General features: G+C 36.1%; 62 protein-coding genes (2 of these 62 only partly in view). 45 read left to right on the top strand and 17 right to left on the bottom strand.

The window, feature by feature from the left end; genetic code table 11:
• From ACLHG9_RS03510 to ACLHG9_RS03500, 3 genes are all read left to right on the top strand, one after another.
• A protein-coding gene (locus tag ACLHG9_RS03510) for a TPM domain-containing protein (protein ID WP_410220141.1) crosses the window boundary here: on the top strand, positions 1-506 show its 3' portion. It extends 274 nt beyond the left edge of the window; the window shows 506 of its 780 coding nt (coding positions 275-780); its start codon lies beyond the left edge, outside the window; the stop codon is at positions 504-506.
• A gap of 83 nt (positions 507-589) precedes the next feature.
• Positions 590-976: a hypothetical protein gene (locus ACLHG9_RS03505; RefSeq protein ID WP_410220140.1), complete on the top strand. Its 387-nt coding sequence runs from the start codon at positions 590-592 to the stop codon at positions 974-976.
• Between the two features lie 25 nt (positions 977-1001).
• The gene (locus ACLHG9_RS03500; RefSeq protein ID WP_410220139.1) at positions 1002-1550 is read left to right on the top strand and encodes an NUDIX hydrolase; all 549 of its coding nucleotides are present in this window, start codon (positions 1002-1004) and stop codon (positions 1548-1550) included.
• Here the strand turns inward: ACLHG9_RS03500 and ACLHG9_RS03495 are convergent.
• The gene (locus ACLHG9_RS03495) at positions 1547-1930 is read right to left on the bottom strand and encodes a DUF3037 domain-containing protein (RefSeq protein ID WP_410220138.1); all 384 of its coding nucleotides are present in this window, start codon (positions 1928-1930) and stop codon (positions 1547-1549) included. The two genes, ACLHG9_RS03500 and ACLHG9_RS03495, sit on opposite strands and share 4 nt — an antisense overlap.
• Entirely contained in the window at positions 1908-2696 is a 789-nt protein-coding gene (locus tag ACLHG9_RS03490; RefSeq protein WP_410220137.1) for a HipA family kinase, read from the bottom strand. Before ACLHG9_RS03490 ends, ACLHG9_RS03495 begins: the two co-directional genes overlap by 23 nt.
• 467 nt (positions 2697-3163) lie before the next feature.
• Here ACLHG9_RS03490 and ACLHG9_RS03485 point away from each other — a divergent pair, with 467 nt between their 5' ends.
• The gene (locus ACLHG9_RS03485) at positions 3164-4060 is read left to right on the top strand and encodes an AraC family transcriptional regulator (RefSeq protein WP_410220136.1); all 897 of its coding nucleotides are present in this window, start codon (positions 3164-3166) and stop codon (positions 4058-4060) included.
• Positions 4041-4475, top strand: a complete 435-nt coding sequence (locus tag ACLHG9_RS03480; protein WP_410220135.1) for a DUF983 domain-containing protein — start codon at positions 4041-4043, stop codon at positions 4473-4475. The genes ACLHG9_RS03485 and ACLHG9_RS03480 overlap by 20 nt, the downstream gene beginning before the upstream one ends.
• A 50-nt stretch (positions 4476-4525) precedes the next feature.
• Here ACLHG9_RS03480 and ACLHG9_RS03475 read toward each other — a convergent pair whose 3' ends face one another.
• The 3 genes from ACLHG9_RS03475 to glmM all read right to left on the bottom strand — a co-directional run bounded on the left by ACLHG9_RS03475 (position 4526) and on the right by glmM (position 7608).
• Positions 4526-4741: a hypothetical protein gene (locus ACLHG9_RS03475; protein ID WP_410220134.1), complete on the bottom strand. Its 216-nt coding sequence runs from the start codon at positions 4739-4741 to the stop codon at positions 4526-4528.
• A gap of 291 nt (positions 4742-5032) precedes the next feature.
• A complete protein-coding gene (locus ACLHG9_RS03470) occupies positions 5033-6181 on the bottom strand; it encodes a cysteine desulfurase family protein (RefSeq protein ID WP_410220133.1) in 1149 nt (382 codons plus the stop codon).
• A 38-nt stretch (positions 6182-6219) separates the two neighbouring features.
• Positions 6220-7608 (bottom strand): phosphoglucosamine mutase, encoded by a 1389-nt coding sequence (glmM, locus tag ACLHG9_RS03465; RefSeq protein WP_410220132.1) that lies wholly within the window; start codon positions 7606-7608, stop codon positions 6220-6222.
• A 207-nt stretch (positions 7609-7815) separates the two neighbouring features.
• On the opposite strand from glmM, the gene ACLHG9_RS03460 reads away from it, so the two are divergent.
• From ACLHG9_RS03460 to ACLHG9_RS03450, 3 genes are read left to right on the top strand one after another with little or no spacing between them, the layout of a single operon-like run.
• Entirely contained in the window at positions 7816-8550 is a 735-nt protein-coding gene (locus tag ACLHG9_RS03460) for a class I SAM-dependent methyltransferase (RefSeq protein WP_410220131.1), read from the top strand.
• The gene (locus tag ACLHG9_RS03455) at positions 8547-9107 is read left to right on the top strand and encodes a phosphatase PAP2 family protein (RefSeq protein WP_410220130.1); all 561 of its coding nucleotides are present in this window, start codon (positions 8547-8549) and stop codon (positions 9105-9107) included. The genes ACLHG9_RS03460 and ACLHG9_RS03455 overlap by 4 nt, the downstream gene beginning before the upstream one ends.
• Positions 9107-9832 carry a ZIP family metal transporter gene (locus ACLHG9_RS03450; RefSeq protein ID WP_410220129.1) on the top strand — a complete coding sequence of 242 codons (726 nt, stop codon included), beginning with the start codon at positions 9107-9109 and terminating at the stop codon, positions 9830-9832. The genes ACLHG9_RS03455 and ACLHG9_RS03450 overlap by 1 nt, the downstream gene beginning before the upstream one ends.
• Here the strand turns inward: ACLHG9_RS03450 and ACLHG9_RS03445 are convergent.
• The 5 genes from ACLHG9_RS03445 to ACLHG9_RS03425 all read right to left on the bottom strand — a co-directional run bounded on the left by ACLHG9_RS03445 (position 9829) and on the right by ACLHG9_RS03425 (position 14582).
• Positions 9829-9990, bottom strand: a complete 162-nt coding sequence (locus tag ACLHG9_RS03445) for a DUF5522 domain-containing protein (RefSeq protein WP_410220128.1) — start codon at positions 9988-9990, stop codon at positions 9829-9831. The two genes, ACLHG9_RS03450 and ACLHG9_RS03445, sit on opposite strands and share 4 nt — an antisense overlap.
• A 5-nt stretch (positions 9991-9995) precedes the next feature.
• Positions 9996-10943, bottom strand: a complete 948-nt coding sequence (locus ACLHG9_RS03440) for an MBL fold metallo-hydrolase (protein WP_410220127.1) — start codon at positions 10941-10943, stop codon at positions 9996-9998.
• Positions 10934-11539, bottom strand: a complete 606-nt coding sequence (gene coaE / locus ACLHG9_RS03435; RefSeq protein ID WP_410220126.1) for a dephospho-CoA kinase — start codon at positions 11537-11539, stop codon at positions 10934-10936. Before coaE ends, ACLHG9_RS03440 begins: the two co-directional genes overlap by 10 nt.
• Complete coding sequence (locus ACLHG9_RS03430; RefSeq protein WP_410220125.1) at positions 11539-12486, bottom strand: YbbR-like domain-containing protein; 948 nt, start codon at positions 12484-12486, stop codon at positions 11539-11541. The genes coaE and ACLHG9_RS03430 overlap by 1 nt, the downstream gene beginning before the upstream one ends.
• A 131-nt stretch (positions 12487-12617) precedes the next feature.
• Positions 12618-14582, bottom strand: coding sequence for an LTA synthase family protein (locus tag ACLHG9_RS03425; protein ID WP_410220124.1), 1965 nt, complete (start codon positions 14580-14582; stop codon positions 12618-12620).
• Between the two features lie 161 nt (positions 14583-14743).
• Here ACLHG9_RS03425 and ACLHG9_RS03420 point away from each other — a divergent pair, with 161 nt between their 5' ends.
• The 12 genes from ACLHG9_RS03420 to ACLHG9_RS03365 all read left to right on the top strand — a co-directional run bounded on the left by ACLHG9_RS03420 (position 14744) and on the right by ACLHG9_RS03365 (position 24173).
• Positions 14744-15406, top strand: coding sequence for a heme exporter protein CcmB (locus ACLHG9_RS03420; protein ID WP_410220123.1), 663 nt, complete (start codon positions 14744-14746; stop codon positions 15404-15406).
• A gap of 47 nt (positions 15407-15453) precedes the next feature.
• Positions 15454-16116 (top strand): cytochrome c biogenesis protein CcsA, encoded by a 663-nt coding sequence (gene ccsA / locus ACLHG9_RS03415; protein ID WP_410220122.1) that lies wholly within the window; start codon positions 15454-15456, stop codon positions 16114-16116.
• A gap of 47 nt (positions 16117-16163) precedes the next feature.
• Positions 16164-16385 (top strand): CcmD family protein, encoded by a 222-nt coding sequence (locus ACLHG9_RS03410; protein ID WP_410220121.1) that lies wholly within the window; start codon positions 16164-16166, stop codon positions 16383-16385.
• A gap of 143 nt (positions 16386-16528) precedes the next feature.
• On the top strand, positions 16529-17950 hold the full coding sequence (locus ACLHG9_RS03405) for a Glu/Leu/Phe/Val family dehydrogenase (RefSeq protein ID WP_410220120.1): 1422 nt from the start codon (positions 16529-16531) through the stop codon (positions 17948-17950).
• A 150-nt stretch (positions 17951-18100) separates the two neighbouring features.
• Complete coding sequence (locus ACLHG9_RS03400) at positions 18101-18517, top strand: cytochrome c maturation protein CcmE (protein WP_410220119.1); 417 nt, start codon at positions 18101-18103, stop codon at positions 18515-18517.
• On the top strand, positions 18517-20985 hold the full coding sequence (locus ACLHG9_RS03395; RefSeq protein ID WP_410220118.1) for a heme lyase CcmF/NrfE family subunit: 2469 nt from the start codon (positions 18517-18519) through the stop codon (positions 20983-20985). Before ACLHG9_RS03400 ends, ACLHG9_RS03395 begins: the two co-directional genes overlap by 1 nt.
• Positions 20985-21746: a Rossmann-like and DUF2520 domain-containing protein gene (locus ACLHG9_RS03390; RefSeq protein ID WP_410220117.1), complete on the top strand. Its 762-nt coding sequence runs from the start codon at positions 20985-20987 to the stop codon at positions 21744-21746. Before ACLHG9_RS03395 ends, ACLHG9_RS03390 begins: the two co-directional genes overlap by 1 nt.
• 43 nt (positions 21747-21789) lie before the next feature.
• Positions 21790-22122, top strand: a complete 333-nt coding sequence (locus ACLHG9_RS03385) for a 2Fe-2S iron-sulfur cluster-binding protein (protein WP_410220116.1) — start codon at positions 21790-21792, stop codon at positions 22120-22122.
• Positions 22123-22163: 41 nt separating this feature from the next.
• Positions 22164-22406, top strand: coding sequence for a Fe-S cluster assembly protein IscX (gene iscX, locus ACLHG9_RS03380; RefSeq protein WP_410220115.1), 243 nt, complete (start codon positions 22164-22166; stop codon positions 22404-22406).
• A gap of 24 nt (positions 22407-22430) precedes the next feature.
• The gene (locus tag ACLHG9_RS03375) at positions 22431-22958 is read left to right on the top strand and encodes a KdsC family phosphatase (RefSeq protein ID WP_410220114.1); all 528 of its coding nucleotides are present in this window, start codon (positions 22431-22433) and stop codon (positions 22956-22958) included.
• A 153-nt stretch (positions 22959-23111) separates the two neighbouring features.
• Entirely contained in the window at positions 23112-23510 is a 399-nt protein-coding gene (locus tag ACLHG9_RS03370; RefSeq protein ID WP_410220113.1) for a hypothetical protein, read from the top strand.
• Positions 23511-23603: 93 nt separating this feature from the next.
• Positions 23604-24173 carry a Maf family protein gene (locus ACLHG9_RS03365; protein WP_410220112.1) on the top strand — a complete coding sequence of 190 codons (570 nt, stop codon included), beginning with the start codon at positions 23604-23606 and terminating at the stop codon, positions 24171-24173.
• Here ACLHG9_RS03365 and ACLHG9_RS03360 read toward each other — a convergent pair.
• From ACLHG9_RS03360 to ACLHG9_RS03350, 3 genes are all read right to left on the bottom strand, one after another.
• Positions 24170-24577 (bottom strand): hypothetical protein, encoded by a 408-nt coding sequence (locus ACLHG9_RS03360; RefSeq protein WP_410220111.1) that lies wholly within the window; start codon positions 24575-24577, stop codon positions 24170-24172. The two genes, ACLHG9_RS03365 and ACLHG9_RS03360, sit on opposite strands and share 4 nt — an antisense overlap.
• A 48-nt stretch (positions 24578-24625) precedes the next feature.
• The gene (gene gldC, locus ACLHG9_RS03355; protein ID WP_410220110.1) at positions 24626-24961 is read right to left on the bottom strand and encodes a gliding motility protein GldC; all 336 of its coding nucleotides are present in this window, start codon (positions 24959-24961) and stop codon (positions 24626-24628) included.
• Positions 24962-25267: 306 nt separating this feature from the next.
• A complete protein-coding gene (locus tag ACLHG9_RS03350; RefSeq protein ID WP_410220109.1) occupies positions 25268-26578 on the bottom strand; it encodes a DEAD/DEAH box helicase in 1311 nt (436 codons plus the stop codon).
• Between the two features lie 122 nt (positions 26579-26700).
• On the opposite strand from ACLHG9_RS03350, the gene ACLHG9_RS03345 reads away from it, so the two are divergent.
• The 4 genes from ACLHG9_RS03345 (at position 26701) to ACLHG9_RS03330 (ending at position 30770) form a co-directional block, all read left to right on the top strand.
• Complete coding sequence (locus tag ACLHG9_RS03345; RefSeq protein ID WP_410220108.1) at positions 26701-28035, top strand: dihydroorotase; 1335 nt, start codon at positions 26701-26703, stop codon at positions 28033-28035.
• A complete protein-coding gene (locus ACLHG9_RS03340; RefSeq protein ID WP_410220107.1) occupies positions 28036-29109 on the top strand; it encodes a DUF3810 domain-containing protein in 1074 nt (357 codons plus the stop codon).
• A 270-nt stretch (positions 29110-29379) separates the two neighbouring features.
• Entirely contained in the window at positions 29380-30237 is an 858-nt protein-coding gene (locus tag ACLHG9_RS03335; protein WP_410220106.1) for a class I SAM-dependent methyltransferase, read from the top strand.
• Between the two features lie 23 nt (positions 30238-30260).
• Complete coding sequence (locus ACLHG9_RS03330) at positions 30261-30770, top strand: N-acetyltransferase family protein (protein WP_410220105.1); 510 nt, start codon at positions 30261-30263, stop codon at positions 30768-30770.
• A gap of 49 nt (positions 30771-30819) precedes the next feature.
• Here the strand turns inward: ACLHG9_RS03330 and ACLHG9_RS03325 are convergent, their stop codons facing one another.
• On the bottom strand, positions 30820-31401 hold the full coding sequence (locus tag ACLHG9_RS03325; RefSeq protein ID WP_410220104.1) for a tRNA-(ms[2]io[6]A)-hydroxylase: 582 nt from the start codon (positions 31399-31401) through the stop codon (positions 30820-30822).
• Positions 31402-31493: 92 nt separating this feature from the next.
• Between ACLHG9_RS03325 and ACLHG9_RS03320 the strand changes: the two genes are divergently transcribed.
• The 3 genes from ACLHG9_RS03320 (at position 31494) to hscA (ending at position 35599) form a co-directional block, all read left to right on the top strand.
• Complete coding sequence (locus tag ACLHG9_RS03320; protein ID WP_410220103.1) at positions 31494-32738, top strand: glycosyltransferase; 1245 nt, start codon at positions 31494-31496, stop codon at positions 32736-32738.
• A 67-nt stretch (positions 32739-32805) separates the two neighbouring features.
• A complete protein-coding gene (locus ACLHG9_RS03315) occupies positions 32806-33642 on the top strand; it encodes a TlpA family protein disulfide reductase (protein ID WP_410220102.1) in 837 nt (278 codons plus the stop codon).
• A 97-nt stretch (positions 33643-33739) separates the two neighbouring features.
• Positions 33740-35599, top strand: a complete 1860-nt coding sequence (gene hscA / locus ACLHG9_RS03310) for a Fe-S protein assembly chaperone HscA (RefSeq protein ID WP_410220101.1) — start codon at positions 33740-33742, stop codon at positions 35597-35599.
• A 203-nt stretch (positions 35600-35802) separates the two neighbouring features.
• On the opposite strand, the gene ACLHG9_RS03305 is transcribed toward hscA, so the two are convergent.
• Positions 35803-36126 (bottom strand): DUF493 domain-containing protein, encoded by a 324-nt coding sequence (locus tag ACLHG9_RS03305; protein WP_410220100.1) that lies wholly within the window; start codon positions 36124-36126, stop codon positions 35803-35805.
• Between the two features lie 130 nt (positions 36127-36256).
• Between ACLHG9_RS03305 and ACLHG9_RS03300 the strand changes: the two genes are divergently transcribed.
• From ACLHG9_RS03300 to ACLHG9_RS03250, 11 genes are all read left to right on the top strand, one after another.
• Positions 36257-36781: a PH domain-containing protein gene (locus tag ACLHG9_RS03300; RefSeq protein ID WP_410220099.1), complete on the top strand. Its 525-nt coding sequence runs from the start codon at positions 36257-36259 to the stop codon at positions 36779-36781.
• Positions 36782-36984: 203 nt separating this feature from the next.
• Positions 36985-38277, top strand: coding sequence for a PH domain-containing protein (locus tag ACLHG9_RS03295; RefSeq protein ID WP_410220098.1), 1293 nt, complete (start codon positions 36985-36987; stop codon positions 38275-38277).
• A gap of 123 nt (positions 38278-38400) precedes the next feature.
• A complete protein-coding gene (locus tag ACLHG9_RS03290) occupies positions 38401-40695 on the top strand; it encodes an ATP-dependent helicase (protein ID WP_410220097.1) in 2295 nt (764 codons plus the stop codon).
• Positions 40696-40773: 78 nt separating this feature from the next.
• Positions 40774-41781, top strand: coding sequence for a S41 family peptidase (locus ACLHG9_RS03285; RefSeq protein WP_410220096.1), 1008 nt, complete (start codon positions 40774-40776; stop codon positions 41779-41781).
• 232 nt (positions 41782-42013) lie between these two features.
• Positions 42014-42679 (top strand): DUF4290 domain-containing protein, encoded by a 666-nt coding sequence (locus tag ACLHG9_RS03280; RefSeq protein ID WP_410220095.1) that lies wholly within the window; start codon positions 42014-42016, stop codon positions 42677-42679.
• Positions 42680-42727: 48 nt separating this feature from the next.
• Positions 42728-44053, top strand: coding sequence for a UDP-N-acetylglucosamine 1-carboxyvinyltransferase (gene murA / locus ACLHG9_RS03275; protein WP_410220094.1), 1326 nt, complete (start codon positions 42728-42730; stop codon positions 44051-44053).
• A gap of 259 nt (positions 44054-44312) precedes the next feature.
• Positions 44313-45161, top strand: a complete 849-nt coding sequence (locus ACLHG9_RS03270) for a carboxypeptidase-like regulatory domain-containing protein (RefSeq protein WP_410220093.1) — start codon at positions 44313-44315, stop codon at positions 45159-45161.
• Positions 45162-45343: 182 nt separating this feature from the next.
• The gene (locus ACLHG9_RS03265; RefSeq protein WP_410220092.1) at positions 45344-46636 is read left to right on the top strand and encodes a hypothetical protein; all 1293 of its coding nucleotides are present in this window, start codon (positions 45344-45346) and stop codon (positions 46634-46636) included.
• 45 nt (positions 46637-46681) lie between these two features.
• On the top strand, positions 46682-47080 hold the full coding sequence (locus tag ACLHG9_RS03260) for a hypothetical protein (RefSeq protein ID WP_410220091.1): 399 nt from the start codon (positions 46682-46684) through the stop codon (positions 47078-47080).
• Positions 47081-47087: 7 nt separating this feature from the next.
• Entirely contained in the window at positions 47088-47405 is a 318-nt protein-coding gene (locus ACLHG9_RS03255; RefSeq protein WP_410220090.1) for a low molecular weight protein tyrosine phosphatase family protein, read from the top strand.
• Positions 47406-47506: 101 nt separating this feature from the next.
• Entirely contained in the window at positions 47507-48238 is a 732-nt protein-coding gene (locus tag ACLHG9_RS03250; RefSeq protein ID WP_410220089.1) for a hypothetical protein, read from the top strand.
• A 148-nt stretch (positions 48239-48386) separates the two neighbouring features.
• Here the strand turns inward: ACLHG9_RS03250 and ACLHG9_RS03245 are convergent, their stop codons facing one another.
• On the bottom strand, positions 48387-50933 hold the full coding sequence (locus tag ACLHG9_RS03245) for a zinc-dependent metalloprotease (protein WP_410220088.1): 2547 nt from the start codon (positions 50931-50933) through the stop codon (positions 48387-48389).
• 97 nt (positions 50934-51030) lie between these two features.
• Positions 51031-52053 (bottom strand): DNA polymerase III subunit delta, encoded by a 1023-nt coding sequence (gene holA, locus ACLHG9_RS03240; protein WP_410220087.1) that lies wholly within the window; start codon positions 52051-52053, stop codon positions 51031-51033.
• 75 nt (positions 52054-52128) lie between these two features.
• Here holA and ACLHG9_RS03235 point away from each other — a divergent pair, with 75 nt between their 5' ends.
• The 7 genes from ACLHG9_RS03235 to ACLHG9_RS03205 all read left to right on the top strand — a co-directional run.
• Entirely contained in the window at positions 52129-52587 is a 459-nt protein-coding gene (locus ACLHG9_RS03235; RefSeq protein WP_410220086.1) for a type I restriction enzyme HsdR N-terminal domain-containing protein, read from the top strand.
• 130 nt (positions 52588-52717) lie between these two features.
• Positions 52718-53626: an outer membrane protein assembly factor BamD gene (locus ACLHG9_RS03230; RefSeq protein ID WP_410220085.1), complete on the top strand. Its 909-nt coding sequence runs from the start codon at positions 52718-52720 to the stop codon at positions 53624-53626.
• Between the two features lie 29 nt (positions 53627-53655).
• A complete protein-coding gene (locus ACLHG9_RS03225; protein WP_243361028.1) occupies positions 53656-53982 on the top strand; it encodes a DNA-directed RNA polymerase subunit omega in 327 nt (108 codons plus the stop codon).
• A gap of 62 nt (positions 53983-54044) precedes the next feature.
• Positions 54045-55256 (top strand): bifunctional phosphopantothenoylcysteine decarboxylase/phosphopantothenate--cysteine ligase CoaBC, encoded by a 1212-nt coding sequence (gene coaBC, locus ACLHG9_RS03220; RefSeq protein ID WP_410220084.1) that lies wholly within the window; start codon positions 54045-54047, stop codon positions 55254-55256.
• Positions 55256-56155: a DUF4835 family protein gene (locus ACLHG9_RS03215; protein WP_410220083.1), complete on the top strand. Its 900-nt coding sequence runs from the start codon at positions 55256-55258 to the stop codon at positions 56153-56155. The genes coaBC and ACLHG9_RS03215 overlap by 1 nt, the downstream gene beginning before the upstream one ends.
• Positions 56156-56252: 97 nt before the next feature.
• Positions 56253-56630 (top strand): BlaI/MecI/CopY family transcriptional regulator, encoded by a 378-nt coding sequence (locus ACLHG9_RS03210; protein WP_410220082.1) that lies wholly within the window; start codon positions 56253-56255, stop codon positions 56628-56630.
• Positions 56631-56632: 2 nt separating this feature from the next.
• A protein-coding gene (locus ACLHG9_RS03205) for a M56 family metallopeptidase (RefSeq protein ID WP_410220081.1) crosses the window boundary here: on the top strand, positions 56633-56796 show its beginning. Its footprint extends 1603 nt past the window's final position; only the first 164 of its 1767 coding nucleotides appear in the window; it begins with the start codon at positions 56633-56635; its stop codon lies off the right edge, out of view.

Below are 56796 nucleotides of genomic sequence, written 5' to 3'. Positions count from 1 at the left end.
ATAATGGGGTAGTACTCTTAATTGCCTTAGGCGATAGAAAGCTTTCTATACAAACTGGTTATGGAGTAGAGGGAGCTTTGCCTGATATGTACACCAAACGCATTATAGAAAATGATATTAAGCCTTATTTTAAAAACGGAAACTATTATGAAGGTATTGATGTTGGTACAAACTCTATTATTTCTTTAATTAAGGGCGAGTACAAAAACGATAGTCCCAAACGTAAAAGTTCTTCTGACAAAACCGGATCAGGCCTAATTGTTTTAATCATTATTATTGTTATTATCATTATACTAAAACGAGGTGGCGGCGGCGGTGGCAATCAGGTTATTGGTGGCCGTGGAGCTGCGAATGCACTTTTTTGGGCAATGCTTTTTGGCGGTGGCCGGGGAAATTCTGGTGGTGGTTTTGGTAGCGGCGGTGGATTCGGTGGTGGCAGTGGCGGTGGATTCGGCGGATTTGGTGGTGGTAGTTTTGGCGGAGGCGGAAGTAGCGGAAGCTGGTAAACCAAATTTCTTGCCTTTTTTAGCTAGATAATTTATCATATTACAAGGTTATATTGTTATAACCTTTTTTTTATTATTGCATCATGTATAGAAGAGATCTTTTAAAATCAGAAATTGAAAGACTAGCCCAGGTTTTAGCACGAATAATGGGATTAAAGCTTGATGGAAAAACAAATGAAGCATTAGCCATTTTCAATGAAACTATGCAAACTGCTTTTTGTCTTGATGAAATTACTTTGAATAATGCTGATTTAAATCACTTTAAAACTTGCTTAGAAAAAGCAGACCTCAGCGCTGAAAAGTTAGATTCATTAAGTGAGTTCCTTTATTACGAACTTGGAACCAGTGCAGAACGCAACAGGCTCATTGCTCCAAAACTTAATCTTATTTATCTGCAGTTATCTGAGCGATACAAAATGGTGCATCTGGTAAACCTGCACCGCCAGGAGATTATACAACAATATTTATAAGCATAGACATCCTAATTTCATATCTATGGAAATAACCAAATGGAAAAAACTTGCGTCAAAATATCTGGTAAAAGAAAAATGGGCAACTTTAAGGGTAGACACTTGTGAGCTTCCTAACGGTACTGTAAAAGATGATTATTATGTCCTAGAATATCCAGATTGGGTAAATGCGGTAGCTGTAACAAAAGATCAGCAAATTATTATGGTACGTCAGTATCGTTTTGCCGGAGATATCATTTCTTTAGAAATACCGGGTGGTGTTATTGATGAAGGAGAAACACCTGAAGAAGCGATTAAACGTGAACTTGTTGAAGAAACAGGTTATACTTTTTCGAGCTGTGAGCCATTGTGCACGCTTTATGCTAACCCTGCAACAGCCAATAATCAGACTTATACTTATTTACTTACCGATGGAGAAAAAACACGTGCGCAACATTTAGATGAGCATGAAATCATAAATGTAGAACTTTATTCTATTAATGAAATAAAACAATTGATTAAGGAAAACCAAATTGACCAGGCTCTACACGTTGCCGCACTATTCTATGGGCTCGAAAAAGTATCAGATCATTAAATAACCATTTCTTCAAATAATTGATCAAGCATAGTCTGCGCATCTGTACAAAGCCCCGGATGTACTTTTGAAGTTTGAATAATTGTACTTCTGGCTGCTGTTAACCATCTGAAACGAGAAGGCTGATCTAATAATCCAATAGGCCCCGCATCACTTCCGCCTTTACAGATGCGGCTCAGTGATTCTAAATTTTGAGCTAAAATATTTATATCCAAATCGATACATAATGCTTTTAATCTATTTGTATTAATAATATATTTAGCGCCTAAAAACCTTTGCCTGGCGCAATACAAAATCACGCCTATATTCAAAAACTCTTCGCGTTCAACCTTGGGCATTATGCGTATAACCGCGTACTCAAATAAGTTTCTCTCTTGCATCTTCAGCTTCATTTACAAAAATTTGAGAATTGGCCACTCTGTTATTCAGGAAATAAGCATAGGCTTCTTTCTGTTCGGCACTACTGTTAAAAAACCTATCATCAAGCCATTCTTCAGGAATGACATTCAGAACCGCTTCAATAATTTGAGGAGTAAGTAATGATTTAAATTGCTGATCTACTTCTTCCAATAAATTGGCCTGTGGTAACAAAACGTGATCTTTAACCAACATAAAAGGTTTTTTGGCTTGCTCTTGCCAGTTTTGCCATGAATGATGAAAATACATAGAAGCGCCGTGATCTATCAACCAAAGTTCTTTATGCCAGTAAAGCATATTGGTATTACGGGCTGTCCTGTCCATGTTCATTAAGAAACAATCTAACCATACTATTTTAGATGCCAGTAAAGGATCTATTTTAGCAACAACCGGATCATAAGTTATAGCTCCAGATAAATAGTGTACTGCCAAATTTAAGCCTGTGCTTGCTTTTAGCAAATCCTGTATTTCTTCATCAGGTTCAGTTCTACCAAAGGCTTCATCTAAATTGGCAAAAACGATTTCGGGCATTCTTAAACCTAATATTCTGGCCAGCTCCCCACCAATAAGCTCTGCAATTAATGCTTTTTTACCTTGCCCGGCGCCTCTAAATTTTAAAACATAAAGAAAACCATCATCGGCTTCGGCAATAGCCGGCATAGAGCCTCCCTCTCGTAAAGGCGTTACATATCTGATTACGTTTACTTTCCGTAATTCAAGATTTTGCATATTTTTTAAATTCACCACAGACATCAGCCAAAAATAAGTAAAAAGTAAATATGCTTTAAATCCGGCATAATTTTCAGATAAGAAACACCAATTCCAGCTGTAAGAATTTCAAGATCTTGAGTAGCTAAAACTTATAGAACAGGTATAAAAAAGAAACGGAGATAAAGCCTAAGCCTTACCCCCGTCATCTAAATTAACGCTCTCAGGGACAAATATAAATACTTTTTTTAATTTACAATACAAGTAGAGCTTTTTTTAATATTTTTTTCATATTCCATTTTAGAATAACAATCATCGCCGTTATGAAAAATTCATATATATATTCAAAATATACCTTTATAAATTACAATAACTCAATATTAAACAAATAAATAAAGTAAAAAACACCATTTATTAATCAAAAATTACCTTTACATCAAACCCTATTTAAGCTAAATTTGTATAAATATATATCACAAAGAATTAGCATGAAAACCAATATCCCCGTCTACAACATGAGTAATCTCAGATCGTACAAGAACGATGGGATTTTAGTAAGTCGTTTTGAGTATTATGCAGAATTGCATAAGCATCTTCATTCGGCACATAAACATGATTTTTACCATCTGGTTCTTTTTACCAGAGGTAAAGGCAAACACCAGATTGATTTTAACACTTTTGACTTAAGCGAAGGGCAGATCTATTTTATGATACCGGGTCAGGTTCATAGCTGGAGTTTTGAAGACAAGCCCTCTGGTTATATCGCTAATTTTAACGCAAATTATTTTTCTTCCTTCTTGCTTAAACCCGATTATTTAGAGCAATTCAGCTTTTTTAGCGGAAATCCTCAACAACAAGTGATTAATCTCCATGAAGAAACCGTCACCAAAATTTCTGTCATTTTTGAAGAAATGCTCAAAGAAGGATCTAATGAAATCCCTATTAACGATGACCTGGTTAGGGTTTTATTGCTTCATCTTTTTACCGAAGTAAGTCGCTCTGTTCAATATATATTACCCAAACAGGTCAATCCTTATAACCATACGCTTTTAAAAAATTTTCAGCAGTTAATTGAAAAGAATTATGCCAGTTTAAAGTTACCTAAGCAGTATGCGGCTTTACTCTATATTACACCAAATCATTTAAATGCTCTATGTAACGATTTTTTAGGGCAATCTGCAGGGAAACTCATCAGAGACCGGATTATACTGGAAGCTAAAAGGTTATTGATTAATAAAGATTTGCTGGTAGCAGAGATTGCAAGGGTATTAAATTTTAAAGATCAGAGCTACTTTATCAAATTCTTCAAAAAATATGAAGGGATTACGCCCGATAAATTCAGAAAATTAAACACTATACCATCATATGGAATTACAGCACAATAATATTATATACACTTCACAATGGAAGGGTATTTCTCAGGCTAAATGTCCACGTTGCAGAATAGGCAATGTATTTACCGCTCCGGCTTACAGTTTTAAGGAAAAGAAAATGAATACCTATTGCCCTCATTGCGGGTTAAAATTTGAGCGTGAACCAGGCTATTTTTATGTAGCCATGTTTGTGAGCTACGCCATGAATGTTGCTGAGATGGTTACTGTGGCTGTGGCCGCGTATGTTTTAGGCTTAAAGTTAGATTATGATAATCTTTGGTATTATGTAGGCTTATTGATATTAGTTAGTATACTTTGTGCCCCATTCAATTATCGTTATTCAAGAATGGCTTTACTCTACTGGCTATCGCCAGGTTTGCGTTATGAGCCCGAAAAATATGCTGTTAAGGTTACCAAAAATAGTTAAAAAAAGAGAAACACATCTTTTTAGAGATGTGTTTCTCTTTTCAAGATTGATCAAAGAATAGCGTATCTGTAATTGATCAGTTCGTGCCACACTGTTTTAATTTTAGTGGCTTCATTTTGAGTTTCGCAATAGCCTCCATTAATAACAGCTTCACTCATGTTATCTTCAAAATTTTCTTCAATAAAATCAGTTTGATTAACGGGTTTGCTAAATTGATCGGTATTAGCATAACTGTTATCTAATACAGAATTTTTAAGCTTATCCATAACATCTCCTTTTTAAAAATCAGTTGAATAAAAGCCTTCCGGTAATAATGATATCAAGATAGCGATTATTTTTTAACTTACCAAGAAACCAGTTTTAACAAAGGGTTGCTTTTTGGTTAAATAATGATTAAGAAGGGTAAAATGTGCTTTTAAGATACTTAAGCCTGGTCATTATGAAGATTTAAGTGAAAGGTTCTTTCAATTTTGTTACATAGCTCGAATAAGCTCATATAAACAAAAAAGAGTTTTAGCCTCAGCCAAAACTCTTTTTCTATTAAAATAAGAAATTTTTTAAACTAATGCATTTTGTTTCATAATTGTTTTGATTACGCCTAAAGCATAATCAACATCTTCTTTTGTAGTGAATTTGCTAAAAGAGAAACGAACTGCCGGGCGGTTCGGATCTGCTTTTATACCATTAAGAACATGCGAACCAATGTTAGAACCCGATGAACAAGCACTACCCCCTGAGGCACAAACGCCATTAATATCTAAATTAAATAATAATATATCTGCCATATCCATTTCGGGAAATGAAACATTTAAAACAGTATAAAGACTTTTATCAGCATCTGTTTCGCCGTTAAATTTAACTCCAGGGATTTCTTCTTTAAGCTTTGCAATAAAATAATCTTTTAATCCCTGTATATGTGTTTGGTGTTCGGTCATTTCTGCGTAAGCAATTTCCAATGCTTTAGCCAAACCCACTATACCATATACATTTTCTGTTCCACCACGCATATTACGCTCCTGAGCTCCTCCATAAATCATGGGCGGAATTTTAATGCTATTGTTTACATATAAAAAGCCTACTCCTTTAGGTCCGTGTAATTTATGCGCAGCACAAACTATAAAATGTGCTTTTAATTTACGTACATCATGTGCATAGTGCCCCATGGTCTGTACAGTATCTGCATGGTAAATCGCATTGTATTTTTCGCACAGATCACCTACTTTTTCCATATCTGTAAGTGTACCCAGTTCATTATTGGCATGCATTAATGAAACAAAGCTGCGTTCATTACTTTGTAAAAGCTCTTCTAAATGGCTGTAATCAACATTTCCTTTTTCATCAACATTTACAAAGCTCAATTTATCAATTACACCTTCTTTTAACAACATATCTAACGTATGTTCTACCGCATGGTGTTCTATTTTAGAAGTGATGGCATGTTTTATACCATACGCGGCAATTCCGCATCTTATCGCAGTATTGTCTGCCTCGGTTCCTCCAGAAGTAAAAAATATTTCTGCAGGACTGGCATTTAACAGTGTCGCAACCGTTTTACGGGCCTTTTCAACCAAGGTTCTTACTTCACGACCAAGGGTATGGATGGCAGAAGGGTTTCCGTAAAAATTCTGCATTACATTGGTCATTTCAGCAATTACATCGCTATCAAGTGGTGTGGTTGCGGCATTGTCTAAATAAACTCTTTTCATTTGTGTGTTTTATGGTGTTGTTGTATTTAAAAAGCAAATCAATCTAATTTTAAGATTTCTTTTATATCAGTTATGATCTTTTTAGCTAAATTATCTGCAATGGTTTCGCTCTCTGCCTCACTATAAATCCTGATGATAGGTTCTGTATTTGATTTCCTCAGGTGTACCCATTGGTTATCAAATTCAATTTTTAAACCATCTATTGTACTGTGCGGCTGTTTTTTATATTTATCCTGCACTTGTAACAATAACGCATCGATATCCATTTCAGGTGTAAGCATGATTTTATTTTTTGAAATAAAATAAGCAGGATACGTACCTCTAAGAACCGATATAGGTTTAGCAAATTTAGCTAAATGTGTTAAAAATAAAGCTATTCCTACTAAAGCGTCACGTCCGTAATGTAGTTCAGGATAAATAATGCCTCCATTACCTTCGCCTCCTATTACAGCATTTGTAGCTTTCATCTGGGTTACCACATTTACCTCGCCAACTGCCGCCGCATTATATACACAGTCTGCTTTTTCAGTTACATCTCTCAACGCTCTTGTTGATGAGAGGTTTGAAACTGTATTTCCTGGTGTGTATTTAAGCACATAATCTGCCACAGCTACCAACGTATATTCTTCTCCAAACATAGAACCATCTTCATTTACGAAGCATAAACGGTCTACATCGGGATCTACCACAATACCTAAATCAGCACCTTTTTGCTGAACCAATTTAGAGATTTCTGTAAGATGTTCTGGCAACGGCTCGGGGTTGTGCGGGAAATGTCCTGTAGATTCGCAATACAATTCATATATTGTTTCTACACCTAAAGCTTTTAACAAGGCTGGTACAAAAATCCCACCTGTAGAGTTCACCGCATCTACAGCAATTTTAAATTTTGCTTTTTTAATAGCCCCGGCATCTACCAATGGTAAATTCAGTATAATATCTATATGTTTTTGCAGGTAGCTGTTATCTAAAATCACTTTCCCCAGTTCATCAACAGATGCAAAATCAAAATCAGGATTTTCTGCTAATTCCAGTACTTCTTTTCCATCCGCATCGCTGATAAATTCTCCCTTAGCATTTAAAAGCTTAAGTGCATTCCATTGTTTAGGGTTATGACTTGCAGTTAAAATAATACCTCCGGCAGCGTTTTCCAGCGGAACAGCAATTTCTACCGTAGGTGTAGTTGAGAGCCCTACATCTATTACATCTATTCCTAACCCTTGCAAGGTTCCAATTACCAGATTATTTACCATTTCACCCGAAATACGGGCATCTCTTCCTACTACAATTTTTTTATGCTGTGATTTTTTCACCACCCATGAGCCAAAAGCCGCAGTAAATTTAACGATGTCTATCGGGGTAAGTCCGTTGCCTGCTTTGCCTCCAATGGTACCTCTAATGCCTGAAATAGATTTTATTAGTGTCAAGATTGTTAGATTTTTAATGGTCAAAAGTAATAAATTTTAAGCTACGTTTTAAATGTTGTTCACGGAAAATTTGAGTGCATACAAGCAAGTGAACAGTCATGTTTCAATTTTACTTTAAAAAATCTTTAACCAGTTTATCAGGATTAACAATTTTGATTGTGCAAGCATCAAAATTGCTATCTTTGCTCATTAAAGATATATCAGCTCATGCAAAGAAAATGGTTCCAAAACTGGTTTAATTCTCCTTATTATCATATCCTCTACAGTCAGAGAAATGATGCGGAGGCAGAACTTTTAATGGATAATTTATTAGCTTATTTAAAACCAGGCGCAAATAGTAAAATATTAGATATTGCATGTGGCAGGGGCAGGCATTCTATTTATCTCAATAAAAAAGGTTATGATGTAACAGGTATAGATTTGTCTGAGCAGAACATCAAGTACGCCCAGCAGTTTGAACAGAAAAACCTGCATTTTTACGTTCATGATATGCGCAGGCTTTCTTACATCAATTATTTTGATATTGCACTTAACTTATTTACCAGCTTCGGTTATTTTGAAACTGAAAAGGAACATCTGAACGCTTTAAAGGCTTTCAGAAAAAGCTTAAAGAGCGATGGGATTTTAGTGCTCGATTATTTTAATACTCGCAAAATCATCAATAACCTAACTAACCAGGAAACCAAAACTATTGATGGCATTGAATTTCATCTGCATAAATTTGTTGCCGATGGCAAAATCATCAAACATATTAACTTTGAGCATAAACTTAAAACTTATGCGTTTGAAGAACGTGTACAGGCTTTTTTATTAGAAGATTTTAAAAGAATGTTTGAAAAGAGTGGCTTAGAGATTATAGAAACTTTTGGCAGCTATCATTTAGAACCCTATAATGAAAATTCTTCAGACCGTTTAATTTTAATCTGCAAAAAATCATCATGAACGAATTGCTTCAGCTGGATGCCGAACTGTTTTTAAAAATAAACGTTGGTTTAAGCAATGGTTTTTTCGACTGGTTTATGCCCATTATACGCAACATGTATGTCTGGATTCCGCTTTATATTTTTATTGTGGTATTCTGCATTAAGAAGTATAAAAAAACAGGCCTATATATTATTGGCATGTTATTGCTTACATTTGCGCTGGGCGATCTTACTTCTGCACGTTTGATAAAACCCAATGTACAGCGTTTAAGACCCTGCAATAATCCGGAACTTTCTGACCAGATGATTAAACGTGTTACATGTGGTACAGGATATAGCTTTCCTTCTTCACATGCAACCAATCATTTTGCCATAGCTGTATTTTTAATCTGTGTTTTTTACAAGCAATGGAAAGCTGTTTTGCCAATTGGTCTTACTTGGGCAGCAATGATTTGTTTGGCGCAGATTTATGTAGGTGTACATTATCCTATTGATATTATTACCGGTACGCTTTTAGGCACCTCTATTGGTTTACTAACTGCTTATATTTACGCTAAAATTAAACCCGCTACCTAATGGAATTCTGGAAATTCGCCGTACTTTTTTTGTGTGCTTTTTTAGGTGGTTTAGCCATTTTTATGGTTAAAAGTGATAAATCACAACTTTTAAAGCTTATTTTATCATTTAGTGGTTCTTATCTGTTCGCTATTACGGTAATGCATCTTATTCCAGATGCTTACAGTGGCACAGATGCACATGAAATTGGTATTTTTATTCTGATAGGTTTCTTATTGCAGGTATTTTTAGAACAGTTTTCTGAAGGTATTGAACACGGACATATCCATCATCATAGTCATACACATAGTTATCCTTACGGTATTATGATCAGTTTATGTTTGCACGCATTTTTAGAGGGAATGCCTCTTGCCAAGGATCAACACAATGAGTTGATATTTGGTATAGCATTACACCATATTCCAGCTGCTTTTGCGTTAGCGAGCATCTTAATGCAAAACCACTTAACAAAATCCAGGGTCATCATTAATATCAGTCTTTTTGCCATAATGGCTCCTTTGGGCTATTACGTTAGTTTAGGCTTAAGCAATGGATCAATAGGTGGTATTGAAACTTATTTCAATAAAATAATGGGAATTGTTATCGGTATATTCTTACATATATCTACCACCATTTTATTTGAGTCAAGTGCCGACCACAAAATCAATAAAAGAAAAATGGTTGCCGTTCTAATTGGTATTGCTGTAGCCTTAATTGGTTTTTATGCAGGAGGACACGAGCACTAAAGCGCTGGTTTATTCTTGTCTTTCTTAATTTTTTGACCATAGTGCCAAGGACAATGCTTACATTTATTTTTACAACAATAACCCCGCTTTAAGTGGTATTCTTTTGTAAAAACCATTAAACCTGCTTCATTAAAATAAAAGTCTTCCCCTTCTTTCATTCTAATCAGTTTAAAATCTTAACCTCTATCTGATTTTTAAAATGTACCTGTAAATGCTTTCCTTCTCCGTGCAGGGTCCACACTTGCTTAGGTTCTACTTCTGCTATGGTTTGCAAAATATCCTTCCAGTCAACATGATCTGATATCAGCAATTGTATCTCATTCTGCCTTTGTAAATGTTGCCACCCACTGGCAAAAACCCTTACTACATTAATAGCTTTGATGTAACTGTTATATACCATTGGTGGCACCAGATAAATCATATTTTCGGTATTCTGCTTCATCAGTTTACGATCGTAAACCTGAAAATTACCTAATGTAATGCCTAACTCTTCGTATATACGGCAAAAGGGCATGATACTATGATGCACTAATAGGGTTTTACCATTACAATATTCATTTACCAATCTAATCAAACGCTGACTTTTGCCCAAAGCATAAGCCCCCAGCATAATGTTACTTTCTGTATGATTAAGTTTCTTTATTTCTTCTATTACATCAGGATGCTGTGTTTCGGGATTAGCAAAGGTGGTTTCGGTAATAAGCACATCAGCTTTTACCAATTGTACAGCTTCACATGTACCATCTGGAGTAAGCCTGTAATCGCCTGTATAAAGGTAACGCACTCCTTTATATTCCAGTAAAATCAAAGCCGAACCCAGCATATGTCCTGCAGGATAGAAAGTAATCTTCACATCATTGATATAAAAAGATTGCTGATAATCTAAACAATGAAACTGATAAGCCGCATTTTTTTTATACCTGTGCTGCATAAAAGCTGAAGTTGCCTTTGTGCAATACACATGTGTATTGCCGCTTATGGCATGATCTGCATGCGCATGTGATACTACCGCACAGGGAACAGGCTGCTGAGGGTCAAGGTAAAAGTTTCCGTATGAACAGTATAAACCAATTTTATTGAGTACGATAAAATCGTTGAGAATTACACCCATTGATCAGCTAGCTTTAAAAACGATTGATGTAGATTTAAAACTTGCAAGATTAACGATTCTTCATCATTATTAACGATAGTATAATCTGCAAAAGCCTGTTTTTGTTCATCCGTAAACTGTTTATCCATTCTGGCCAGTACCTGTTCACGGCCAACCTGATCTCGTTGCATTACTCTTTGTAATTTCAACTCTAAAGGAGATGAGACCAGTACATTTTTATCGCACATTTTGTAAGAACCACTTTCAAAAAGCAATGCGGCTTCTTTTAAAAGATAGGGAGCTTTTGCAGCATGTTCCGTTACCCATTGGTCAAAAGCTCTGAACACAGCTGGGTGGACCATCGCATTCAGTTTATCGAGTTCTTCCTGCTGGTTAAATACAATACCTGCAATATGTTTGTTATTGAGTGTTCCATCAACAAAATAACTGTCGCTACCAAAAGTTTCTTTAACGCCTTTGATTAAAATCTCATCACTGACCATAATCTGTTTGGCTACAGTATCTGCATAAAATACAGGGATACCCAAGGTTTCAAAAATTCGGCATACTGTGGTTTTTCCACTCCCTATACCTCCGGTTATTCCTATTTTCAACATTATTTTTCTATGATAAAATCTATTTTCTGGGGCACTATACTAATGAGCTTGCAATAAGCTGGAAAACGGATAAGTTTTACTCTTAAGTTATTATGTCCTGAATTTCTCCATTCATTAAGATCTACAGATGCCTGTATAAAATCTTCGTCGATTTGCTTATAGCTAGATAAAGCCACCAAAAAAATAATCTTAACTCGTTTTGGGTAAAGCTTTACCGTATTAAAATTATTGTTGTTAATTACGGTAAGCGGTATATCTAATACCTTCTCGGTGAACTCATCGACCGGAATTTTAACGCCAACAGCTTTTGGATATATACTAATATTGTTGGTGGTACTCTGCTTCAGATTGATACGGGTTTCAACCGAATTATCAATTCCTGTAATTTTTAAGGTATCTGTGTACCAGCTCGTTATTTTCTGCAATTCTTCATGCGGACCAGATATATTTACAAATGCCGGAGTAAGTTCTACATTACCAGCAACTCCATATTGTGGCGCAAAACTTAATTTAGAATTTAATCTTACTGGCACACGCTTGGTTGTCCGCTTCGAGAAATCAAAATATAAGGTATCTGGTTTTATGGATATTACTCTTTGAGAGGTTTCCAGCTGGCCGTTGATCTGTTCTAATTGTTCTGAAAAAAGCACATAATTCCTGGTATTGAGTTTACGCAAACTTACTTTGATAGATTGTGGTTTTATACGTAGCCTCGAAAACAGAAGCTGCCAGCCTGTACCTTCAACTTTCAGGTCTACAGTATCAGGTTGTAGCGCTTTAAATGCTTTACCCTGCGGCTCTTCTTTGTAAATAAGTTCTGTCTTAACCGTATAAGGGTATTTACGGTTTAATGCCATAAATAACCACGCCATTACCGCAAGCACCACACATACCAGCATTATACCAAATCTTTTGCGTTCAGGTTTTGTAAGTTTTATAAAGGGCATAAGGTAAAATTACAAAAAAGGCTTTTAATTACCCCTTATGAGAACTATTTAAATTTTTACTGCATTACAATCATTACATTTAAGATGTTGGAACGAGTTAGCTTAACAAAAAAGATAGTAAAGCAGAAAGCTTATTTACTTTTTTGCTTCATTTTTCCGTTCTTAAATCTTTCTGAAGCGGTTTGGTAATAAGCTATGGTAAGATTTTTTAAACTATCATTTACTTTAGCCTTTATTTCGTTCATACTCTTATCCTGATTGTTCCAGCTAAAGAATTTTACGTTCTTGCGGTCATCTATCTGTGTAAATACGTTATGTTTAAGCAAACCCAAGGTGCGGTAATTTCCAATCAGGGCACGCTCATCTTCTGCAGCCATTTTATTCACATCTTTACCGTACAGTTCAGTCTGGTAATTCCAGTTCAAATAACCCAATAAAGTGGGTAGCAGGTCTATTTGCGAACACAGTTTGCCAATCTCTTCTTTTCTGTTATCTAAATTATAAATCAAAGCTGGTATATGATGCTTTTCTATATTGATTTCCCATTTACCTGCACTGCTGGCACAATGATCTGCTACTACTACAAATACGGTATTTTCAAACCAAGGTTTATTTTTGGCTTCGGCTAAAAACTTGCCCAAAGCATAGTCGGTGTACTTAACTGCGCTTTCTCTCTCGCCTTGTTTTAGATCTATCTTTCCATCTGGAAAGGTATAAGGTTTATGATTGGAAGTGGTCATCACAAACTGGAAAAACGGCTGCTTTTTCTGATAAGCACTGTCTGCAAATTTCAAAGATTGCTTATACAAATCTTCATCACATATTCCCCAGGCATTTTCAAAAGCTACATCTTCATCTTTTATAGGGTAACGTTTGGTTTTAATATTATCTGATAAAGGATTTCCCCTGTCTCTGTCGACAATATCAAAGCCTTGTCCGCCAAAGAAAGTATTCATATTATCAAAATACCCATCTCCTCCATACACAAATTTCAGGTCGTAATTCTTTTGTTTTAAAATGCTGGCGATTGAAAATATATTATCGTTATTTGGTCGTCTTACAATACTGTTTCCGGGAGTTGGAGGCACACTTAATGTCAAAGCTTCCATTCCCCTTACTGTACGGGTACCAGTAGCATAAATATTGTTAAAAAAGATGCTCTCATTGGTTAATGCGTCATAATTTGGTGTTATATTTTGCTTGTTACCAAATCTAGCCAGAAAATCGGCGCTAAAACTTTCTATAACCACCATCACAATGTTTGGTTTACGATCAGAAGTGCCCTCTACCTCTCTTCTTATGTTATCTATCTGCTCAGAAGTATATTTTTCGTTTCGCTGTATCAGTTCTTTTTTAAGCAAATGGTACGCTTCATTTTCCGGAAGTGTAGCATAAAAAGTATTGTAATCCAACTCATTAGATCTGAACGCGGCAAAGAAAGAAAATACTCCGTTTTTGCTCAATTCGCTTTCATATAAATTCTGGCTCCACTCTGCTCCTGTATTTTTCACAAAAAACACATATAATGATGCAAGCACAAAAAGAGGCATAATCATCATACTTCTGAGCCATAAAGGAGTTTTTTGCTGAAAAGTATTTTTGAGCACTCCTGTTTTTTTATACAACAGGATAAGGCCTATGATCACCAGTACCAAAAATCCAATGATCAATGGAATTGGGTACGACTCGTTTATATTTTCGACTACTTCATAGGTATATATGAGATAATCTACTGCTATAAAATTAAATCGGGTACTAAACTCATCCCAAAAGGTAAACTCTGCTATACAGGCGAAAATGGTAATAAACAACGTTAAACCAACAATAAAGAAGGTACATATTTTATCAAATAATGTTCCTATCAGTTTTTTGGGAATGAACCAGACATAAAGGGCATAAATCAAACTAAAAAATAGGGCTACCCCGATATCATAGAAAAGGCCTACCCCAAAAATCTTTATAAATGAAAAAACTGAAAAACTGAAATTAGGTAGCGACCAGAGATAAAGCCCCACACGAACCGCAAAAGACAGAAGTATAAATGTAAACAAATAAGCAAATAGTAAGGATGTTCTGCTTTTGAAAAGTACTTTCATGTTAAAAATCAATTATTTTAGTTAAGTAAGTCTGGTTTAAACATTCAAAGTAAATAAACTTTAACGGCTTACTCTGATAGAACGTTTGAATTGAATACAAATTTACAACAATACAACAATTAGGTGCATTTTTACTTGCTTAATAAATTTATCTTTGCTCCATGCAACTGGCACAACAGGTAAAACATCTGGTAAAAAAAGAATTTGTTTTAGAATGGCGTTCTAAATATGCACTCAATGGCGTTTTACTTTATGTGGTTTCTACCGTTTTTGTCTGTTACCTTTCATTCAAGGTAGTAGATAAACTTACTTGGAATGCTTTATTCTGGATTATCATGCTTTTTGCATCTATTAATGCCATAGCCAAAAGTTTTTTACAGGAAAGCAAAGGTCGGCAATTATACATTTACACTTTGGCCAGTCCCGTGGCTGTTATTATAGCCAAGACTATTTATAACAGCATCTTAATGATGCTGATCAGCCTTATTGCTTTTGCTTTTTACAGCCTTGTATTTAAGCCAGAAGCCGATATTGATATCTTAATGTATTTTACGGCTACCGTTTTAGGCAGTTTAAGCTTTTCAACCGTATTTACCATGGTATCGGCTATTGCCTCAAAAGCAGGCAATGGAGGTATGTTGATGGCTATTTTGAGTTTTCCGGTAATCATACCTGTGTTAATTGTGCTCATTAAACTAACTAAAAATGCTGTTGATGGATTGGACAGAAGCGTAAGTTTAGATGAGATTGGACTGATGCTGGTGGTAAACGTTTTAGTAGTAACCGTATCATTACTCTTATTTCCTTACCTTTGGAGAGATTAATTTAAAATTTCGCAACACATAAAACACAAAGCATATTAATTAAAAAAATGAATAAAATCTGGTGGAAAATATTGGCTACTGTACTGGTAATCTACAGTACTATTGCGGGCTTATTATTGGGCGTACCCCGCTTGGCCATATTAAATGAAACGATCCGCAATCTGTATTTTCATGTACCTATGTGGTTTGCCATGATCGTGCTTTTCGGCATATCTGTATTTTATAGCATCAAAAATCTAAACTCTCAGCATGAAACCGACGATTTAAAGGCGGTAGAAAGTGCCAATGTAGGTATTGTCTTCGGACTTTTAGGCCTAGTAACCGGGGCAGTATGGGCTAAATTTACCTGGGGGCAATTCTGGAGTTTTGACCCTAAACAGAATTTCGCAGCCATTTCTATCTTATTATATTGTGCTTATTTAATTTTGCGTAATGCCATTGAAGAGGAGCAAAAAAGAGCTAAAATATCGGCTATTTACAATATTTTTGCTTTCCCTATGATGGTAGTACTGCTGTTTGTTTTGCCTCGCCTGCAAGATTCGCTACATCCGGGCAATGGCGGTAATCCGGGTTTTAACAGTTATGATTTAGACAGCCGTATGCGCATGGTTTTTTATCCTGCATGTTTGGGCTGGATCCTAATCGGTTACTGGATTTATACGATTAAATTCAGAATCAGGAAGCTGGAAAATCAAACACAACAACTTTAACTAATGTTCTTTTAATTATATTAATCCATTTTAAAATTTAAATTCTGATGAAAAGAATTCTATCCATACTTGCTTTTTTAATGCTTTTTGTCCAAAACATTTTTGCACAAAACAATGAAATTGAAATGGCCGATAATTTACGTGCAGAGGGTAAAATCTACATTGTGGTAATTTGTATTGTCATTATTCTATTGGGCTTACTTGCTTATTTGTTCTCGTTAGATAAGAAAGTGAAAATGTTAGAAAAAAATTCTGACCAAAAAAACTAATTTTAATGCCATAAGAGGCAGTTCTTTTGTTTTGCAGAGCATGGTGTTTAACTTACACTAAGCAAAAAAGCACTTGCATTAGTCATTAATTTTACTGCAATTTTGTGTAGTAATTGCATTAAACTTAAAACTTATTAAAAATAATGGCTAATACCGTAAATGAAGCAGGATTCTTTGCAGACGTTTGCAAGAATTTTGACAATGCCGCCAGATTTACCTCACACCCAGAAGGTCTACTGGCACAAATCAAAGCATGTAACAGCGTTTATCGTTTTCAGTTTCCTATACGCAGAGGAAACGGATTTGAAGTAATTGATGCGTGGCGTGTTGAGCACTCGCACCACATGAGCCCAACCAAAGGCGGTATCCGTTACAGTGATATGGTTAACGAAGATGAGGTAATGGCTTTAGCAGCTTTAATGACCTACAAATGCGCCATTGTTAACGTACCCTTTGGCGGTGCAAAAGGTGGCATTTGTATCAATCCTAAAAACTATACTGTTGCCGAGTTAGAAACCATAACCCGTCGTTATACAACAGAATTAATCAAGAAAAACTTTATAGGCCCCGGCATTGATGTACCAGCCCCTGATTACGGTTCGGGCGAACGTGAAATGAGCTGGATTGCCGATACATATATTACCATGAACCCTGGCTCTTTAGACGCTTTGGGCTGTGTTACCGGTAAACCAATTGCTTTACATGGTATACGTGGACGTAAAGAAGCCACCGGACGTGGCGTTGCTTATGCCGTACGTGAATGTGTTAGCGTTGCCGAAGACATGAAAAAACTGGGCCTGAAGGCTGGTTTAGGAGACAAGAAAGTTATTGTACAGGGCTTAGGTAACGTAGGTTACCATTCGGCCAAGTTCTTAGCTGAAATGGGCGCTACAATTGTAGGCCTATGTGAGTTTGAGGGCTCCATCTATAATGCTAATGGCTTAAACGTTGACGAGGTTTTTGCACATAGAAAAAATACTGGTTCAATCTTAGGTTTTCCTGGAGCTACAGATTTTAAAAATTCAAAAGAAGGTTTAGAGCAGGAATGTGACATTTTAGTTCCTGCCGCTTTAGAAAACCAGATCACTGCAGAAAACATTAAGCGCATTAAAGCAAAAATCATTGCCGAAGGAGCCAACGGACCTTGTACACCTGAAGCTGAAGAAATCTTTACAAGTATGGGCGGTATCATTATTCCTGATATGTACTGTAATGCCGGTGGTGTAACCGTTTCTTACTTTGAATGGTTAAAAAATCTTTCTCACGTTGCCTTTGGCCGCATGGAAAACCGTTATGCTGAAAATTCAAATGCCAATTTGATCAATACCTTAGAATCGCTAACCGGTAAAACCATTCCGGCAGAGCATCGTTTAATGATTGTAAAAGGTGCATCAGAAGTTGAACTGGTAAATTCAGGTCTGGAAGACACTATGATCCACTCTTACCACGAAATCAGAGAAACATTGCAGATAAAACCTGAAGCTCAGACGCTTAGAACGGCTGCTTTTGTAAACTCAATAGATAAAATTGCGGTTTCATATATGAATTTAGGTGTTTGGCCTTAATTATCACCAAAAAACCTTGTTAAAGCCCCGCCTATGTGGGGCTTTTTATTTATCAATTAATTGTCACGATATGCAATTGAGTCTTAGTATCATACTTAAGCTTGTATTGTTTTTTTATCTTTGTTTGCTTTTGATACTAATCTATATTCCATGAGAAAAAGTGCCATTATTGGTTTAATAACCATTGCTTTGTGTATAGGTTTCTTAGTAAGCTTAAACGCAGATACAGACTCTTATTCTAACTTTGAAGAAGCCTCAAGATCTCAGAAAGAAGAACATGTAATGGGCTATTGGGAAAAAGATAAAGGTATGCATTATGATGCATTAAAAGACCCTAACCATTTTGCCTTTTATATGAAAGATGAAAAAGGTAAGGTTAACAAAGTAGTGTTAAACGGCTCTAAGCCACAAGATTTTGAACGATCAGAAAAATTAGTATTGATAGGAAAAATGGAAAAAGATACTTTCTATGCTTCTAAAATACTAATGAAATGCCCTTCTAAATATAATGATAACCTGGTTGAAGTTGATCAGAACGGTCAGGTAAAACAAATCAAAAAGTCTTAATGGATATTCAGTTTATTGGCGAACACCTGCTACCTGGTAAAATAGGTCAGTTTTTTATTGTACTATCGTTTGGTGCTGCATTACTTTCTACCATTGCTTATTTCTTAGCGGTTAAAAACAAAAACCCCGAAGATAATTCATGGCACCGCATAGCCAGAAGCAGTTTTATCATCAACATCTTCAGCGTGATAGGCATTGGTGCCACCCTGTTTTATATTATCCTAAATCATTACAACGAATACAATTACGTTTATTCTCATACCTCAAAAGAATTACCTGTTTACTACATTGTCTCTGCTTTTTGGCAGGGTCAGGAAGGCAGTTTTTGGTTATGGATGTTCTGGCAAAGCCTTTTAGGTCTTGTTGTGATTTTCAGAGGTAAAACCTGGGAAGACAGTGTAATGACCACCATTGCCTTATCGCAGGCATTTTTAGGTTCTATGCTATTGGGCGTAGAAATTTTGGGCGCTCGCGTAGGGTCCTCTCCGTTTATACTATTAAGAGAGGCAAGCAACCTGCCAGAGATGGCACCGATTTTTAAAGATCCTGAGAATTACGCCAGATATTTAACTTTTATAACTGATGGCAAGGGACTAAATCCGTTATTACAGAACTACTGGATGGTCATTCACCCTCCTACCTTGTTCTTAGGTTTTGCCAGTATGGTAGTTCCTTTTGCCTATGCTATAGCAGCTTTATGGCAAAAACGCTATAAAGAATGGGTTAAACCGGTATTACCATGGGTATCATTTGCTGTAATGATCTTGGGTACAGGTATTATTATGGGTTCTTTCTGGGCTTATGAAGCGCTCAATTTCGGTGGTTTCTGGGCTTGGGATCCGGTTGAAAATGCATCTATTATACCATGGTTAACTTTAATTGGTGGTTTACATGTAATTATAGCCTATAAAAACACCGGACATGCTTATTTTACAGCTATTATGCTGGTAATGGTAAGTTTTATTCTGGTGCTTTATGCTTCTTTCTTAACCCGAAGTGGTATTTTAGGCGAAACTTCTGTACACTCGTTTACAGATCTGGGCATGTTTTGGCAATTGGTTACTTACATTTCTGCATTTTTAGCCCTTGCTGTATTTTTTACCATAAAACGATGGAAAGAACTTCCTATTACCAATAAAGATGAAGAGACTTACTCTCGTGAATTTTGGATGTTCATAGGTGCGCTGGTGGTAACCGTTTCGTGTATCCATATTATTTTTGCAACCTCAGTACCTGTGTTTAATGCTGCTTTTGGTACAAACTACGCTCCTATAAAAGATGCCGTTCAGTTTTACAATAAATGGCAAGCGCCTTTTGCCGTATTAATTACTTTGATTTCAGGTTTTTCTCAGTTCCTTAAATACAAAAGAACCGATCCAAAAAAGTTTTATGGTAGTTTAATCTCAACCGTATTATTTTCATTGTTATTAACCGCAGGTATGGTATGGCTAACGGGCATTTATACCAATTCTATGTATATTATTTTAACATTCAGTTGCGTATTTGCCATATTATCTAATGCCCGTTTACTTTCAAGTGCATTTACTGCAAAAGGAAGTAAGTTAGCAGGTGCAGCAGTAGCTCATATCGGTTTTGCCATCTTGTTGGTAGGCGCTTTAATTGCTTCGGCTACAAGTAATCCTATTTCTATAAACGAAAGTAATTTTATTCCGGTTAAAGATTTTGAAAAAGCCGCTAAACCAGGTGAGAATATCATGTTGTATAAGAACGAGCCTAAAAAAATGGGCAAATATACCGTTACTTATATCAGTGATACCACCGTTAAGCCTAACACTTATTATAGGATAAATTTCAAGGCTATTGACGAAGCTACCGGAAAAATCAAAGAAGATTTCACCTTAAACCCACATATTCAGGAAAACGACAGAATGGGTTTAATTGCTTCTCCTGATACCAAACACTATCTTACTAAAGATATCTATACCCACATTACCAGTGCTGCAGTTGAAAAACCTGAACACGAGGCGCATGAAGGACATACTGAAGACGAAAATTACAAAGCACCTCGCATAGCTTTGGTTAAAGTAGGAGATACTTTGCATACGCCAAGCGGTGTGTTAACTGTTAAAACTTTAAACACCAAACCGGTGGTTAAAGATCTGAAAGTAGAGAAAGAAGACCTGGCTGTAAGTTTACCTTTAGAAATCAATGTAAGTGGCAAGATTTATACTGTAGAGCCTCTGTTCTTAATTAAGGGAAACAATACTTTTGATTTTGCCCGTAAAATTGATGAATTAGGTCTTCGTTTCAGGTTTACCAAAATCATTCCTGAGCAAAACCAATTTGAGATCCAGATATTTGAAAAACCTCAGCAAGCCAAAGACTGGCTGGTGTTCAAAGCCATTGAGTTTCCATATATCAATCTGTATTGGGTAGGTACTATTGTAATGGTTATTGGTTTTATTTTATCGATCATTAGACGTAATAAAGAATTAAAAACCAGGTAATGAAAGCGGTTGTAATTGGTTCTGGCAATGTGGCAACGCATTTGTGCAAAGCTTTAAAAGCAGCACAGGTAAGTGTTTTACAGATCTGGTCTCATCAATTACAGAATGCAGAAAAACTGGCTGTTGAAATCAATGCAGAAGCAATTAATGATTTATCGCAGGTAAACGCTGATGCTGATTTCTGTATTATTTCAGTAAAAGATGATGTTGTTGAAAGCATAGCCAGCAAACTTCAACATTTTAAGGGTATAATATTGCATACAGCAGGTGCTGTAAGTATAGCTATCTTTAACCCTCTTTTTAAACATTACGGGATTCTGTATCCGCTACAAACATTTTCTAAAAGCAAAGCGCTTGATTTTAAAGAAGTACCTCTTTGTATAGAAGGCAGCGATGAGCAGACTTTAAAAAAAATAGAAGAACTGGCTCAATTGTTAAGCAGAAATGTTTACCCTGTAGATACTCAAAAAAGAAAAATCTTACATCTGGCAGCTGTATTCGCCTGTAATTTTACCAATCATTTGTATGCACTATCTCAGGATATCTTAGCAGAACATCAGTTGCCTTTTGATATTATTAAGCCTCTTATTACGGAAACAGCCGAAAAGGTACAGCATAATCTGCCACGTGATGTTCAAACTGGCCCGGCAATAAGACACGATGAGCAGACTTTAGCCAGGCACAGGGCTTTATTGGCCAAGCAGCCACACTTATTAAACATTTATCAAACTTTAACAGAAAGTATTAAAAAAACCAATTAATTACTTAATTCTGGTTTTAGCTATGTACTTTTGTATCTGAATCATGAGCTTATTTAAATTAAAAATAAATTTCGAAGAAGAAGGAAAAGAATCGGTAGAATTACCTATAGCTGCCGGCGAAGATGTTTTAGACGTAGTACTTGATAATGGTATAGAATTGCAACATAACTGCGGTGGTGTTTGCGGTTGCAGTACCTGCCATATATATGTAAACAAGGGTATGGATAACATCCAGGAAATATCTGAAAAAGAAGAAGACTTTATAGACAGAGCGGTAAGACCTAAGATTACTTCACGCCTGGCCTGTCAGTGTGTGGTTTTAAATGGCGATATAGAAGTAACGATACCTGATCAGTCAGGCTTCCTTGGTCATTAATTTTATATACATTATCCTTAACACATCAAATATCCTTAAAAATGAACGATAACAAGTTTGCATTACCTATACACTGGAACGATTACGAAGATATTGCACAAGAACTTTACGAAAAGTTTGGTGATAGTTTTGACGAAGCTAAAATTTACAGGATAAGATTTACCGAATTACTGGAGTGGGTACTTTCTTTACCTAATTTTAAAGGAACCCGCGAAGAATGCAATGAAGGTCATTTAGAGCAGATACAGTCTGCCTGGGTTTATGAATGGCGAGATAACCAATAATTTATCTTAAACCTTACAACACTTATGTTTTTACAAAATCTTAGACACATTACCACTTTCATTTTTGATGTGGATGGCGTTTTAACCGATGGTACTGTAATTGCATCAGAAAGTGGTGAGCTTTTGCGCAATTTTAATATTAAAGACGGATACGCTGTACAACTGGCCGCAAAAAAAGGTTACCATGTATGCATTATCTCTGGTGGCAAAGGCACTGCTATGGAAAAACGCTTCAGCAATTTAGGTATAGCCGAAATCTATCTGGGTGTAAGCAATAAAGTAGAGGTATTTAAGCAGTACTTGGCTAAGCATCAAATTGATGCAAAACAGGTTTTATATATGGGAGATGATATTCCCGATCTGGCTGTAATGCAACTAGCAGGTATAGCTACCTGCCCTGCCGATGCAGTAGATGAAATCAAAACCATTTCTCATTACATTTCTGCTAAAAACGGTGGTCAAACAGCCGTACGTGATGTGATTGAAAAAGTACTGAAAGCACAAAATAACTGGATAGACCATAACCCTTCTGCAGAAGAGGCAAGTAGATAAAAAATATCATTCTGTATATTAAGCACTTACATGTTTTTCTAACTATTTTTTCTTACCTAATTAAACTTATAAAGCTTTTACATCTCTAAAATCTCGAAGCATAATGTAAAAGCAGGCTTCATTGAACCTAAAACAATATAAAATTTAATTACAATGAAAAAATTACTTTTAATCTGCACTTTCATTTTTGGTGTAATTGCGTTTGCCAATGCGCAACAAGGTGGTGGCCGTATGGGCGGAAATATGGGAAGAATGGATCCTGAGGCCAGAGTTAAACAATTAGATGAGAAATTAAAATTATCTGATGATCAGAAAGCCAAAGTTTTAGCCATTTTCAAAGACCAAGGCGAAGCACAAAAGAAAATGATGGAAGAGGCTCAAAATGGTGGCGACAGATCTGCAATGAGAGAAAAAATGCAAAAAATGAGAGAGGAGTATGATGCTAAGCTTAATGGTGTTTTAAATGAAGATCAGAAAAAAGCGTATAAAGCATGGCAGGAAGAACAACGTGCTGAAATGCAGAAAAGAATGCAAGAAAGAGGCGGTCAATAATCACCGATTTTCTAATTTATTCTTAAACAAAATAATACAAAAAGCGACTTTAGGTCGCTTTTTGTATTTTAGCGCCAAATTATTTTGCCGATTATGTTTATCCAGAAACACCCGATTATTCTAGCCTCTAAATCTCCTCGTCGCCAAGAACTGTTAAAGGGCCTTGGTTTAGATTTTACCATTGAGCTTAAAGATGTTGATGAAAGCTATCCTGCCGGTCTAAATCCAGCAGATATTGCAGTTTATATTTCCAACCAGAAAGCACTGGCGTTCAGTGCCTCAAAAGATACTATCGTAATTACAGCAGATACTATTGTTGCACTTCATAATGAAATATTGGGCAAACCTAAAGACAAAGAAGAAGCTGTTGAAATGCTCAGGAAACTTTCTGGGGGTATTCATCAGGTTTATACCGGGGTAACTGTCAATTTTAACCGTTCGGTTTATTCATTTTACGACCTTACCACTGTACATTGCAGTACGCTTAACGAAGAAGAAATAGATTTTTATATTGAAAACTACAAGCCTTTTGACAAAGCCGGAAGTTATGGTGTACAAGACTGGTTTGGTTTAGCCAAAGTAGAAAAACTGGAAGGCTCGTACACCAATGTTATGGGCTTACCTACAGAAAAATTATATCAGCTTTTACAGAAGCTCGCTTAATTATTTTCTGCAGATAATTTCTTTGTGCTCAGTAGTAATAAAATAGCCGATAAAAATAGTACGATCCATCCCCATTGAAAATGGATGGCCTTACCCAAAAGATTATCGGCTATTTTTACGCCAAAATAATTCTGTGATTTAAAATATACTGCCGCAGCCATTAATATGATCCAGAGGAACATTACACGTGTTAGCAATCTGTAAGCTTTTAGCTGTCTTACCATGAAACAAAGCGTTAACAAACCGGTTAAGGCATAGGTAATCAAAAACAGTCTTACATCTGTTTTATACATACCCCAGCTTACCCATTCAAATAAGATCTTAACCTGTAACAACGGGCAAAAACCTCCAATAAATGCTAAAAATATACCTAAGTAAGCATTTGTTTTTTTAACTACGATCATATGGCTAAAGGATAACGCACAGCGCCGAGCCATGCTTATAATCAATTCTTATTTTCTAGTGTCAATGCCCATTTTATCGGCAAAATGTGCACAATAATCCCTTAAATCTTCCACAATATTCTGCTCGCCTGTAGCTCTTAGAAAACTATCTCCCATGGTTTGCAACGTTTCATAAAAAAATCGTTTCATTTCATCAACAGGCATATCTTTGGTCCATAAATCAATACGCATTGCATTCTTATAGTTATGATCCCATAAAGCCAAAATCATAGCTTTTGCAGGTACGCTATCTTTGTTTTCACTATCAGTAGATTCCCATAATATTGTTTCAGGAACGTTCTTCTCATCTAATTCTACGGTTACTTTTATTTCCGCTTTTTTCATGTTTTATTATTTATAATCTCAATATTATTTAAAGAAAAATCCTTTCATTATCAACATCAAAACCAAAGTAAATATAATTACAGAAGTTTCCAGTAACCATAATCTCATTAAACTCGGCACCAGTTTTCTAAATATTTGGTCTCCTAAAAAGGCGAGGAAAAAAAATAAAAAACAGACCGCTATCATTAAACCGCTGTATTCTTGGTTTACAGGTGCTAAAAGCCAGCTTTTATTTAATATCAAAGAAACAGCAATAACCAAAGCTAATGCCGATACAATGTTTAAAGGTGTAATTCTAACTTTCAATTATCTTTTAGATTTAAATCTTTTACTTTGCTTTGTTTTAGCCGTTTTATCCTTAGCAGGAAATTGCTTTTTCTTTTCATGAAACGCACCTTTGAATTCAGGATTTTCTTTACGTTTCTGACGGTCTATTTCACGGGCCATCTCCTGACGCTCATTAAAAGGTGTCTCTTCAATAAAAACACCTTCAGGTAGCTCTTCCACAGCAATCTGCTGCCTGATCAATTTTTCGATCTTATCTAAGTAATAACGTTCTGCATGTGTAAAAAATGTAATAGCAGTTCCCTCATTAAAAGCACGTCCTGTTCTTCCAATACGGTGCACATAGTCTTCTATTACAATAGGTACGTCAAAGTTAATCACATGGCTAACCTGACTTACATCTATTCCCCTGGCCGCAACATCAGTAGCTACCAATACTCTTATATCGCCCTGTTTAAAGCTATTAATGGAATTTATGCGGGTATTTTGTCCTTTATTGGCATGAATAACCCTTACCGCATCTGTTCCAAATTTCCTTTCTATAAAGCTGTAAATATTATCGGCAACAGTTTTGGTTTTACAAAAGATAATGAGCTTTTTAAACTCTTCATCGTTCTTAAGCAAACGCTGCAATAAATTAATCTTAGTTTTAAAATTAGGTACAGAATAGGCAACTTGCGTTACGGTTTGGGCAGGTGTTGCCTGGGCAGCCACCTCAATTTTCAAAGGATTTTTTAAGAAATCGCCCGCTATTTTTTCTACCAGTTCGCTCATGGTGGCAGAAAACAACAGGTTTTGTCGTTTACGAGGAACCACTTCTAAAATACGATGAATAGAGCCAATAAATCCCATATCCATCATTTTATCCGCTTCATCAAGTACCAAGAACTGTAAACTTCGGGTATTGATATCTCCGGCAAGATAAAGATCTAAAAAGCGGCCTGGTGTGGCCACTAAAATATCTAGGCCTTTGGCTATTTGTTCTTTCTGTGTTTTTGGACCGATACCACCGAAAATAACTACAGTTCTCAAATCGGTATAAGTAGAGAACAATTTAACTTGTTCTTCTATCTGCAATGCCAGCTCTCGTGTAGGTACTAAAATCAATCCGCGTACATGCTCACCCTGCGCATATTTAAGTTTCATGAGCATGGGCAACACATAAGCCGCGGTTTTTCCGGTACCTGTCTGTGCAATTCCAAACAAATCCTGACCTGATAAAACAGGACCTATGGCCTTTTCCTGTATGGGCGTGGCTTCTGTGAAACCGACTTCGGCAACAGCGTTCAAAATCTGTCTGTTAAGGTTAAACTCTTCGAACTTTTTTGGCATAGCTGCGAATTTACGATTTATTAGTTGGAAGTCCGAAGTCAGATGTCGGAAGTTTAAAAATCGATGACTAAGTCAAACACATAGGTCTTTTGACTTCAGACTAATAATCCTACCTTTGAAACATGAGCACAACTCTGATAAAAGCCGCCACGATTGTAAATGAAGGAAAAACCTTTGTGGCTGATGTATTCATAAAAGACGGCATCATTGATAAGATCGCTTCTAGTATAGATACCGCAGCAGATACAGAAATTAATGCAGAAGGTTTATACCTTGTGCCAGGGATGATTGACGATCAGGTTCATTTTCGTGAACCGGGTTTAACCCATAAAGCCGATATTTTTACTGAAAGTATGGCTGCTGTAGCTGGTGGTATCACGTCTTTTATGGAAATGCCCAATACCGTTCCCAATACCTTAACACAAGAATTATTGGCCGATAAATACGCCATTGCTGAACAAACCTCACTGGCAAATTATTCTTTTTACATGGGTGCCAGTAACAACAATATTGAGGAGGTATTGAAAACAGATCCCAAAAATGTTTGTGGCATTAAGGTTTTTATGGGCTCATCTACCGGAAATATGCTGGTTGATAATGAAAAAACACTAGAAAATATCTTTAGCAAAGCACCTATACTGGTTGCTACCCATTGCGAAGATGAAGCAACAATACGTTATAATATGGCCGCTTACAAAGAGAAATATGGCGACAATATCACTATTGATATGCACCCTTTGATCCGTAGTGCTGAAGCCTGCTATAAATCATCTTCATTGGCTGTTGAACTGGCAAAAAAATACAATACCAGATTACATATCCTGCATATTTCAACTGCTAAGGAAGTTGCCCTATTTGACAATAAAACACCTTTGAGCGAAAAAAGGATTACCGCAGAAGCTTGTGTGCACCACCTTTGGTTTAACGATACTGATTATGCTACAAAAGGCAATTTTATTAAATGGAACCCAGCGGTAAAAACTGCCTCAGATCAAGCTGGCGTATTACAAGGTTTGTTAGATGGTCACATTGATGTAATTGCTACAGATCATGCTCCTCATACTATTGAAGAAAAAAATCAAGCTTACTTACAAGCTCCATCTGGAGGACCATTGGTACAACATGCTTTACCTGCACTTTTAGAAATGCACTTACAAGGCAAACTAAGTTTAGAAAAAATAGTAGAAAAAACCGCTCATAATGTAGCTATCTGCTATCAACTTGAAAAACGTGGTTTTATACGCGAAGGGTACTGGGCAGATTTAGCTTTGGTAGATTTAAATGATGCCTGGAAAGTAACCAAATTGAACACTTTTTACAAATGTGGCTGGTCTCCTTTTGATGGACAAACTTTCAGTGCCAGCATTACCCACACTTTTGTGTCAGGTGTATTGGCTTACCAAAAAGGCAAATTCATGACCAATCGGACCGGAAAACGTTTAACATTTAACCGATAAATGGATAAGGCAGATAAGACGAGCATAAAGAAATTGGCAATCCTACTCTTTGTAGCTTTTCTTACCTTCTTATGGGGATTGAATGAAACATGGGTAGAAAAATGGTTCAGTAATGGCCTCTACCCTCTTATTTCTACCTCCCAAAGATTTATTTCCTCTTCTTTTCCTTTTGCCATAGGCGATTTTTTATATGCTATACTTGTTATTTTGGCATGCTGGAAAACGTTCGTTTTTTTTAGGAATAGGCGTTTTAATAGAAGTGCATGGAAACCATTGATCATTTCTTTCCTAAACCTATTATTAGGCTTATATATTGTTTTTAAGCTTTTATGGGGCTTAAATTACAGTCGTCCGCAAATCCATGCCCAGCTTCATATCGAAGATCAATACTACAACGAACAGCAGTTGTTAAAGCTTGCCGATTTCTTTTTAAACAAGATTGACCATTTGCAAAAGCAATTAGATCAACAAACGAATAAACCTGTTTATACCAAAGCCCTGCTTTTTAACAAAGCCACAGAAGCTTACGCTAAATTAGCAGAACAGCAAAGCTTTTTCAGATACAAGATACCTGCTATAAAACCCGCCATTAGCGGGTGGTTAACCAGTAAAATGGGGATTGAAGGGTATTACAACCCTCTATCGGGCGAAGCAAATGTAAACATGCTCATACCCAATTTTGTACTGCCTTACGTTATATGTCATGAAGTAGCGCACCAGATCGGTGTTGCAAAAGAAGATGAAGCAAATCTGGTAGGTTATTTAACCAGTATACATAGCAATGATTTGTATTTCCGGTATTCCGGCTATTACAATATGTTCAGAAGCATCTTGTTCGAAATAAGATTGAGATACCCAAGCCAATACCTTACATACAGAGAAAAGCTTCCACAAAAATTGTTAACTAAATTCAGAATGGAAAGAGATTTCTGGGCTAAATATAACGGACAGATGTCGGCTTATATGAGCAAAACTTTTGACCAATTGCTCAAACTTAACAATCAGCGAAAAGGCATAGACAGTTATCAGGATATTGTACTATGGTTGTATAATTACCATAAACATGAACTCTAAAACTCCTGTTAGGAACAACGGTTACAATAACCCTTTACCAGACAATTTGCATCTTTGAACGCGTAGCCTTGAGGCATTTTAATCTCAATTTCCTCCTTTAAACATTCCCGCCTTGAACATTTAAGGCAGTGAAAACGAACATGGTTATGATGATGATCATTTTCATTATAATTATGATTAAACTCAAATAAATTTTCTTCAGAATTCGGATATTTGAAAAATAAAACATTTTTAAAGCACAGCATGTATTGAAAATATAACCTGCTTAAGATGGAGACCAACAAAAAAAATGCAGAACCGGATAATACAGCTGTAAGAACAGCTTTATGGAGAGCTTTACACTTACAAACAGATGCAAAGCCTTATATACTTGAAGATGAAGTCGGATTGAAATTAATTGCGCCTAACCAAGGATGGCAACAGCGTCCGGATATGCATCCAGAGTTTACCAAACGACTAAGAGCATCTATCTTAGCACGGTCCCGCTTTATTGAAGACCTAATTATTGAACAAAGCCAGAAAGGAATTACACAATACGTAATCTTAGGTGCGGGACTTGACACGTTTACCCAGCGCAGGCCCGATATTGCCGCTAAATTACAAGTATTTGAAATAGACCAACCAGACACACAGACTTGGAAGCAAAAACGTTTGATCGAAACGGGTTTTGGGCTACCTAAATGGTTGCATTTTGTAAGTGTAGATTTTGAAATCTCATCGTGGTGGGAGAAATTACTAAACGCAGGTTTTGATCAAAGTAAACCTGCCGTTGTGGTATGTACAGGTGTGAGTTTATATCTTACCAAAGATGCCATCATCTCTACTTTGCATCAATTAACTGCACTTGCTACAGGCTCTACTATAGCTATGACCTTTTATTTACCTATAGAGCTTCTCGATGAAGAAGATAGGCCCTTACAGCTGATTGCAGAAAAAGGTGCTAAAGAAGCCGGAACACCATTCATCAGCTTTTTCAATCCTGATGAGATATTGGCTTTGACCAAGGGTGCAGGCTTTAAGCATATTAAAACCGTTTCGACCAAAGACCTAGAAAAAGCCTATTTTAGCAACCGCACAGATAACTTTACCCCTGCCAGTGGCGAAGTATTTCTATTAGCGCAAACTTAATTTAAAATCTTGTTCAACATATTATGGCATATTTATTTAGACAAGCTACAGCAGATGATTTAGCACAGATTTGGGAAATACTGAAAAAAGCAATCCAAAGACGTAAAGAAGATGGTAGCAATCAGTGGCAGGATGGCTATCCCAATCCTTCTGTTATTCAATCAGATATTGCAAAAGGTGCGGGCTATGTTTTAGCCGATGGCGATTGTATTGCAGGTTATTGCGCCATAATGATCAATGACGAGCCAGCGTATGCAGGTATAAATGGAAAATGGCTTACAGAAGGCGATTTTGTAGTATATCATAGAGTTGCCATCGCCGAAAACTATTTAGGGAAAGGCTTAGCACAGAAAATGTTGGCCCATATTGAAGATTTTGCATTAAATAATAAGATAAATAGCTTAAAAGTTGACACTAATTTTGACAACAAGGGGATGTTAAATATTTTGGATAAAATGGGCTATGTGTATTGCGGAGAAGTTGTATTTAGAGGAGCACCGAGAAAAGCTTTCGAAAAAATATTAACTCCTTAGTATCCTAACCACATTTCTACAAACCAATATGGTATAACGTACCAGTAATTTACCCATGAATGTATTCTTTGGTTCCGTAGCTTTTAATCAGTTGGCCTTCAAATTCGAGCCATGCCGCCCAACGCTTATCTACATCTACATCGGTACTGTATTTTCGGGCAAAATTTAAGAAAGTGGTATAATGATTGGCTTCTGACACCATCAGATCATGATAAAACTTTGCCAGTTCTTTATCCTCTATATTTTTAGACAATACCCTAAAACGTTCACAACTGCGGGCTTCTATCATAGCTGCAAATAGTAAACGATCAATAAAAGCTTGATTTCTGCTACCGTCTTTCTTACTGAATTTCATCAGCTGCCCCACGTAATCATCTTTACGTTCTCTGCCCAATTTATAACCGCGCTTCTTAATAATATCTGTTACCATCTTAAAATGCTGCATTTCTTCAATGGCAATCGCACTTAGCTCATCAACCAAATCCTCAAGTTCAGGATTTTGCGTAATTAACATTATGGCATTACTGGCAGCCTTTTGTTCGCACCAGGCATGATCGGTCAAAATCTCTTCTAAGTTCCCTTCTGCAATATTTGCCCAACGCGGGTCGGTCAGTAATTTAAGTCCTAACATTTTACGGATAATAGCTTTAAGAAGCGCAAAATTACGAAATAAATAATCATTTAGGTTTATCGTTAATTTCTGCACCTTTGTACAGCAGAATTATGAAAGCCCAAAAAGTATTATTCATAGGATTGGTATGGCCCGAACCCACTTCATCGGCGGCCGGTACGCGGATAATACAGCTTGTTAATTTTTTTAAGGAAAGAGGTTTTGAGGTACATTTTGCTTCGGCAGCACAACCATCAGATTTTTCATTTGATCTGCATAATATCGGCGTAAAAACCCATCAAATTTTATTGAACCACTCTTCTTTTAATCTGTGGATCAAAGAATTTCAGCCTGAAATTGTAGTTTTTGACAGGTTCATGATCGAGGAGCAATATGGCTGGCGGGTACAACAGGAATGCCCTAATACCTTAAGGATATTAGATACCGAAGACCTTCATTTTTTACGAAAAGCCCGAGAGGCGCAGCAAAAAGCAGGAAGACCTTTTACTGATGAAGCATTATTTTCTGTTGAAGCCAAACGGGAAACTGCCGCAATCTTACGTTGCGACCTATCGCTCATTATTTCGGAAGAAGAGATCAAAATACTTACCGAAAAATTTAAGATCAGTGCCTCTATTCTGCATTACCTCCCTTTTCTGGAAAAAGAGATCACGGCAGAACAGGTACAGCATTGGAACAGTTTTGAAGAAAGAGAAGGCTACGTTTTTATCGGAAATTTTATGCACGAACCCAACTGGCATACCGTTAAAACATTAAAAACCGGGATATGGCCGATCTTACGGAAATTATCTGCTCAAGCCAGCCTGCACATCTATGGTTCTTATCCTCCTCAAAAAGCATTGCAGCTACAAAACAAAACGGACCGTTTCTTTGTACATGGCAGGGCCGATAATGCCCAGAGTACCATTGCAAAACACCGTGTGCTACTCGCTCCTATTACTTTTGGAGCGGGCATAAAAGGCAAGTTTATAGATGCCATGCAAACAGGTACACCCAATGTAACTACTTCGGTTGGTGCAGAATCAATGCACAAAGGCTTACCTTGGGGCGGATTTATTGAAAATGATTGGACAGCTTTTTGCGAAAAAGCTACCTTATTGCATAGCGATAAAGAAGAATGGTTAAAGGCACAGCACAACGGTACGGTTATTTTAAATAGTTTATACTGCAAAACAGATTTTGAAGATTTATTTCTAAGTAGGATTAAAAAGATCTATCATAACCTTCAGCAGCACCGCCAGCAAAATTTCATAGGTGAAATCCTAAAACACCAAAGCCTGCAAAGCACCCGTTACATGTCTTTGTGGATTGAAGAAAAGAACAAAAAGCGGCATTGAAACATTAGCGGCTCTTTTGTACCGGAACATCATGAAATGAGTATATTTGATTTAAATCATATATGCCATGAAATCAGGATTTATCTTACCGCCATTATTTTGCTCAATATTCTTGTTTGCATGTCAAACCTCTGATCATAAAACTAAAAATGAACCAAAAACAATAAAAACCGCAAAAGAGAATAATGATCATACATATAACATTACTGTTGACAAAGCTTCTATCTTAAAAGATTTCATAACATGGTACAACTATGACTACCAAAATATTAAGTTGACGCAAAACTTTATTGGTCTTGACAATGATTCTACTGTAATTGATAAAACCACCTTTTTAAACAAACTCAGAACTGGTAATTATATTCCTTTTAAAATCAAAGTCTCAGACAATATTCCTGTCTATCAGCTCAATAAAAACAGTACCCTCAGCAATGATATAAAATCCACCATTAAACAGAGAGCCGCTATAGAAATTTTTCATTTTCAAATGGAAGGCAAGCAGCTTCCTACTTACAATTTTTCAGACCTACAAAACAAAACTTATAACAGCAATAACACTAAGAATAAGATTGTACTTATAAAATGCTGGTTTATCAATTGTGTAGCTTGCGTTAATGAATTTCCTGAACTCAATGCCTTGGTAAATCAATATGAACACAACAAAAACGTCCTTTTCATTAGCTTAGCTATAGATAACAGATCAGAGTTAAAGACATTTCTCAAGAAAAAAGAATTCAAATACGCGGTAGTGCCTGATCAAGAAGATTACATGAGAAACAAACTTAAGGTTCAGATGTACCCAACACATATTTTAATCGATAAAAAAGGGAAAATCGTAAAAGTGACCAACAGTATAGACGACATAATCCCATTTTTAGAAGAGGAAACTTCAAAACTTGACTAATGTAATAAAGTTAAAATCATTCTCGCTTCACAGAACAGGGATTTTAACTTTACAACATTCCAACAATTTTAAGCCTCAAAGTATGTAACTTTGCCGCATGGCAAAAATATCCATTAATCTGGCTACAGGCTCATTACAGAAAGAAGAAATTATTGTTGGTATTGACTTGGGAACAACCAATAGTTTAGTTGCGTTTATCAATCCCGAAAAAGAGCCTCAGGTAATTAACGATGCCGGTAAGGGCGTTTTGGTACCATCGGTAATCCATTTCAATGAGCTTGGCGAAGCAGAAATAGGCAATGAAGCCAAAGCTTATCTTACTACCGATCCTTCAAATACCATCTTCTCGGTAAAAAGGTTATTAGGCCGCTCATACAATGATGTATCAGAACATAAAGATATTTTTAGCTATAAAATTATTGATGATGATACCGATGCTTTGGTAAAAATAAAAGCAGGCAATAAATTTTACACTCCTATAGAGCTATCGGCAGAGATTTTAAAAGAATTGAAAGCCCGTGCCGAACACGCTTTAAAAACTCCGGTTAACAGAGCCGTTATTACCGTTCCTGCTTATTTTAATGATAGCCAGCGCCAGGCTACACGCGATGCGGGCAAATTGGCGGGATTAGATGTATTGCGTATTGTTAACGAACCTACTGCCGCAAGTTTAGCTTATGGTATTGGTTTAGATCCTCAAGAACAAAAAACGATTGCCGTGTATGATTTGGGTGGAGGTACATTTGATGTTTCCATACTACAGATACAGAATGGCATTTTTGAGGTTTTAAGCACCAATGGAAATACCTTTTTAGGTGGTGATGATTTTGATCGTGCCATTTTAAATTACTGGATAGAACAAAATAAATTAGACCCTGCTGTACTTGCAGAAAATAATGCCTTAATGCAAACCCTGCGCTTACAGGCCGAGTCTGCAAAAAAAGCACTGACCACGCAAAACTTATACAATGAAAAAGTAGGCGAAATCTGGTGCAGCATTGATAAAAATACATTTCAAACGCTTATCGAGCCTAAAGTTAGCGAAACCATCCAAAGCTGTAAGCAAGCCTTAGCTGATGCTGGTTTAACCATAAAGGATATAGATGAAGTGGTTTTAGTGGGTGGTTCTACCCGTACACCATATGTTAAAAAAGCAGTAAGCGATTTTTTTGGCAAAACAGCACAAGACAATATTAACCCTGATGAGGTGGTTGCTTTAGGTGCAGCCATACAAGCAGATATCTTGGCAGGTAACCGTTCTGATATTTTATTATTGGATGTTACTCCCCTATCGTTAGGTATTGAAACTATGGGTGGTTTAATGGATGTTATTATTCCACGTAACAGCAAAGTACCAACCAAGGCCGGACGTCAATATACCACATCTATTGACGGACAGGTAAATATGAAAATATCGGTTTATCAAGGTGAGCGAGACTTGGTAAAAGAAAATCGTAAGCTTGCTGAATTTGACCTAAAAGGAATTCCGGCTATGCCGGCAGGTTTGCCAAAGGTAGATATTAACTTCTTGCTCAATGCTGATGGAATCTTAACCGTTCAGGCTATTGAACTTCGCTCTGGCGTAAAACAAGAAATCGAAGTAAAACCAAGTTATGGTTTAAGCGATGATACCGTAGAAAAAATGCTGTTAGATAGTATTGCCCATGCACAAAGTGATGTAAATCAACGTATGTTGATAGAGGCCCGTAGCGAAGCAGAACAATTGGTTTATACCGCAGAACGCTTTATCGATAAAAATGCCTCATTGCTTACTGAATCAGAAATCACAGCAACAAAAGATTACATTGAAAACGTTAAGCAGGCTTTAACCAGTGGAGATAAAGATTTAATTCTGAAGAAAACAGATGAGTTGAACGAGTTTACCCGTCCGTTTGCAGAACGTGTAATGGATGCTGCTATAGGTCAGGCCATGAAAGGCAAACGAGTTGATGAATAATTCTACTGTTCCGAGAAAACTTGAAGAAACCTATAAAAAAGACTTAAATAAAAAAGGCTGTCTCAAAGTCGGCCGTCACCCTGAATTTTATTTCTGATCTCTTTGTAGAGATACTACAACGATGTCTCAGAATCTGAAACAAGTTCAGAATAACGAATCTCAAGACTTTTGAAATAGCCCTTTTTTATTAATTATATGAAACCTTACAGCATCATAATCCCTTTAATCTCTCCTGCTTTTTTGTAAATCTCAATTACCTCTTCTGCATTCTGTACCTGTTTTTTCACCGTAACCGAAACATATTTACCTGTTTTTGAAGGAACCTTAGTAAATTCCTCATTAGGCAAAATAGTTTTGAGCTGTTCTAACTGGTCTTCCTGTCCGGTAATGATAAATTTAAAAGCATAAATACCTGGAAACTGCTGTACAGCTTCAAGCTTTTCTTTAAAGTTTACATATGGATCATTATTACTTCCATCAGGAATATCATGAAATTCGATATCTTTATTAAATTCTTTGTTACTCATTATTTTAACTCCTCTTTTACTTAAATACAAATGTCATTCCCTTTTGGTTTTCATGAAATTTTGTCAGGCAAAAAGATTATTTTAGTTCCAGTTTTCAAACGAATATATACTCATAGCCTTTTTCATAAAAATGCAGAATTTTACCAATCAGCCTATTGATTTAGACAGTTTGCCTCAATATCAGGAAATGTCATTAAAGAAACCTAACCCAGAATATTGGAAAGTAATTGTAATCAATATTCTTATCTTTCTGTTTTTTATAGGTTTAGGCATATCGATTTTAATCATAAGTGATGAGGATATAAAAGCATACCTATACCTCATATTATCTGGCTATATCTTTTTGGCCCTCATGTTATTCATTATTTTCCGGGTTTCTTTTAATAAGCGGGGATTTGCTTTACGTGATAAGGATGTAATCTATAAAGATGGAGTGATTGCCGAAACCACCACCATTGTTCCTTTGAGCAGAATACAGCATGTAGAATTAAACGAAGGTATTTTTTCACGGATGTTTCGCTTAGGTACTATTGAAATCTATACAGCAGCAGGCTCTGAAGGTAAAATAAGCTTAGCCGGTATAGAAATCGAACTTGCAAAAAACATTAAAGAAGCTTTGGTTAAACGCTTGGACTATACACATCCCGAACAATGATTTCAAAAGATTTTAGCCAACCACAAAGGCAATCGGTAGCAGGCATTCTAATCACAGCAATCCACCTTCTGCGATTGGCTGTTAAAATAATCATTTTTCCTTTGGTCTTGTTTTTTATCAAAAGCAAAGCCAGTGTCTTTTATCTACTGCTTATTATAACCACTTTATTTATACTGTCGGTAATATATGCCTATTTTTATTTTATGAGGTTTACTTTTTACATCAATAGTTCTAAACAGGAATTTATTGTTGATAAAGGTATATTTAAGCGTACACATTTGAGTATTCCCCTAGAAAAAATACAGCAGGTAAATATTGATCAAAGTTTAGTGCAAAAAATAATAGGTGTTTACAGCATAAAAATAGACACTGCCGGGGCAGAAAGCAAGGAAGTAAGTATTGGTGCCATAGATGAAGAACTGGCTTATAGTTTAAAACAGCAACTTTTACAGAACCCAGTTCTTCATCAGAAAAATGCCTCAGTACAAAATGAAAATATAAATCCATCAGCTTTCATAAAAATAAGCGCATTAACTCTATTAAAAACCGGCTTAACAAGCAATTACGGCCAAAGTTTATTATTGCTTTGCGGTTTTATCTATGCCATTATACACCACATAAAAGAGATACTTAAAGCTTTCAATAACGACAATGGTCAGATAGAAAATTTTATGAGCAGCAGTTTAAGCTTATTTTCCATATCATTCTTAATTCCCCTTGTACTCTTAATTCTGCTTGCAACCAGCGTTATCAGAACCTTTATAAAATATTTTGATTTCGAAATCAGCAGGCACAATCACTCTTTATTAATATCTTCAGGATTATTTGCCAAAAAAAACACACTCATCACACCTAACAAAGTACAAATTACAGCATATAGCCAAAACTACTTTCAACGTAAAATGAAGTTGTTTAATCTTGAATTAAAGCAGGCACACGGCGGCCACGATCAATCTGGAAAAGAAAAACGAAACACGAACCTCGTATTACCGGGTTGCTCACCTGTTGAAAAAGATGAAATCATCAAGCTCATTTTAAGTCAGCTTCCTCCAAATGGAAGAGTTTATAAACCTAATTTCCGTTTTTTAAACCTGCCCATCTTTTTCAGAATCATTATTCCCCTAATAATTTATACCATCTTTTATTTAAATACAGATATAGTAAAACCATTTCTTTTAGTAGCGGTATTTTATGCATTAACAGGAATAGCCATGCTGTACATCAGTTATAAAAATCATCAGATTACCGTAACTGATGAGTTTATCATCAAACAAAGTGGAATTTGGGACATTACCCATGAAATTATTACTCCTCACAAAATACAAACTATAGCGGCTTTTCAATATCCTTGGCATAAGAGCTTAGACATTGGTCACGTAAATCTGCATACTGCTGCTGGTACCATCCATTTTAAATTTGGCAATTATACCCAGATTAAAAAACTGGTCAACTGGTGGCTTTTCCAAGTAGAAAGCAGCAATCAGAACTGGATGTAAGCTTTTACAAGCAAGTTCATTTTAATGACAGAAAACAACTTTTGGTGTGTACAATACTTACCAACATGGCTGTACATACGCACATTATTTCTTATTTTTGAAGTTTAAAATTAGGAGCAGGATTTGGACTATTTATCAGGATTAAACCCACAGCAAAGAGCCGCAGTGGAGACCACCGAAGGCCCCGTAATGATCGTTGCCGGTGCAGGTTCAGGAAAAACCAGAGTAATTACATATCGTGTTGCACACCTTATCCAAAAAGGTGTAGATGCATTTAACATTCTGGTATTAACCTTTACCAATAAAGCCAGTCGCGAAATGCGTGAACGCATTGAAAAAGTGGTAGGCAATGAGGCCAAAAATATCTGGATGGGAACCTTCCACTCTGTTTTTGCGAAAATCTTAAGAGTTGAAGCCGAGAAAATAGGTTATCCGAGCAATTTTACCATTTACGATACAGATGACAGCAAAAGTTTATTGCGAACCATCTTAAAAGAAATGCAGCTTGATGATAAACTCTATGCTGTAAATATTGTACTGAACAGAATTTCTTCAGCCAAAAACAACCTGATCTCTCATACCGAATATTTAGCAAACGAAACCATACAGGCAGAAGACATCAGTAACAAGAGGCCCTTAATGGGCATAATTTATGAAACCTATGCCAAACGCTGCTTTAAAGCTGGGGCTATGGATTTTGACGACCTGCTGTTCAAAACCAATGTGCTCTTAAAAGACCATCCCGATGTACTGAACAAGTACCAGCATAAATTCAAATACCTGATGGTAGATGAGTATCAGGATACCAACTTTTCGCAATATACCATTGTACGCAAACTGGCCGCCGCACACCACAACATATGCGTGGTAGGCGATGATGCGCAAAGTATCTATGCATTCAGGGGTGCCAATATCCAGAATATCTTAAATTTTGAAAAGCATTATCCTGATCTTAAAGTTTTTAAATTGGAACAGAACTACCGTTCTACCCAAAACATTGTAGAAGTAGCCAACAGCATTATTGCCAACAATAAAAACCAGTTGGAAAAAAATGTTTTCTCTGATAATGAAAAAGGCGACAGGATTAAAATATTAAGAGCTTTTACCGATAATGAGGAAGGCAAAATAGTTGCCGAATCTATTGCGCAAGAAAGAGCCTTAAAAGGATTAAATTATGCTGATTTTGCTATTCTTTACCGTACCAATGCCCAGAGTAGGGCAATGGAAGAATCGCTAAGGAAGCTGAATATTCCTTATAAGATTTATGGCGGCTTGTCTTTCTACCAACGTAAAGAGATCAAAGACCTCATTGCTTATTTTCGTTTAACTTTTAATCCGGCTGATGAAGAGGCTTTAAAAAGAGTAATCAATTATCCACGTAGAGGTTTGGGTGATACCACACTCGAAAAAATCTCTGTAGCTGCAGATCAGCATGGAATTACCATGTGGGAAGTCATCTGCAACCCACATCAGTATCTGGAAGGCAGAATACCCGCACAGCTAAATGATTTTGTAACCATGATCAAGAGCTTTGCCGCCGAATCTAAAAAACTGGATGCTTATGAAAGTGCACTTTATATTGCCCAGCATTCTGGTATCTTAAAAGAACTGCACAGCGACGATAGCGTTGAAGGTCGTTCGCGTTTTGAAAATATCCAAGAGTTACTGAACGGTATCAAAGAATTTGCTGAACGTGAAGATATTGAAGACCGTAGCCTGGCTATCTTTATGCAAGATGTAGCCCTCTTAACAAACGATGATAACGACAAAGAAAAAGACAAAGATACCGTGTCTTTAATGACCGTACACTCTGCTAAAGGATTAGAATTTAAAAATGTTTACATCGTAGGACTGGAAGAAAATCTTTTTCCTTCGCAAATGTCGTTAACATCCAGAACAGATCTGGAAGAAGAAAGACGCTTGTTCTATGTAGCCATTACAAGAGCAGAAAAAAAACTGGTGATTACTTATGCCACTTCCCGCTATCGCTGGGGCACGCTTACTTCTTGCGAGCCCAGTCGTTTTATCAATGAAATTAACCCCTCTTACTTAGAGCTGGAAGCGATTAAAGCCGCAAAACCCAGTTTCAGCACCGGAAGTTTTGATACCGAACGCAAAAGCTGGAGCCAGCAACGTGATTTTGCACCCAAATCTGCTACCAACAATAGCCCATCTCCTTCTTTACGGCCAAAAACTACAACCATCTTACCTAAAGCACACGTGCCTACGGCAGGATTTACCCCAAATGCCGCAAATGAATTTCAAAATGGCATGGAAGTAGAACATGAAAAATTTGGTTTTGGTAAGATTGTAAATATAGAAGGAGCTTTGCCGGATGTTAAGGCAACCGTATTTTTTCAGGGATTGGGTAACAAGCAATTGCTCTTAAAATTTGCCAAGCTCAGAATTGTAAAATAATTTTTAGCAAAACACAAAGGATAACAAAGCGCAAAGCATTTATAAATAAAGGACATCAAATCTTACAAGCTTTTAACTATGAATAGATTTATTTTATTGCTGTGGTTTCTATTGCTTTCTAAATTTTCGTTTTCTCAAAATTTAAAAAATGACAGCATAAAGTTATTTATTGATAAATCTATTGAATTAATAGAAGCAAATTCAATTCTTACTGAAAATCTTAGCAAGATTAAGAATGAATTGTATAATAAATCCCAAAACCTAAACTCAATAGATGAAGTTGCACCATTATACGAGGAAGTATTTAAACAGCTTAATGATTATCATGGAGGTTTAAAATACAAAGGAAAGACATACGGATGGAGCAACCCCAATGTAGTGGCAAATGCCTATCTAAAGAACAAAATAAAAACTGAAAAAAGCACATTTAGCAAGGTTATTGAAAAAAAAATCGGATATATCAGAATTGCAGGAAACAATGATTTTGCTTTTAAAAAAGTAGATAGTTTAGCCAACGACATCGTATCTCATATCAACCATATAAATTCAAATAAAATCAAGGGGTGGATCATAGACTTGAGATTAAATACAGGTGGAAATATGTATCCTATCTTACTTGGTTTAAAAGAGTTTATTGGAAATAACGTAATATTTGGCGGATTTAGAAATGCTCAAAATAAACCTACAGGAAATTGGGAAATCAAAGAGGGGAAGTTATGGATTGATGGCATCGTATTAGACAGAAAAATAGATTTAGATCATCCCGTAAAAACAAATATTCCGTTAGTTATTTTAACGAGTTGCTATACCGCAAGTGCAGGGGAAATGACTACCATATCTTTTATCGGAAGAAATAACACTTTTATCGTGGGAGAGCCTACAGCCAATTATACCACAGCAGTACAAGGTTTTGAAATAAACAACAATGCAGGAATTAATTTATCAACGGATTATGTTGTAGACAGAAATTTAAAAGTTTATAAATCAAATATTTCCCCTGATTTTGAAGTTTTAGGTGGAGATGATCTGGAAGATTTAAAAAATGACCATAAAATAATCAAAGCCTTGAGATTGTTAAGAAAATAGCAAGACCTTATTTTCAACTCAAAAGGCTTTTTCCTGAAAACTTTAAAATAAAACCTTTATTAAAAACATTATATTTTATTTGCCTATATTTGAAACATAATAAATCATTTCGATGAATTTCATAACCGGGAACTCTTACGAAATTTTAAGGTTCTAATCTTTACCCACTGTTTCATTCCGGTTATTTCATAATGATTTTATTAAGTTTTTCCATTAAATTTAATAAGACAACATGAACTTTGATTATAATACCACCCGTAGTGAGCTGATATTGGCAGAATACGGACGGAACGTACAAAATATGGTAAAGTACATCATCACTTTACCTACCAAAGAAGAACGCAATAAATATGCACAGGCCGTAATAGACCTAATGGGCTTTTTAAATCCACACCTACGTGATGTAGCAGATTTTAAGCATAAATTATGGGATCACTTGTACATCATATCCAATTACCAGATAGATGTGGATAGTCCTTACCCTAAACCAACACCTGAAACTAAAGAATTCAGGCCTGAACACATCGGTTACCCTCATCAAAGGATTAAATACAAACACTATGGTAAAACCGTAGAGAAACTGATTGAAACCGCCATACAGGAAGAAAATCCTGAAAGAAAAGCCGTTATGGTTCAAAACATTGCAAACTTTATGAAAATGGCTTATGTGCAGTGGAATAAAGATAATGTCGCCGATGAGGTTATCCTTAAAAATCTGGCTGAACTTTCTAACGGGCAGCTAACCTTAGAAGAAAACATTAATCTTAACAAAGTAGAGTTCAGGCCACAGAACAACCGCAATAACAATAACAACAACCGTAACAGAAACAACAAAGGCCGTAACAATAACAACAATAATAATGGCCGTCAACGAAACAACAATAAGCAACGCCATTAAGGATTTATTTACAACCTTATAGCTAAAAAATTTAAGATAAGAGAACAGATGAACGCATTTGAAATTACAGGCGGCAAAAAACTAAAAGGTGAAATCACACCTCAGGGCGCTAAAAACGAAGCACTTCAGATATTGTCTGCAGTTTTACTAACCGATCAGAAAGTAACCATCAGCAATATTCCTGATATTAAGGATGTAAATAAGCTTATTGAATTGTTAGGCGATCTGGGTGTTGCTGTTGAACGCTTAAACAAAGACACTTATACTTTCCAAGCTAAAAATATTGATCTTGACTTTTTCCAGTCGGATGTTTTTAAAGCCAAAGGCGGAAGTTTGAGAGGATCTATTATGATTGTAGGCCCTTTACTTGCCCGTTTCGGAAAAGCAGCTATACCTAAACCAGGGGGCGATAAAATTGGTCGCCGCCGTTTAGATACGCACTTTTTAGGTTTCGAGAAGTTGGGTGCCAAATTTGTATACGATAGCAAAAAAGCTTTCTTCAATGTAGATGCTACCGATTTAAAAGGTACTTATATTCTGTTAGATGAAGCCTCTGTAACCGGAACGGCCAATATTGTAATGGCAGCTGTTCTGGCTAAAGGAACAACCACGATTTACAATGCCGCCTGTGAGCCTTATTTGCAGCAACTTTGTAAAATGCTGAACAGAATGGGAGCCAAAATTTCGGGCATAGGCTCTAACCTGCTTACTATTGAAGGTGTGAAAAAATTAGGCGGAACAGAACACCGTATGCTACCAGATATGATCGAAATTGGTTCTTTTATCGGTCTGGCTGCAATGACAGAATCTGAAATCACTATCAAAAACGTATGCTATGATGAATTGGGTGTTATCCCAGATGTATTTAAAAAATTGGGAATTAAATTGGAACGTCGTGGCGATGATATTTTCATTCCCTCACAAAAACATTATGAAATAGAAACCTTCATAGATGGCTCTATACTTACAATTGCAGATGCGCCTTGGCCTGGTTTTACACCTGATTTATTAAGCATTGTTTTGGTAGTAGCTACACAGGCAAAAGGCAATGTACTTATTCATCAGAAAATGTTCGAAAGCCGTTTGTTCTTTGTAGATAAACTGATAGATATGGGCGCTCAGATCATTCTTTGCGATCCGCACAGGGCAAGTGTAAATGGTATCAATAAAAAATATAAATTACGTGGTATCAGCATGACCTCTCCTGATATAAGGGCCGGAGTATCTTTACTAATTGCAGCTTTATCAGCCGAAGGTAAATCGACTATTTTTAATATAGAGCAGATAGAACGTGGCTATCAGGATATCGATACCCGTTTAAGAGCTTTAGGGGCAGATATTAAACGCGTAGATGCCGCCGCTCCAAGTCATTAGTATTTAGTTTTGCTTACTTGTTAAGCCTATCAAAATATTATAAAAGCAGGGTCAATATCGCCCTGCTTTTTATCTTTTTCTCTCCCTCCTTTCAGAGGTTACCTTTTCCAATCCGTTTATTTTTCAGGTCTCTTATCTGGTTTCATTTATCTCTGAAAAGAAAAACCAATAAACCAAAAATGTTAACAAAAGTTAAAATGCCATTAACAAACAACCTTTTCTAAATTTTCATCGTCTTCCAATAAAAACAAATTAAATTATGTATAAACTTTTTTCCTTGGTACTCATTTTTATTTCAGTTAATGTTTACGCCCAAACCACTATCAAAGGCATCATTAAAAATCAAGATAACGAACCCATTCCCTATTGCTCCATCGGAATGAAAAATGCTACAATAGGCACCATATCAGATGAAAATGGCAATTATAAGCTTAGTATACCCGATAGTCTTAACAATGAAATCGTTTTTAGTGCCCTTGGCCATACAGAAAAGAGACAGTACAAAAACGAACTTATAAAGAATGGTAATATCATTTTAGATTACCATTCAACCGCTTTAAAAGCAGTTGTGATAAGCCATAAAAAAATGAAAGAGAAATTAATCGGTCAAAAATCAAGACCAATGTTAACTTTTTCTAAGATGTTTAACCAAAATGTATCAACAATTGAACAGGGAAATATTTTCGATATTGACCCAAAAACAAGATTAAAATCTTACAGTTTTTATATTATTCCCAGCTCTAAATACCAACAGATTACATTAAAACTAAACATCTATGGGGTAGAAAATAACATACCTAGTAACACGTTACTTAACCAGAACATCATTTATACCATCACAACTACAGGCTGGCAAAAAGTTGACTTATCACAATATAACCTTGTCTTTAACAATCTAAAACAAATTGCAATAACATTACAGCTTGTAGATTATAAACCATTAGACCATGTTGATTTTGTATTTGGAGTATCCGCAAAAAAATCTCTTTCAAAAAACCTTCTATTTCGTTACCAAAGTCAGGGAACATGGGAAAAAAACGATGGTGTTTTCATTACCAATCTGGAAGTTGCTTATTTAAAAAATAACGAAAGCAATGAACAACAATAAAGTTTTGAAGCTAAATCTTATATTTTCTGATGAAGTGATGCAACATTTTAGCTAATTACGCTTCTGTTTAAGATAAAGACAGGATAAAATGTCTGCTCTGCTTACAAATAAATTCTGATATTTTTATAAGGAACTGAATTGCTAAACTTGTCAATCAACATACGTATAAGATCAATCCACTAATGAAACAAACTATTTTAATCATCCTCTTTTTCTTATTTGTACAAAAACTAACCGCACAAAAACCACAGGTCTCACTTAACGAAATTCCTGTTTTCTTTAGCGAAATCAAAGAAGCCACAAAGCAGAATACCAGTCTTTGGAATAAAAATCTCTACGGCCCAATACTTTTGGCAGACTCTAAAACCCGACAGCTTTTTGCAAATGAGCTAGATACAGCGGGTATCTTAAAATATGATGGAAATATCTATACAGGAACTTTGCCTAACCATATTAATATTGCCAATACATCCATAAATTGGGGTGGAAAAAGATGGGCTATGATCATGCTTCCTCTTCCGCAAAACAAAGAAGACAGAATCAATCTATTGGCACATGAATTATTTCATAGCGCACAACCTTCATTAGGCTTTGCACTCAACAATCCAGAAAACAATCATTTAGATCAAAAAGATGGCAGGATTTATCTGCGTTTAGAATTAGAAGCATTGAAAAGAGCTGTCCAAACTACTTCTGAAAAAGAACTGAAACAACATCTTGCCAATGCAGTGGCCTTTAGAAAATACCGTCATGCACTTTATAATGGCTCAAGTACAACAGAAAATGCGCTGGAGCTCAATGAAGGAATAGCCGAATTTACAGGTGTAATGATTAGCGGCAGAAATAAAGCGGAAACTACAGAATTTTTCATAAATGGAATCAGTAACTTCTTTGCCAATCCCACATTTGTACGTTCATTTGCTTACCAGACTATTCCTGTTTATGGTTATTTACTGTACAATAAAGATAAAAACTGGAACAAAAAAATTAATGCAAGAACCGATCTAACAGATTATTTTACAAAAGCATTTAACATTAATATACCTACCTATTTAAAAAAGACAGTTAAAAAAATAGCCAGTAAGTATAATGCACAAACCATTATTCAGGAAGAAACAAAAAGAGAAGAAAAAATCAAGGAACTCATTGCTGAATACAAACTTAAATTTATTGAGCAACCTCATTTTGAAATACGATTTGAGAAAATGAGCGTCTCATTTGACCCCAGAAACATTATGCCCATAGAAGATAAAGGCACGGTCTATCCGAACATTAGAGTTACAGATCTGTGGGGTGTATTAACTGTTGAAAATGGGGCATTGATGAGTCCGAACTGGGATAAGATATCAATAACCAATCCTGTTAAAATAGAAGGTAAAAAAATAATTGGTGATGGTTGGACTCTTGAACTCATCGATGCCTATACTATAGAAAAAAATAAAACAAACAGCGGCTATAAATTAACGAAGAAATAACACACCGCTAAAACAAAAATTTATACCTAAAAGACTCACTCTAATATGAACACAAAACTATTAATGTCAATCAGTGCAGCTATAATGATAGCGATCGGTTTGGCATTCAGCTTTATGCCACAAGAAATTTTATCTGCTTTAGATATAACCATCACAGACCGTACAATGCCCCTGATCTTACAATTAACAGGAGCTTTATACTTGGGCTTTGGTACCATGAACTGGATGGCTAAAACGGTGCTTATCGGAGGAATTTATGCCAAACCCCTATGCATGGGCAATTTTGCACATTTTTTAATAGCTTCACTTGCATTGATGAAAAACCTCATGCGTAATTCAATCGCATCAACATACATTTGGATATTAACTATAATATATGCTCTATTAGCAATAGCTTTTGGTTTTGTTTCAATGACGAATCCCGGCAAAAAGACTACCGATTAATCGATAAATGAACATATTATTTATTTGCAGCAGAAATAAATGGCGAAGCCCTACAGCTGAAACGATTTATAAAAACAAGCAGAACCATCAGGTTAAATCTGCTGGAACAGAACCTTCTTCAAAAAACAAGGTATCGGCAAAGCTCATTATATGGGCAGATATAATTTTTGTGATGGAAAAAAAGCATAGACAAAGATTACAAGATAGATTCCCTAACGAAATGACCGATAAAGAAGTAGTTATTCTTGAAATTGAAGATGAATACCAATATATGGATGAAGAACTTGTTGAAATGATTAAGCTATCTGTTGATCCGTATTTATAAATTGAAATCCAATATTATTTTTCATATTCAGATACTGTAACCTTTGCTTTTCATATAACGTCAAAACTTTTTGGATTTACCCCATTAAGTAACACAATAAAGTGAAAAGCAATATAAGTATTATAAATTTAAGCGATTACCAAAAATCAGATTTTAAGCCGGCATACTGGATTGCATTTCTTGCATTATGTATGATTATGGGCGAATTGCATGAACAAGCACATGTACAAACAGGTTATTGGTTATGTGGTTGCTATGGCGAACGCAATTTTAATATTTGGGTTACTTGTTCAACTTGTATGGCCAACGGCTATATCGCTACGTTAGCTGGCCCTCTATTTTCTTATATAATCTATTGGATTTGTGCCTATCGCATACGTTATGCTCCAACAACTATAGGTAAATGGTATGCATTGGCAGTTCTTTTTGCTACACTGCCCTTCGCTCGTATTTTCACGGCAATAACAGGAGGAGGAGATGAGAAAATGTTTATTGCTTCCTTAACAGGAGTGCACTCATCTGCCATAATGGTACGAATAATAACAATTTTTGCAGTATCGGTATTTTGCCTGCCACCCATTATGATTGCAGCCAAGCAACTAACCGTAAAACACAAATGGCTGTACTTACTGGCACTAAATATTGGTCCGTTGTTATTTGCTATGGTATGGCAATGGCAAATTATGAACAGGCTACTTTCGGCTGGAGTATTAGTTCGTTCCTTTGCGGGAACCCCATTATTAATTGGAGTTCATTTTTTGGCAATGCTTACCCTATTCTATTGTTTGCGTCACAGATTAATACCTTACAGATTATCACGATCAAGATACTGAAATAAATTCAGGGCAACAATATTTAGGATCAAGACCTCCCTACAGCAAACCTGTATCATGCAGAACTTGTTTCAACATCTAAATCTTAAAACCAAAATGCCCTTCTGTTTTTAAACAAAAGGGCATTTAAGCACAATTGAAAAATCAACTATTTTTTATCTAAAGCTTGGTTAATTCTGTCAGATAAATCCTGTAAATGATATTTGGTCAATGTATCTGATGCGGATGCAGATTTAATAGTTTTATCTAAATCACGCAATTGTCCTCTTACTACAGAAGAAACATCACTTAGATTAACATCTAACCCAGAGCTCTGAGTTCTTCCAAACTGTTGTAATGCAGAAGAAGCCTGAGCAGGAGGATTGATAATCGCAATTAATTTATCTACATAGGCTTTTTGTAAATTTCTACGATAAGCGTCAATAGTTGCTCCGCCTTTAAGCTCTGTAAAAACCGAGTTATTTAAACCGTCGAACATATCAGAAATTTTATAGGCACTTGCTCCATCTTTAGCTTCGGCAGTAATTAAGTTTCCTAAAACTCTGGTCGATAATAAACGGTTAAGCGCTATGTTCTGTAATCTTGAAACCACAGTAAGCGGGTTTTCACCAATATTATCTAATATGGCTTGATCTAATAACCATTTAGGTGTAGTAAACACCTGTTTAGATAAGAAATCCATTGCTTCTTTCTGTGTGGCGGCAGGTGTACGCTCATACACTGTACCTGGCTGGTCTACAGTTTTAGGATTTTCATAAATACCGCCAATATTTTTACTTACATGACCAATATAACGGCCTAATTGTGTAGTTAATTGGCCATACATATTACCTAATTCATCGTAACCTTCTCCAGGTTGTTTAGTCCAGGCTTGTAGGTTCGATAAAATAACTTTTAAGTTCTTGATACCATACTCACTGGCTTTCATTGCATTATCACTTAAATCTTCGTTTTGCGAATGTGGATCATCAGGATTAGTTTCAGTACCAAACCATAAACGTCTGTTTTTGGCAGCTTCGGTAGTCATCTTATCTAATATTTTCATATCAGATTCTACCGTTTTGCTATCTGGGAAATATTTATAACCCCATTCTATAGCCCATTTATCATAATCGCCAATGCGTGGGTAAAGACCTTCTTTAGTAATATTATCTTCAGGCTGTGCTACATAGTTAAAGCGGGCATAATCCATAATAGAAGGGGTATGTCCATTAGCCTCAACCCATTTTTTGTTACGTAAATTCTCAACCGGAACAGTAGAACTCGATCCGTAGTTGTGGCGTAAACCTAAAGTATGACCAACTTCATGAGAAGAAACGAAACGGATTAAATCGCCCATTAATTCATCACTAAAATTAACTGTTCTTGCTCTTTTATCTACTGCTGCAGTCTGAATAAAATACCAGTCGCGAACCAGTTTCATTACATTATGGTACCAGTTAATATGGCTTTCCATGATCTCTCCCGTACGTGGGTCTGAAATACTCGGACCGCTTGCATTAGCTATTTCCGATGGTTTATAAACAATTGCCGAGTTACGGGCATCATCTAAACTCCATGTAGAATCCTGAGCTTTAGTTGGCGCTACTTTACCAATGATCGCATTTTTAAACCCTGCTTTTTCAAAAGCTTTCTGCCAGTCGTTAACTCCCGCAATTAAATAAGGCACCCATTTTTTAGGTGTAGCAGGATCAATATAGAAAACAATAGGTTTTGCTGGCTCAACCAGTTCACCTCTTTTGTATTTAGCCATATCCTGAGGTTTAGGCTCTAATCTCCAACGTTTTACCAATTCAAGTTCTTTAACACCTTGAGGGTTTTTATCGAAATCGATATAACCTACGGTGAAATAACCTACACGAGGATCAAAATAACGCGGCTTCATTGGATTTTTAGGAAGAATTACCAACGAAGTGTTCAACTCAACAGTAACAGAACCCGACGCGGCACCTCCACCCATAGCCGGGGCACCGCCCATACCCGAAGGAGCAGCAGTTTGCGCATAAGTTTTTACAGTGTTAATTTCTACATTAGTAGGAAAGCTTTTAACATCCTGAATATAGCTTCTGTCTGCAAGCTGTGCACCCATTCTAAATCTGGTTTTGGCGGCAGGAGAACTGAAATAAAAGATATCATTATCGCTATTGATATAATCAGTAACATCAATTACGCTCCCATCTTTACCTGGTGTATAAGCAGCGATATTAAAAGCAGCAGCAATAGGTTGAATACTAGAGTTTTTTAAAGACTGGTACATCGATCCTGTACTGTCAGCACTATAAGCCCTGAAGCTTACTTTACGCATAAAGATCTTGTTGTTAGGGCCTTTTTCAAAACGGATAACAGCACCACCAATCTGATCGCCTGCATAACCCTGCGCAGCTCTTACCTCTGCACCTGATTTAGAGATACGGCTTACTACCAGAATATCCCTGTTAAGTGTAGTATCTGCTATCTCAAAAAAGTATTTATCTTCTATTTTATGACTGGTGATCATCCCTTTGCGTGTAAGGGCTTTATTGGTGATTACCTGATCATAAGGTTTTGGTTGTGGTTTTGCACTTGCAGCAGCGCCCGGCATCCCTGCCCTGCGTGTAGTATCGCTGGCTGCACCACCCTGCGGCGGTCTAACCTGAGCATCAGCAAAGGCCACCACACTTGCGGTAATTAAGATTGTAAGTAATTGTTTTTTCATTTAAGTTAAGTAAGTTAAATTGTTTGTAAATATATACTTACGAAAGCAATAACCTCCATTAAAATAAATAACTTATTAGTTACAATAGAAACAAAAATCAGTGTAGAATTTTAAACAGCATTTCTTTCATTAAATCACCGTCAGTGGTATTTCCGGTACTTTCAAGCCCTTTACTTTTCAGGTCATATTCACGCATCAGACTAATGACATCAAACATCTTTGGCAAACTAAATGTACGTGCTGCCTGTTCGTAATCTTTAATAAAATAAGGGCTTACACCCAGTTCCTTTGCTGCATCTGCTTTATTAACGAGATAATGGTATTTAAGGATCTTGGTAAAGTATGAATTGAGATTGGCCATAACCATTACCATAGGGTTGGCCTTAGGATTATTGGCAAAGTAATTAATAATCTGGTTACATTTAAGAATATTTCGGCCTGCTAAAGCCTTTTGTAATTCAAATACATTATATTCTTTACTTATACCTATATTTTTCTGAATATGATCTGGTTCTATTAGCGTATCTTTATGGATATTTAAGCAAAGTTTCTCCACTTCATTGGCAATCTTAGAAAGATCCGTTCCTAAATACTCGGCCATCAAAGCCGCAGCTTGCGGAGCTATCCGATATCCTTTTTCTTTAATATAGTCTTCTATCCATGGCATTAATTTATAATCACGCACAGGGTCAGACTGAAACACAAGGCCACTTGAGTTAATGGCTTTATATATTTTTTTGCGCTTATCAAAATTGCCATATTTATATGCAAAAACAAGAATGGTGGTAGGTAAGGGTTTTTCAAAGTAGTTCAATACAAATTCAGCTTCTTTGTTTCCCTCTCCTTCCTTAATCCATTTTAAATCCTGAGCTTCTTTAACAATGATCAGCTGGTAATCAGACATCATTGGATACCTCTTGGCCGCATTAAGTATAGTAGCCATATCTGTGTCTTTACCATATAAAACAGTCTGGTTAAATCCCTTTTCACCATCAGACAGAATATGTTCTTCCATATAGTCAACAATCTGGTCTATATAAAAAGGCTCCTCTCCCTGCAATAAATAAATAGGTTTAAATTTTCGTGCTTTAAGATCTTTAATAATATCAACTGCGCTCATTGCCGGTAAATTTACAATTTAATTTATTTTGCTACTATCTTTGTGCCATCTAAACTTATTAAATAAGACATTATAATGTTTAAACCTATCCCCTTAAATTTACCACCTTATCCATTTAAAATAACCTTAAAAGATAATGGTCATTATATTTTTGATGAGATTAGGAAAAAACATTTATTCTTAACTCCCGAAGAATGGGTAAGACAGCATTTTATAAAGTTTTTAATTAACCAGAAAAAAGCACCGGCAGCTCTTATCCGGATAGAAGGTGGCTTAAAACTTAATCAGACCAGCAAAAGAAGTGATATTCTGATCTATAATAACAGCGGTGAAAAAATAATGTTAATTGAATGTAAAGCGCCTCACGTAAACATTACACAGGCAACATTTGATCAGGCTGGTCGTTACAATATCATACATAAGGTAAAATGGTTGGTGGTTACCAACGGACTTGACCATTACTTTGCAAAAATAGATTACCAGCAACATACTTTTTCTTTTGTTGAAGAGCTGCCCGATTTTGAGGAATTATAGCTTTGTAAACCAGCCTAAGCTTCAGGGTTGTTAAAAATTGTTAAGTATTTTCTAGGTTTGCCGCCAATAATTAGTTTAGCTCTAAATATTTTTAATTGACGGTATCGTATTATTAACTTATCTTTGCAGAATGTTTAAAATTAAACACTTAATTATTTTAAGTTTTACCCTGTCTCTCCTAATCTTGGGCGCATGTAAAAGCCGTTTCGAGAAGTTGCGTTTAAGCAACGACGTAGGCAAGAAATACCAAGAAGGTATCAGGTTGTACAATAAAAAGGATTATTCCAAAGCGCTGATACTTTTTGAAGGATTGGTTCAGAAATACAGAGGTACTGCAGAAGCAGAAGATTTAAACTATTATTACGCATATACACTTTACCGTTTAAAAGATTATACTACGGCCCGCTATAAATTTAAAGAGTTTGCAGATACTTATCCGGCAAGTAAAAACGCCGAAGAATGCCGGTATATGGCAGCTTATTGTTTTTACTTAGATTCTCCAAAATCATCATTAGATCAGGAGAACACTTATAAAGCTATTGACGCTTTACAACTATTCATTAACTTATACCCTAAAAGTGACAGAGCTGCACAGGCGGCAAAATATATTGGAAATTTAAGAGATAAGTTAGAGACCAAAGCATTTGATAATGCTAAGTTGTATTATGATTTAGGTGGGTACGATATCACAAACTACAAATCGGCGGTAATTGCATTAAAAAATGCGCAGACAGATTTTCCTGATATCAGGTATGCAGAAGAAATGAGCCTGCTTATTGTAAAATCGCAATATATGTACGCTAAAAATAGCTTACCAGCACGTCAAGAAGAAAGATATAATGAAGCCATAGAATACTATAACGAATTTACCGAGGCTTATCCTAACAGCAAGTTTACTAAAGAAGCCGGTCAGCTAAAAGATGCCTGCGTTGCGGGAATTGCCCAGGCTAAAAAACTTGTAGCTGAAGAGGCTAAACTTATAGAGAAATACAAAGCTTTGAACGAGCAAAGCAAAACAGATACCTTAACAAAGAAATAAATTTAGCATACACGTTAATTAATATAAAAATGAGTACACCAAAACCTGCTATACCAAACACTACGGTAACCAGAAATATCCACGATTTGGATAGATCTACCGATAATCTTTACGAGTCGTTGGTAATTATTGCTAAAAGAGCAAATCAGATTTCAAACAATATGAAAGAAGAATTGCATAGCAAATTAGCTGAGTTTGCATCATCTAATGATAATCTGGAAGAAATTTTTGAAAACAGAGAACAAATAGAAATCAGCAAGCACTATGAGCGCTTACCAAAACCAACGCTAATTGCCATGGATGAGTTTCTGAATGACAAAGTATATTACAGAAACCCGTCAAAAGATCAAAAATAAGACTTTGTGCATGGCGTTTTAAGCAACAGCGCATAAGCGCTATGCTGAACAGATAGAAACACATGCTGGATAAGAAAAATATACTGATTGGCGTTTGTGGCAGTATTGCCGCTTATAAAGCTGCTACTTTAGTCAGGCTTCTGGTAAAGGCTGGCGCAAACGTCAAAGTTATCCTCACTCCCTATGCGTGTAATTTCATTACACCCCTTACTTTAGCCACTCTTTCCAAAAATCCGGTATATACACAATACTTTGAACCCGAAACCGGAGTTTGGAGTAACCACGTAGAATTAGGGCTTTGGGCAGATTACCTGATCATCGCTCCCGCAACAGCCAATACCATAGGTAAAATGGCAAACGGTTTGTGCGACAATCTCCTTACAGCAGCTTATCTTTCTGCAAAATGCGAGGTGTTATTTGCTCCGGCCATGGACCTGGATATGTGGAAACATGAAACTACGACGGAAAATATAAAAAGACTGCAAGATTTTGGCAATATACTGATTAAACCAAATAATGGAGAACTGGCAAGTGGCCTGTACGGTGAAGGCCGAATGGCAGAGCCCGAAGAAATTATTGCGTTCTTAAACCATCACATTAAAGTTTCTTTACCTCTTTTGGGTAAAAAAGCATTGGTTACGGCAGGACCTACTTATGAAGCCATAGACCCCGTTCGCTTTATAGGTAACCATTCATCCGGTAAAATGGGATTTGCTTTAGCACATCAACTTTATAAACTTGGTGCAGAAGTTACTTTAATTACCGGCCCTACGGTAGAAAAAATTGATCATGTAAGCCGGATTGACGTGATCAGTGCCGCTCAAATGCTTAAGGCCTGTACAGAACATTTTGCCCAAAATGATATTATAGTAATGAGTGCTGCGGTTGCTGATTATACCCCGGTTAATGTAGCCGAACAAAAAATTAAAAAAACAGAAAGTGAGTTTAATATTACACTGAAAAAAACCACAGATATATTGGCTACTTTAGGGCAGCAAAAAAAAGAAAATCAGATTTTGGTGGGTTTTGCTTTAGAAACCAATGATGAAGAGCATCATGCAAAAGAAAAACTGCAAAAGAAAAATCTGGATATGATCGTATTAAATTCTCTTAATGATAAAGGAGCAGGTTTTAAGACCGAAACCAATAAAATCACTATATTTAATAAAGAGTTTAACAGCAAAAGTTTTGATATAAAAAGCAAAACAGATGTGGCTGTAGATATTTGTAATGAAATATTAAATTTGATGATTGCTAAACACCTCTTGCCTTAATGAAAAAGATCGCGGTTCTGTTTGTATATATTTTATTGGCTTTTGGCACTTACGCTCAGGAAATTAATGCCAGAGTACAGGTTCTTGCACCAAACGTTACAAATTTAAATCGCCGTAATTTAGATGTTATACAAAATAACATCCGCGATTTTATCAATAACAGCAAATGGACAGCAGAAAACTATCTACCTCAGGAACGTATAGAATGTAATCTTGTGATTACTATTACCAGTTGGGATGGTAACTCAACTTACAATGCCGAAGCTCAGGTACAATCTAACCGGCCCGTATTTGGCACTTCATATACAACTACTCTTTTAAATTTTAACGATAAAGACTTTGCTTTCAACTATACCGAAGGTCAATCCCTCGATTTTTCGGAACAAAATTATATAGGCAGTCTGAACTCACTAATTGGTTTTTACGCTTTTACCATTATCGGTTTAGATAAAGACAGCTTTAGCAAAACCGGAGGCAGTTTGTATTATCAGAAAGCACAAAACCTGCTTAATCTAGCCCAAAGCCAGGGAGGTAAGGGTTGGCGTGCGGCCGATGGCTTAAGAAACAGGTATTGGCTAAATGAAAATCTTTTGAGTAATCAGCTTAAACCTTTACGCATTTTTATTTACAATTATCATTTAAACGGATTAGATAAACTCCAAAATAATTTAAGTTCAGGATTAAAAGGTATCCTCTCTGCCCTTTCAGACCTGCAACAGTTCGATAAACAAAAACTTGGCTCTATTTTTCCTAATGTATTTTTTGCCGGTAAAGCCGATGAAATAGTAAATGTTCTTTCAAACCTAAATGCCCAAGACCGCAATAAGGCTTTTAATCTGTTAGCAGGCATAGATCCGGCCAACAATAGCAAATATGAAAGCCTGAAAAAACCCTTATAAGCAACTTATTTTCAAACTCTTATTATTTTTTACAAAAAATATTTTGATATTACGAATATCTTCGTACATTTGATTACGAAATAATTCGTAGTAACAAATGGAGAAAAATAATATCAAACCAACAGAAGGAGAAATGGAAATTTTACAGGTGCTTTGGGCCAAAGGTAAATGTACAGTTCGCGAAGTACATGAAGCACTTGATAAAAAAGATGCAGGATATACCACCACCCTGAAATTAATGCAGATTATGCATGATAAAGGTATGGTAGACCGTGATACTTCTTCTAAAACACACATCTATAACGCATTAATTAGTGAAGAAACTACTCAGCAGCAATTGGTAAATAAAATGATCAATAATGTTTTTAATGGTTCAGCTGCTCGTTTGGTAATGCAAGCTTTGGGTAACCAAAAAACCAGCCATGAAGAAATAGAATTAATTAAAGATTATTTAAGCAAACTAGAAAACAAATAAATATGGAGGCAATAGTTCACAATTTGGTTAAAGCCTTAGGATGGAGCATATTACATTCGTTATGGCAGGGTGCAGCAATTTTTGCACTATTATGCATCGCACTTGTTTTATGTAAAAACAGCACCGCCAGACTTAAGCATAATTTAGCATTTGGTTCGCTAGTACT

Source organism: Pedobacter sp., assembly GCF_046462515.1.
Lineage (GTDB): Bacteria > Bacteroidota > Bacteroidia > Sphingobacteriales > Sphingobacteriaceae > Pedobacter.
This window is presented reverse-complemented; position numbering and strand designations above follow the sequence as displayed.

Excerpts from the sequence above, each read along its gene's own strand:
- ACLHG9_RS03505 (WP_410220140.1), top strand. The coding sequence starts at position 590 with ATGTATAGAAGAGATCTTTTAAAATCAGAAATTGAAAGACTAGCCCAG.
- ACLHG9_RS03500 (WP_410220139.1), top strand. The coding sequence starts at position 1,002 with ATGGAAATAACCAAATGGAAAAAACTTGCGTCAAAATATCTGGTAAAA.
- ACLHG9_RS03495 (WP_410220138.1), bottom strand. The coding sequence starts at position 1,930 with ATGCAAGAGAGAAACTTATTTGAGTACGCGGTTATACGCATAATGCCC.
- ACLHG9_RS03490 (WP_410220137.1), bottom strand. The coding sequence starts at position 2,696 with ATGCAAAATCTTGAATTACGGAAAGTAAACGTAATCAGATATGTAACG.
- ACLHG9_RS03485 (WP_410220136.1), top strand. The coding sequence starts at position 3,164 with ATGAAAACCAATATCCCCGTCTACAACATGAGTAATCTCAGATCGTAC.
- ACLHG9_RS03480 (WP_410220135.1), top strand. The coding sequence starts at position 4,041 with ATGGAATTACAGCACAATAATATTATATACACTTCACAATGGAAGGGT.
- ACLHG9_RS03475 (WP_410220134.1), bottom strand. The coding sequence starts at position 4,741 with ATGGATAAGCTTAAAAATTCTGTATTAGATAACAGTTATGCTAATACC.
- ACLHG9_RS03470 (WP_410220133.1), bottom strand. The coding sequence starts at position 6,181 with ATGAAAAGAGTTTATTTAGACAATGCCGCAACCACACCACTTGATAGC.
- ACLHG9_RS03460 (WP_410220131.1), top strand. The coding sequence starts at position 7,816 with ATGCAAAGAAAATGGTTCCAAAACTGGTTTAATTCTCCTTATTATCAT.
- ACLHG9_RS03455 (WP_410220130.1), top strand. The coding sequence starts at position 8,547 with ATGAACGAATTGCTTCAGCTGGATGCCGAACTGTTTTTAAAAATAAAC.
- ACLHG9_RS03450 (WP_410220129.1), top strand. The coding sequence starts at position 9,107 with ATGGAATTCTGGAAATTCGCCGTACTTTTTTTGTGTGCTTTTTTAGGT.
- ACLHG9_RS03445 (WP_410220128.1), bottom strand. The coding sequence starts at position 9,990 with ATGAAAGAAGGGGAAGACTTTTATTTTAATGAAGCAGGTTTAATGGTT.
- ACLHG9_RS03440 (WP_410220127.1), bottom strand. The coding sequence starts at position 10,943 with ATGGGTGTAATTCTCAACGATTTTATCGTACTCAATAAAATTGGTTTA.
- coaE (WP_410220126.1), bottom strand. The coding sequence starts at position 11,539 with ATGTTGAAAATAGGAATAACCGGAGGTATAGGGAGTGGAAAAACCACA.
- ACLHG9_RS03430 (WP_410220125.1), bottom strand. The coding sequence starts at position 12,486 with ATGCCCTTTATAAAACTTACAAAACCTGAACGCAAAAGATTTGGTATA.
- ACLHG9_RS03425 (WP_410220124.1), bottom strand. The coding sequence starts at position 14,582 with ATGAAAGTACTTTTCAAAAGCAGAACATCCTTACTATTTGCTTATTTG.
- ACLHG9_RS03420 (WP_410220123.1), top strand. The coding sequence starts at position 14,744 with ATGCAACTGGCACAACAGGTAAAACATCTGGTAAAAAAAGAATTTGTT.
- ccsA (WP_410220122.1), top strand. The coding sequence starts at position 15,454 with ATGAATAAAATCTGGTGGAAAATATTGGCTACTGTACTGGTAATCTAC.
- ACLHG9_RS03410 (WP_410220121.1), top strand. The coding sequence starts at position 16,164 with ATGAAAAGAATTCTATCCATACTTGCTTTTTTAATGCTTTTTGTCCAA.
- ACLHG9_RS03405 (WP_410220120.1), top strand. The coding sequence starts at position 16,529 with ATGGCTAATACCGTAAATGAAGCAGGATTCTTTGCAGACGTTTGCAAG.
- ACLHG9_RS03400 (WP_410220119.1), top strand. The coding sequence starts at position 18,101 with ATGAGAAAAAGTGCCATTATTGGTTTAATAACCATTGCTTTGTGTATA.
- ACLHG9_RS03395 (WP_410220118.1), top strand. The coding sequence starts at position 18,517 with ATGGATATTCAGTTTATTGGCGAACACCTGCTACCTGGTAAAATAGGT.
- ACLHG9_RS03390 (WP_410220117.1), top strand. The coding sequence starts at position 20,985 with ATGAAAGCGGTTGTAATTGGTTCTGGCAATGTGGCAACGCATTTGTGC.
- ACLHG9_RS03385 (WP_410220116.1), top strand. The coding sequence starts at position 21,790 with ATGAGCTTATTTAAATTAAAAATAAATTTCGAAGAAGAAGGAAAAGAA.
- iscX (WP_410220115.1), top strand. The coding sequence starts at position 22,164 with ATGAACGATAACAAGTTTGCATTACCTATACACTGGAACGATTACGAA.
- ACLHG9_RS03375 (WP_410220114.1), top strand. The coding sequence starts at position 22,431 with ATGTTTTTACAAAATCTTAGACACATTACCACTTTCATTTTTGATGTG.
- ACLHG9_RS03370 (WP_410220113.1), top strand. The coding sequence starts at position 23,112 with ATGAAAAAATTACTTTTAATCTGCACTTTCATTTTTGGTGTAATTGCG.
- ACLHG9_RS03365 (WP_410220112.1), top strand. The coding sequence starts at position 23,604 with ATGTTTATCCAGAAACACCCGATTATTCTAGCCTCTAAATCTCCTCGT.
- ACLHG9_RS03360 (WP_410220111.1), bottom strand. The coding sequence starts at position 24,577 with ATGATCGTAGTTAAAAAAACAAATGCTTACTTAGGTATATTTTTAGCA.
- gldC (WP_410220110.1), bottom strand. The coding sequence starts at position 24,961 with ATGAAAAAAGCGGAAATAAAAGTAACCGTAGAATTAGATGAGAAGAAC.
- ACLHG9_RS03350 (WP_410220109.1), bottom strand. The coding sequence starts at position 26,578 with ATGCCAAAAAAGTTCGAAGAGTTTAACCTTAACAGACAGATTTTGAAC.
- ACLHG9_RS03345 (WP_410220108.1), top strand. The coding sequence starts at position 26,701 with ATGAGCACAACTCTGATAAAAGCCGCCACGATTGTAAATGAAGGAAAA.
- ACLHG9_RS03340 (WP_410220107.1), top strand. The coding sequence starts at position 28,036 with ATGGATAAGGCAGATAAGACGAGCATAAAGAAATTGGCAATCCTACTC.
- ACLHG9_RS03335 (WP_410220106.1), top strand. The coding sequence starts at position 29,380 with ATGGAGACCAACAAAAAAAATGCAGAACCGGATAATACAGCTGTAAGA.
- ACLHG9_RS03330 (WP_410220105.1), top strand. The coding sequence starts at position 30,261 with ATGGCATATTTATTTAGACAAGCTACAGCAGATGATTTAGCACAGATT.
- ACLHG9_RS03325 (WP_410220104.1), bottom strand. The coding sequence starts at position 31,401 with ATGTTAGGACTTAAATTACTGACCGACCCGCGTTGGGCAAATATTGCA.
- ACLHG9_RS03320 (WP_410220103.1), top strand. The coding sequence starts at position 31,494 with ATGAAAGCCCAAAAAGTATTATTCATAGGATTGGTATGGCCCGAACCC.
- ACLHG9_RS03315 (WP_410220102.1), top strand. The coding sequence starts at position 32,806 with ATGAAATCAGGATTTATCTTACCGCCATTATTTTGCTCAATATTCTTG.
- hscA (WP_410220101.1), top strand. The coding sequence starts at position 33,740 with ATGGCAAAAATATCCATTAATCTGGCTACAGGCTCATTACAGAAAGAA.
- ACLHG9_RS03305 (WP_410220100.1), bottom strand. The coding sequence starts at position 36,126 with ATGAGTAACAAAGAATTTAATAAAGATATCGAATTTCATGATATTCCT.
- ACLHG9_RS03300 (WP_410220099.1), top strand. The coding sequence starts at position 36,257 with ATGCAGAATTTTACCAATCAGCCTATTGATTTAGACAGTTTGCCTCAA.
- ACLHG9_RS03295 (WP_410220098.1), top strand. The coding sequence starts at position 36,985 with ATGAGGTTTACTTTTTACATCAATAGTTCTAAACAGGAATTTATTGTT.
- ACLHG9_RS03285 (WP_410220096.1), top strand. The coding sequence starts at position 40,774 with ATGAATAGATTTATTTTATTGCTGTGGTTTCTATTGCTTTCTAAATTT.
- ACLHG9_RS03280 (WP_410220095.1), top strand. The coding sequence starts at position 42,014 with ATGAACTTTGATTATAATACCACCCGTAGTGAGCTGATATTGGCAGAA.
- murA (WP_410220094.1), top strand. The coding sequence starts at position 42,728 with ATGAACGCATTTGAAATTACAGGCGGCAAAAAACTAAAAGGTGAAATC.
- ACLHG9_RS03270 (WP_410220093.1), top strand. The coding sequence starts at position 44,313 with ATGTATAAACTTTTTTCCTTGGTACTCATTTTTATTTCAGTTAATGTT.
- ACLHG9_RS03265 (WP_410220092.1), top strand. The coding sequence starts at position 45,344 with ATGAAACAAACTATTTTAATCATCCTCTTTTTCTTATTTGTACAAAAA.
- ACLHG9_RS03260 (WP_410220091.1), top strand. The coding sequence starts at position 46,682 with ATGAACACAAAACTATTAATGTCAATCAGTGCAGCTATAATGATAGCG.
- ACLHG9_RS03255 (WP_410220090.1), top strand. The coding sequence starts at position 47,088 with ATGAACATATTATTTATTTGCAGCAGAAATAAATGGCGAAGCCCTACA.
- ACLHG9_RS03245 (WP_410220088.1), bottom strand. The coding sequence starts at position 50,933 with ATGAAAAAACAATTACTTACAATCTTAATTACCGCAAGTGTGGTGGCC.
- holA (WP_410220087.1), bottom strand. The coding sequence starts at position 52,053 with ATGAGCGCAGTTGATATTATTAAAGATCTTAAAGCACGAAAATTTAAA.
- ACLHG9_RS03235 (WP_410220086.1), top strand. The coding sequence starts at position 52,129 with ATGTTTAAACCTATCCCCTTAAATTTACCACCTTATCCATTTAAAATA.
- ACLHG9_RS03230 (WP_410220085.1), top strand. The coding sequence starts at position 52,718 with ATGTTTAAAATTAAACACTTAATTATTTTAAGTTTTACCCTGTCTCTC.
- ACLHG9_RS03225 (WP_243361028.1), top strand. The coding sequence starts at position 53,656 with ATGAGTACACCAAAACCTGCTATACCAAACACTACGGTAACCAGAAAT.
- coaBC (WP_410220084.1), top strand. The coding sequence starts at position 54,045 with ATGCTGGATAAGAAAAATATACTGATTGGCGTTTGTGGCAGTATTGCC.
- ACLHG9_RS03215 (WP_410220083.1), top strand. The coding sequence starts at position 55,256 with ATGAAAAAGATCGCGGTTCTGTTTGTATATATTTTATTGGCTTTTGGC.
- ACLHG9_RS03210 (WP_410220082.1), top strand. The coding sequence starts at position 56,253 with ATGGAGAAAAATAATATCAAACCAACAGAAGGAGAAATGGAAATTTTA.